Annotated in this window: 47 protein-coding genes (2 of these 47 only partly in view); 33 read left to right on the forward strand and 14 right to left on the reverse strand. The window is 45.4% G+C overall.

The window, feature by feature from the left end:
- Nucleotides 1-352 carry the 5' end (the start) of an MFS transporter gene (locus ABIE27_RS17310; RefSeq protein WP_429351067.1) on the reverse strand. The gene continues 983 nt to the left of window position 1, outside the view, so only the first 352 of its 1,335 coding nucleotides appear in the window; it begins with the start codon at nt 350-352; its stop codon lies off the left edge, out of view.
- Between the two features lie 77 nt (nt 353-429).
- Complete coding sequence (locus ABIE27_RS17315; protein WP_429351068.1) at nt 430-1,146, reverse strand: O-methyltransferase; 717 nt, start codon at nt 1,144-1,146, stop codon at nt 430-432.
- Nucleotides 1,147-1,320: 174 nt separating this feature from the next.
- Here ABIE27_RS17315 and ABIE27_RS17320 point away from each other — a divergent pair, with 174 nt between their 5' ends.
- The gene (locus tag ABIE27_RS17320) at nt 1,321-2,220 is read left to right on the forward strand and encodes a LysR family transcriptional regulator (protein WP_123063762.1); all 900 of its coding nucleotides are present in this window, start codon (nt 1,321-1,323) and stop codon (nt 2,218-2,220) included.
- Nucleotides 2,221-2,277: 57 nt separating this feature from the next.
- Here the strand turns inward: ABIE27_RS17320 and ABIE27_RS17325 are convergent, their stop codons facing one another.
- A complete protein-coding gene (locus tag ABIE27_RS17325; protein ID WP_429351069.1) occupies nt 2,278-3,003 on the reverse strand; it encodes a YoaK family protein in 726 nt (241 codons plus the stop codon).
- A gap of 232 nt (nt 3,004-3,235) precedes the next feature.
- Between ABIE27_RS17325 and ABIE27_RS17330 the strand changes: the two genes are divergently transcribed.
- Both ABIE27_RS17330 and ABIE27_RS17335 read left to right on the forward strand, forming a co-directional pair.
- Nucleotides 3,236-3,982, forward strand: a complete 747-nt coding sequence (locus tag ABIE27_RS17330; RefSeq protein ID WP_123063813.1) for a GTP pyrophosphokinase — start codon at nt 3,236-3,238, stop codon at nt 3,980-3,982.
- A gap of 45 nt (nt 3,983-4,027) precedes the next feature.
- Nucleotides 4,028-5,263, forward strand: a complete 1,236-nt coding sequence (locus ABIE27_RS17335) for a multidrug effflux MFS transporter (protein WP_429351070.1) — start codon at nt 4,028-4,030, stop codon at nt 5,261-5,263.
- Nucleotides 5,264-5,337: 74 nt separating this feature from the next.
- Here ABIE27_RS17335 and ABIE27_RS17340 read toward each other — a convergent pair whose 3' ends face one another.
- Entirely contained in the window at nt 5,338-5,970 is a 633-nt protein-coding gene (locus tag ABIE27_RS17340) for a hypothetical protein (RefSeq protein ID WP_123063760.1), read from the reverse strand.
- A 254-nt stretch (nt 5,971-6,224) separates the two neighbouring features.
- Here ABIE27_RS17340 and ABIE27_RS17345 point away from each other — a divergent pair, with 254 nt between their 5' ends.
- From ABIE27_RS17345 to ABIE27_RS17400, 12 genes are all read left to right on the forward strand, one after another.
- Nucleotides 6,225-6,845 (forward strand): flavin reductase family protein, encoded by a 621-nt coding sequence (locus ABIE27_RS17345; RefSeq protein ID WP_123063759.1) that lies wholly within the window; start codon nt 6,225-6,227, stop codon nt 6,843-6,845.
- A 180-nt stretch (nt 6,846-7,025) separates the two neighbouring features.
- On the forward strand, nt 7,026-9,179 hold the full coding sequence (locus ABIE27_RS17350; RefSeq protein WP_429351071.1) for an MMPL family transporter: 2,154 nt from the start codon (nt 7,026-7,028) through the stop codon (nt 9,177-9,179).
- Nucleotides 9,180-9,569: 390 nt separating this feature from the next.
- Nucleotides 9,570-9,755 (forward strand): hypothetical protein, encoded by a 186-nt coding sequence (locus ABIE27_RS17355; protein ID WP_123063757.1) that lies wholly within the window; start codon nt 9,570-9,572, stop codon nt 9,753-9,755.
- A gap of 58 nt (nt 9,756-9,813) precedes the next feature.
- Nucleotides 9,814-9,999 carry a hypothetical protein gene (locus tag ABIE27_RS17360; RefSeq protein WP_123063756.1) on the forward strand — a complete coding sequence of 62 codons (186 nt, stop codon included), beginning with the start codon at nt 9,814-9,816 and terminating at the stop codon, nt 9,997-9,999.
- Between the two features lie 90 nt (nt 10,000-10,089).
- A complete protein-coding gene (locus ABIE27_RS17365) occupies nt 10,090-11,565 on the forward strand; it encodes a radical SAM protein (RefSeq protein ID WP_429351072.1) in 1,476 nt (491 codons plus the stop codon).
- Nucleotides 11,566-11,607: 42 nt separating this feature from the next.
- Nucleotides 11,608-12,852, forward strand: coding sequence for a radical SAM protein (locus ABIE27_RS17370; protein ID WP_429351073.1), 1,245 nt, complete (start codon nt 11,608-11,610; stop codon nt 12,850-12,852).
- Nucleotides 12,849-13,010 carry a hypothetical protein gene (locus ABIE27_RS17375; protein ID WP_161556888.1) on the forward strand — a complete coding sequence of 54 codons (162 nt, stop codon included), beginning with the start codon at nt 12,849-12,851 and terminating at the stop codon, nt 13,008-13,010. The genes ABIE27_RS17370 and ABIE27_RS17375 overlap by 4 nt, the downstream gene beginning before the upstream one ends.
- Before the next feature lie 26 nt (nt 13,011-13,036).
- Nucleotides 13,037-14,710 (forward strand): ABC transporter ATP-binding protein, encoded by a 1,674-nt coding sequence (locus tag ABIE27_RS17380; protein ID WP_429351148.1) that lies wholly within the window; start codon nt 13,037-13,039, stop codon nt 14,708-14,710.
- Between the two features lie 25 nt (nt 14,711-14,735).
- Nucleotides 14,736-15,656 carry an ABC transporter ATP-binding protein gene (locus ABIE27_RS17385; protein ID WP_429351074.1) on the forward strand — a complete coding sequence of 307 codons (921 nt, stop codon included), beginning with the start codon at nt 14,736-14,738 and terminating at the stop codon, nt 15,654-15,656.
- A 95-nt stretch (nt 15,657-15,751) separates the two neighbouring features.
- Nucleotides 15,752-16,447, forward strand: a complete 696-nt coding sequence (locus tag ABIE27_RS17390; protein WP_151458060.1) for a hypothetical protein — start codon at nt 15,752-15,754, stop codon at nt 16,445-16,447.
- 188 nt (nt 16,448-16,635) lie between these two features.
- Nucleotides 16,636-17,655, forward strand: a complete 1,020-nt coding sequence (locus tag ABIE27_RS17395) for an alpha/beta hydrolase family protein (protein WP_429351075.1) — start codon at nt 16,636-16,638, stop codon at nt 17,653-17,655.
- Nucleotides 17,656-17,740: 85 nt separating this feature from the next.
- Nucleotides 17,741-18,913: a GDSL-type esterase/lipase family protein gene (locus ABIE27_RS17400; RefSeq protein WP_192895077.1), complete on the forward strand. Its 1,173-nt coding sequence runs from the start codon at nt 17,741-17,743 to the stop codon at nt 18,911-18,913.
- Between the two features lie 328 nt (nt 18,914-19,241).
- On the opposite strand, the gene mnhG is transcribed toward ABIE27_RS17400, so the two are convergent.
- From mnhG to ABIE27_RS17430, 6 genes are read right to left on the reverse strand one after another with little or no spacing between them, the layout of a single operon-like run.
- Nucleotides 19,242-19,634, reverse strand: a complete 393-nt coding sequence (gene mnhG / locus ABIE27_RS17405; protein ID WP_429351076.1) for a monovalent cation/H(+) antiporter subunit G — start codon at nt 19,632-19,634, stop codon at nt 19,242-19,244.
- The gene (locus ABIE27_RS17410; RefSeq protein WP_110896037.1) at nt 19,618-19,902 is read right to left on the reverse strand and encodes a Na(+)/H(+) antiporter subunit F1; all 285 of its coding nucleotides are present in this window, start codon (nt 19,900-19,902) and stop codon (nt 19,618-19,620) included. The genes mnhG and ABIE27_RS17410 overlap by 17 nt, the downstream gene beginning before the upstream one ends.
- Nucleotides 19,902-20,378: a Na+/H+ antiporter subunit E gene (locus ABIE27_RS17415; protein WP_123063748.1), complete on the reverse strand. Its 477-nt coding sequence runs from the start codon at nt 20,376-20,378 to the stop codon at nt 19,902-19,904. The genes ABIE27_RS17410 and ABIE27_RS17415 overlap by 1 nt, the downstream gene beginning before the upstream one ends.
- Before the next feature lie 6 nt (nt 20,379-20,384).
- Entirely contained in the window at nt 20,385-21,863 is a 1,479-nt protein-coding gene (locus ABIE27_RS17420; protein ID WP_123063747.1) for a Na+/H+ antiporter subunit D, read from the reverse strand.
- Nucleotides 21,856-22,194: a Na(+)/H(+) antiporter subunit C gene (locus ABIE27_RS17425; RefSeq protein WP_090920602.1), complete on the reverse strand. Its 339-nt coding sequence runs from the start codon at nt 22,192-22,194 to the stop codon at nt 21,856-21,858. Before ABIE27_RS17425 ends, ABIE27_RS17420 begins: the two co-directional genes overlap by 8 nt.
- Before the next feature lies 1 nt (nt 22,195).
- Nucleotides 22,196-25,150, reverse strand: a complete 2,955-nt coding sequence (locus tag ABIE27_RS17430) for a Na+/H+ antiporter subunit A (RefSeq protein ID WP_429351077.1) — start codon at nt 25,148-25,150, stop codon at nt 22,196-22,198.
- A 307-nt stretch (nt 25,151-25,457) separates the two neighbouring features.
- Between ABIE27_RS17430 and ABIE27_RS17435 the strand changes: the two genes are divergently transcribed.
- Together ABIE27_RS17435 and ABIE27_RS17440 are read left to right on the forward strand one after the other, a co-directional pair.
- Entirely contained in the window at nt 25,458-27,098 is a 1,641-nt protein-coding gene (locus ABIE27_RS17435) for a diguanylate cyclase domain-containing protein (protein ID WP_123063745.1), read from the forward strand.
- 90 nt (nt 27,099-27,188) lie between these two features.
- Nucleotides 27,189-27,713: a hypothetical protein gene (locus ABIE27_RS17440; RefSeq protein WP_429351078.1), complete on the forward strand. Its 525-nt coding sequence runs from the start codon at nt 27,189-27,191 to the stop codon at nt 27,711-27,713.
- Nucleotides 27,714-27,829: 116 nt separating this feature from the next.
- On the opposite strand, the gene ABIE27_RS17445 is transcribed toward ABIE27_RS17440, so the two are convergent.
- Nucleotides 27,830-28,678: a GGDEF domain-containing protein gene (locus tag ABIE27_RS17445; RefSeq protein WP_345789261.1), complete on the reverse strand. Its 849-nt coding sequence runs from the start codon at nt 28,676-28,678 to the stop codon at nt 27,830-27,832.
- A gap of 502 nt (nt 28,679-29,180) precedes the next feature.
- Between ABIE27_RS17445 and ABIE27_RS17450 the strand changes: the two genes are divergently transcribed.
- From ABIE27_RS17450 to ABIE27_RS17480, 7 genes are all read left to right on the forward strand, one after another.
- A complete protein-coding gene (locus ABIE27_RS17450) occupies nt 29,181-35,894 on the forward strand; it encodes a DUF7507 domain-containing protein (protein WP_429351079.1) in 6,714 nt (2,237 codons plus the stop codon).
- The gene (locus ABIE27_RS17455) at nt 35,891-37,594 is read left to right on the forward strand and encodes a hypothetical protein (RefSeq protein ID WP_429351080.1); all 1,704 of its coding nucleotides are present in this window, start codon (nt 35,891-35,893) and stop codon (nt 37,592-37,594) included. The genes ABIE27_RS17450 and ABIE27_RS17455 overlap by 4 nt, the downstream gene beginning before the upstream one ends.
- A 159-nt stretch (nt 37,595-37,753) precedes the next feature.
- Nucleotides 37,754-38,011, forward strand: a complete 258-nt coding sequence (locus ABIE27_RS17460; RefSeq protein ID WP_429351149.1) for a YolD-like family protein — start codon at nt 37,754-37,756, stop codon at nt 38,009-38,011.
- A 104-nt stretch (nt 38,012-38,115) separates the two neighbouring features.
- Complete coding sequence (locus tag ABIE27_RS17465) at nt 38,116-38,235, forward strand: dihydroorotate dehydrogenase (protein WP_111272660.1); 120 nt, start codon at nt 38,116-38,118, stop codon at nt 38,233-38,235.
- Nucleotides 38,236-38,401: 166 nt separating this feature from the next.
- Nucleotides 38,402-38,905, forward strand: coding sequence for a ferritin (locus tag ABIE27_RS17470; protein WP_123063739.1), 504 nt, complete (start codon nt 38,402-38,404; stop codon nt 38,903-38,905).
- 448 nt (nt 38,906-39,353) lie between these two features.
- Nucleotides 39,354-40,097 carry a polysaccharide deacetylase family protein gene (locus ABIE27_RS17475; RefSeq protein WP_123063738.1) on the forward strand — a complete coding sequence of 248 codons (744 nt, stop codon included), beginning with the start codon at nt 39,354-39,356 and terminating at the stop codon, nt 40,095-40,097.
- Nucleotides 40,098-40,161: 64 nt separating this feature from the next.
- On the forward strand, nt 40,162-41,085 hold the full coding sequence (locus tag ABIE27_RS17480) for a hypothetical protein (protein WP_123063737.1): 924 nt from the start codon (nt 40,162-40,164) through the stop codon (nt 41,083-41,085).
- Between the two features lie 172 nt (nt 41,086-41,257).
- Here ABIE27_RS17480 and ABIE27_RS17485 read toward each other — a convergent pair whose 3' ends face one another.
- The 3 genes from ABIE27_RS17485 to ABIE27_RS17495 form a co-directional block, all read right to left on the reverse strand.
- Nucleotides 41,258-41,857, reverse strand: coding sequence for a response regulator transcription factor (locus tag ABIE27_RS17485; RefSeq protein WP_123063736.1), 600 nt, complete (start codon nt 41,855-41,857; stop codon nt 41,258-41,260).
- Nucleotides 41,854-43,002, reverse strand: a complete 1,149-nt coding sequence (locus ABIE27_RS17490; protein WP_429351150.1) for a sensor histidine kinase — start codon at nt 43,000-43,002, stop codon at nt 41,854-41,856. Before ABIE27_RS17490 ends, ABIE27_RS17485 begins: the two co-directional genes overlap by 4 nt.
- Before the next feature lie 92 nt (nt 43,003-43,094).
- The gene (locus tag ABIE27_RS17495) at nt 43,095-44,153 is read right to left on the reverse strand and encodes a fatty acid desaturase (protein WP_123063735.1); all 1,059 of its coding nucleotides are present in this window, start codon (nt 44,151-44,153) and stop codon (nt 43,095-43,097) included.
- Between the two features lie 413 nt (nt 44,154-44,566).
- On the opposite strand from ABIE27_RS17495, the gene ABIE27_RS17500 reads away from it, so the two are divergent.
- The 9 genes from ABIE27_RS17500 to ABIE27_RS17540 all read left to right on the forward strand — a co-directional run.
- Complete coding sequence (locus tag ABIE27_RS17500) at nt 44,567-45,406, forward strand: YitT family protein (protein WP_429351081.1); 840 nt, start codon at nt 44,567-44,569, stop codon at nt 45,404-45,406.
- Between the two features lie 266 nt (nt 45,407-45,672).
- Nucleotides 45,673-46,911 (forward strand): ROK family transcriptional regulator, encoded by a 1,239-nt coding sequence (locus ABIE27_RS17505; protein ID WP_429351082.1) that lies wholly within the window; start codon nt 45,673-45,675, stop codon nt 46,909-46,911.
- A gap of 92 nt (nt 46,912-47,003) precedes the next feature.
- Complete coding sequence (locus ABIE27_RS17510; protein ID WP_429351083.1) at nt 47,004-48,077, forward strand: ROK family protein; 1,074 nt, start codon at nt 47,004-47,006, stop codon at nt 48,075-48,077.
- 63 nt (nt 48,078-48,140) lie between these two features.
- Entirely contained in the window at nt 48,141-49,364 is a 1,224-nt protein-coding gene (locus tag ABIE27_RS17515) for an MFS transporter (RefSeq protein WP_429351084.1), read from the forward strand.
- 113 nt (nt 49,365-49,477) lie between these two features.
- Nucleotides 49,478-51,685 carry a helix-turn-helix domain-containing protein gene (locus ABIE27_RS17520; RefSeq protein WP_429351085.1) on the forward strand — a complete coding sequence of 736 codons (2,208 nt, stop codon included), beginning with the start codon at nt 49,478-49,480 and terminating at the stop codon, nt 51,683-51,685.
- A gap of 743 nt (nt 51,686-52,428) precedes the next feature.
- Nucleotides 52,429-54,033: an extracellular solute-binding protein gene (locus ABIE27_RS17525; RefSeq protein ID WP_429351086.1), complete on the forward strand. Its 1,605-nt coding sequence runs from the start codon at nt 52,429-52,431 to the stop codon at nt 54,031-54,033.
- A gap of 113 nt (nt 54,034-54,146) precedes the next feature.
- A complete protein-coding gene (locus ABIE27_RS17530) occupies nt 54,147-55,049 on the forward strand; it encodes an ABC transporter permease (RefSeq protein ID WP_123063728.1) in 903 nt (300 codons plus the stop codon).
- A 60-nt stretch (nt 55,050-55,109) separates the two neighbouring features.
- Nucleotides 55,110-55,982, forward strand: coding sequence for a carbohydrate ABC transporter permease (locus ABIE27_RS17535; protein ID WP_429351087.1), 873 nt, complete (start codon nt 55,110-55,112; stop codon nt 55,980-55,982).
- Between the two features lie 20 nt (nt 55,983-56,002).
- Nucleotides 56,003-57,671 carry the 5' portion of a hypothetical protein gene (locus ABIE27_RS17540; RefSeq protein WP_429351088.1) on the forward strand. Its footprint extends 26 nt past the window's final position, so the window shows 1,669 of its 1,695 coding nt (coding positions 1-1,669); its start codon is at nt 56,003-56,005; its stop codon lies off the right edge, out of view.

The following is a 57,671-nucleotide window of genomic DNA, read 5'->3' on the forward strand; positions in this document are numbered from 1 at the left end:
CAAACAGGCCGGAAAATACAGCAAACCAAATCAACCCGCTCGCGGCATAATCGAAGGATCGTCCGATTAGAAAAGCACCGCTGAATAGCGCCCCGATAATCAACAGTTTTTTGCGGCTGAACTTGTCACCGCTAAATCCAATAGGAATGAACATAATTGCTGTAGCAAGAGATTGGATACTGACAATTTGACCATTCATGGTGTCATCGTAACCTAAGCCTTGAATGTACAGATTATAAAGAACCGAGAACATGCCATTTCCGATCTGATACAGCAGACTTGCCAGAAAGAACAGTTGAATATTGCGAGACCACCCGCCAATTTCAACATGAATCTGTCGTAAAGCTCTCAAGTAACTCCCTCCAGTCTGCCTGTGCAGTGATACCAGTGTAACAGGAAAGGCAGATTTTCGGAAGAATTGACCACTGTTTATTTTGTTGCAGGGGTATCTGTGACACGAGCAATCACAAATCCATCGTATCCTTTACTGCCTACAGTTTGTAGTGCCGTGGCTTCAAGATGGGGGTGATTTCCGATGCATTCGAGAAAGGTTCGAACCCCTTGAACTCTTGCGTCTTCACTGTCGGAGTGAATGACTTCCCCATCCCTGACAATATTATCTCCGATGATCAAGCTTCCTGGTCGTGTCAGACGTAAAGCCCATCTCAGGTAATCCGGATTACTCGGTTTATCAGCATCGATGAAAATCAGATCAAAGGGTTCAGGGTACTCTTCCTTTATATCGGGGAGGGAGGTTAGTGCCGGGCCTACTCGAAGATCTACTTTGTGCATTAGTCCAGCTCGGGTCAGATTGGCTTGTGCTATTTCCGCATGTTTAGGTTCTGACTCCAGCGAAACGATTCGTCCATGGTCTGGCAGAGCTCTGGCCATCCAGATGGTGCTGTATGCACCTAGAGTTCCAATCTCTAGTACGCGCGAGGCCCCCTGTATTTTCAGCAATAGCTGAAGGAACTTTCCTTGATTCGGTGTGACATCATGTGACGGTAGTCCTGCTGCAGCATTGGCTTCAAGTGCAGCTTCCAAGTCTTTGTCGTTTGGAATAAGAAGGCTGTTGATATAATGATCGACCTCATTCCAACAGGCCGGCTGGTTAACCTTGCTATCGTTCAAATCATACTTACTCATTACACATCTTCCTTTCTATGTTGCTGAATTAATATTTCTTATAATTCAACTATAGAGGTGGTTAACGTATAAATAAAATATATATTTTGTATGTTAATATATAAATAAGTTATACAATATGATGGTTAAAATTCTGGATCAATATTCCAGTAAGCAAGGAAGAGGCGAAAATGTATGAACTTGCATGGATTACGACTGTTTCACGCCATTGTGAGGTACGGCGGAGTTACCCGGGCTGCGGAAGAATTGAATATCAGTCAACCAGCGGTATCTTCTCAGGTAAAAAAGTTTGAGCGTGAACTAGGCATAGGGCTGTTCGGTTCCGAAGGGCGAAAGCTTGTACTCACAGATGCAGGAAAACAATTAATGGAATATGCCGAGCGTTTGTTCATGCTGGAACAGGAAGTGGAACAATTTGTAGAGGACATGAGGGAGGGGAAAAAAGGACTGATTCGCCTTACCGCGACTTATCTGCCGTCCAATTTTTTGCTACCGCGTTGGATTGCCACGTTTAAGCAGACACATGAGGAGGTCGAGCTTGTCGTAAGCACAAGCAATACACAGATGGCTTTTGACCAGTTGCTTCGTTATGAAGCCGAGATTGCGATATACGGAGGAAGTGGAGTCAGTCATCCGGGTGTGCATTGGGATAAGTTATTCGAGGATGAAATGTGGTTTGTGGTGCATCCGGATCATCCGTATGCAGGTCAAAACATTACATTGCACGAAATGATGGCTGAGCCATTCATTATGCGTGAGAAAGGCAGTGCGACAAGAGAACGACTGGCTGCCTTGTGTACGACCAATAACCTGCCCTCTCCACGAATAACACTTCAGTTCAACGGATTGAACGAAACGATTAGTGCAGTAAAGGCAGGATATGGTGCCAATTTCATCTCATCCCTTGTTGTAAGAGAGGACGTTAATCAAGGCAAACTTGCCCGTGTATATGTACAAAACGTACAGTTACAGAATACGATTGCCATCTGTACACGGGCAGGAGAACAGTTGTCGCCAGCGGCAAAACAATTGGTTCAATGGATCAGGCAAGAAGCACTTGCCATGCATTCTTGAATAAATTGTTCAATATTGTGAACGTGTTTCAGCAGCACATAATCGCAAGATGTCCTCTCACTCAGGATTACGATGTAGCTCCAGCTCTTTCCCCCAAGACGCGAATCTTGCTTGAAATGTAACACCGGCGATGACCAGTACAGGAATCCAGACCGCTATTAGAGGCATATGATGGAAAAGCAATGCTGCGACGATGACCCCGCCGAGATAGATCACAACGGCACCTGCTCGCAGGTAGGCGTCAGTGGACAGTGCTTTGGCCAAGGTGCGGATATTGGCATGTTTTAACCGATGAAGGATGCTTACAGCATCTTCAATCACGGCTGCCAGATTATTGGTGAGCACCGTTGTAGAGATTCCCGCAATACCAATTCTTCGGGCAGCCGTTGTTTGCATCCCCATGGCGACCGCAAGCAGTACAATTAACAGATAAGATAATGGCTCGGAAAAGGGACTGATCATAAGGATTGCAAACAGCAGAAGCAGTATGCTTTCAACGGAGAATACGGCAGTAACACGCGGGGACCAGCCATTTATGGTTTTGGTCTTTCCAAGCATATGTGCCGCGATTGCATTCCCCGCAATAAACCCGATGAGGGCAAGCAAAGAACGCAGTACGACAAATTCCTGAGCACGGGCAATCGCGATGCCTAGCAGCACGATATTTCCTGTCATATTGGCTGTGAGTACATGTCCAAGCCCTAGATATCCGATGACATCGACCATACCGGCGGACATGCAGAGCAGTAACATGGCGTATTTCTGGAGGTGATTGTGATTCATATTTTCCCGTCCTTTCAAGCAAACATAACTTCTCCAGTATACAGCTATTGTACCGCCTTCTTCAAAACGAAATCTGAACCAAAGCGGCACACGTACATTTCTAAAATTCGTTTATTCATGTCAGATGTTTTATAATGTTATAGAAGACATGTCATAAGACCAGCGTTCGTACGAACGTATATATGTTGGTTATCAAATCATAGAGGTGTCAAAAGAAAGGAAGAAACTGATGATGAATGCTCCGCATCCGATTGACCAGTTCAAGAAATTCAAATACGAAATTACACGATTTATGATGATTTATAAATTTGCGTTGGATCAGATGGAAACTAAGATTGAAGTGCTCAAAGAAGAGTTCCAGTCCCTTCATGACTATAGTCCGATTGAGCATACCAAGTCGAGATTGAAGTCTCCCGAGAGCATTATGAATAAAATGTTCCGTAAAAATCACGAGCTGACGTTTGAAAGCATCAAGGAGAATATTAAAGATATTGCCGGTGTGCGTATTACATGTTCGTTCATTTCTGATATTTATCGAATTAAGGATATGCTTTGCAACCAAAGTGACTTGCGTGTTCTCGAAGTGAAGGATTACATCCAAAATCCGAAACCGAACGGGTATCAGAGTTTGCATCTGCTTGTTGAAGTTCCGGTATATATGTCCAATGGTGAGGAACGTGCCTGTGTGGAAATTCAGATTCGTACGATCGCGATGGATTTCTGGGCGAGTCTGGAACATAAAATCTTTTATAAATACAACAAAGATGTTCCGGAACATTTGACAAGAGAATTGAAGAATGCGGCGGATTCTGCCAACGCATTGGATCACCAAATGGAACGCTTGCACCGTGAGATCCAGGAGATCAAAGACGCCGAGAACGAGCGGGATGAAGAGGAGCTACGCCGCATTATTATTAATAACCAGCAGTTTACCTTGCCGAACAACTTGCTAAGATTGCTTGGAGGCGGAGAGGACTAAGAATGGGCACTAGAGCACAATCTGAAGGCAAAGGAAATGTTTTGGATGAAAAGTAAACCCGCGTCATTACACATCCCTGCTACGCCGCGAGTGAGAATGGCGCTAATTCTTGGGACGCTATCCGCCTTCGGACCGCTGTCTCTGGATATGTATCTGCCAGCCCTGCCAACGCTGGCGGATGAATTCGGCTCGTCCACTTCGTACGCTCAGCTAAGCCTGACAGCATGTATGATTGGGCTTGCGCTGGGCCAGCTGCTTGCGGGACCATTAAGCGATGTGAGAGGTCGCCGCATACCGCTGATTGCAGGACTTGTGCTATATACGATTACGTCGATATTATGCCTTGTCAGCCCAACGATGGGCTCGTTTGTTGTGTTACGTTTTATTCAAGGATTGGCCGGAGCGGCGGGGATCGTCATCGCGCGAGCGGTGGTGAGGGACGTATACGAGGGGCCAGAACTAACCCGGTTCTTTTCTTTGTTAATGCTTATTAATGGAGTGGCACCTATTGCAGCACCAATTATAGGTGGACAAATCCTTACGTATACTTCATGGCGAGGCGTTTTTATTTTGCTAAGTCTTATCGGTGCGCTCGCGCTTTTCGCAGTCATCTTTGGTTTGGGGGAGACGCTTCCGACACAAAAAAGATCGAGCGGGGGGCTTAAGCAGACGTTGCTGACGTTTGGCAGCATAGCGAGGAATCGCCGTTTTATGGGTTATGCTCTAACACAAGGTTTCGCAATGGCAGGCATGTTCGCTTACATATCGGGATCACCATTTGTTCTTCAGAAAATATACGGAGTATCCCCTCAAATGTTCAGTATATGTTTTGCCATTAACGGATTAGGTATTATTTTTGCCAGCCAGATTGCAGGTCGGCTTGCCGGTAAGGTATCGGAGACACGGCTGCTAATCGCCGGATTACTTATGGCGGCTGTCGGAGGAACTTCTTTACTTATTGCGATCCTTGCTGGAGGCGGGCTGATTTCAGTTCTAATCCCCCTATTTATGGTCGTGTCCAGTGTGGGGTTGATTAATACAGCATCGTTCGCGCTGGCTATGGCGGATCAGGCGAAAGCTGCTGGAAGTGCATCGGCGTTGATTGGTGTTATGACCTTTCTGTTCGGTGGACTCGTAGCTCCCCTTGTTGGTCTTGGAGGAGAACATACGGCTGTACCCATGGGAATTGTGATTGCATGTGCTGATCTGGGGGCATTGTTCTTGTATGTTGTCATGATCGGTAGAAGCAAACCGAAACAGACCATTTCTACAACTCCATAGTGCTTTGGTATAACCAGGAACGGCCCGCAGGGAAGCATAGTCTTCCAATGCGGGCCGTTTCAGTTTGTCTGCCACTAACAAAGGGCGAATAATATTTGGGTGTTGAGCAGAATTCCTGGTGTTTGATATGGATAGAAATAGCCGACAACGAAGCCGAACAGATTAATGGCAGGCCACATTAAATACACATCATTATACGTAAAAACGAGCGACCAGCGGTTATAACAGAAGTTAGGGAGTACACGCTGCTCTTGATCGCGTGGCGCGGCTGCACCTGTCTGTGCAAATTGAACGGCTTGTGTCAAGCTTTGCGGTTGCTGCTGGAGGAAGAGTGGCAGTAGACCAGGACTGCTTTTGATAAGGTTATACAAAAATAACATCTCCGCTGGCGGCTGACCAACCGGGCGAGGATAGGCACTTAGCAAGGAAGGAAGATTTCCCTGAGCTAGCTGTGCGGGTACACCTGGAGCTGGGCCCGGACCAGGACCCGGCATGCCGCCAGGGAAATAGGGACCCGGAGGGGTACCTACACCGGGAACGAAAGGAGGATAGGAGCCTGGGCTTCCGGGAATGCCTGGCGGAGTTTGCCCTCCAGGGAGACTGCCTCCACCCGGGAAGAGTGGAGGGAATTGAATGGAACGATCTTCTCCGTAACTTGTATAACGACCATCATAATAACCTGCATAAGGGGAATAAACATGGTTCATGTTCCAGAACATCCTTCCTGTCATCTTATTCTGAAAACAGTCTATGACGGTATTCGCCTAGATGTGATTGTTTAACAAGTGTGTATTTCTAAACATGAGCAGTAAAGATGGGACATTCATGATTGCCGGCAAGTCTATACAAGTATTTTTTTGTTTTTATGGACAGTATGCATATATAATAACGATGAAGAAAGTAGAGGATTAAGAAGATGAGGATCAGCCTCATGCATGCGAGTAGGAGAGGGGACTTACATATGTATTCACTAAATCCGGAAGAACTTACGCCTAAAGATAATTATAAATTAATGAGCGGTTCGATCGTGCCCCGCCCGATTGCCTTTGTGACCACGCTCTCAGATCATGATGGAATCATTAATGCAGCGCCGTTTAGCTTTTTCAATGTCGTGAGCTCGGATCCGCCACTGTTATCCATCTCGGTTGGACGTAAAAATGGTGTAATGAAGGACACGGCACGCAATGTCCTCGCACATAATGAACTGGTTGTGCACATTTGTGACGAAAATATTATTGAAGACGTCAATGAAACGGCGGCTTTACTGGAACCGCATGAAAGTGAATTGGAAAGAACTCGTCTGACAACTGTACCCAGTTCCGTGGTCGCTGTACCCGGAATTCAGGAAGCCTTGATTCGGATGGAGTGCAAACTGTATCAGCATATTCCGATCTCGAATGATGCAGGCGTGCCTGTAAGTGACCTGCTTCTCGTGCGCATTGTGCATTATCATTTTAGCGAAAAGGTCTATCTTGCGGATAAAGGTTATATCTTGATGGATCAGTTAAAACCGGTCAGCCGTCTGGCAGGTAATGATTATGCCAAACTTGGTGATCGATTCACTGTCATTCGACCCGAATAAACAGCTGTGAAATGAACAGTGAGGACAGACAGCCCCATGTAGCATATACATGAGGCTATTTGTCTTTATTTCATTAGGAACATAATCATGTTTGATCATGAATAGACTTGTACTACATCAAGCATATCTCATGGTGTTAATCATAATTAAAATCCAATTTATATGCAGAGGAGCCTGGGTATGGGATATCGAAGTTTGGCTACTCTCATCAGTCGATATCCGCGGTTTATTATCATCTGCTGGGTAGTTATCATCGGGATGTCAGTCGCCTGGGCGTGGAAGCTGCCTGACATGGTTCAGGATCACGGGTTAAAGCTGGCTCGGGGACAAGCCCAGGCCGTAGAACTGATATTGGAGCAGGAATTTGGCTCCCCGCCTGATCCGGTTGTGTTACTTTTTAATAAACATCCGAATACTTCTGAGATCGCCTTCAGAACGTGGATTCAGGAACGGCTTGCCGCAGTCCGCACCTTGCCAGCGATATCGTCAGTAGTTTCCCCTTTTGATGTGAACACACAGGGAAGAATGCTGCGTGATGATCAGGCTTACGCTCTGGTACACATGGACATCCCGCCTCACCGGATGAAGCATCCACTAGCTCAATTACGCGAGGTTCTTGAAGTGGACAAGCAAGCTGATCTGCCTGGAACCGTGCAACTTACAGGGAAAACCGTTGTGCAAGAGGATGTAAATCGACTGAGCTTTCAGGATTTAGAACGAGCAGAGATCATAGGGATACCGATCGCATTAATCATTCTTTGCTTTGCATTCAGAGGACTGTATGCGGCATGTATTGCTGTCATGATGGGGATCAGTGCAGTGATTACGGCGATGGGCATAACGTCTTTGCTGGGTCATTATCTGGAGTTATCCAACTTTATTATTAACGTGATTCCAATGGTCGGAATGGCGCTCAGTATTGATTTTGCACTGATCATTTTAAGCAGATACAGGGAGGAACTACAGCAGCGTTACGCAAATAGAGGCAAGTCCAACGTCGAGCGTAACATCCACATGCAACGTGAACTTTTGCAACAGACATTACGCACAGCTGGCCGCGCCGTGCTGTTTTCAGCAGCATGTGTGTTTCTGGGTTTGCTGGGTCTGCTCTGGATCAGGCTGCCTATGTTTCTCAGTGTGTCGCTTGGAGCTACCATTGTTCTTGTGCTGGCGTGGTTGTTAAACGTAACCTTGTTACCTGCTATTCTTTGCCTAAGTGTAGACCGAGTATTTGCTCGCATAACACGCACATCCGGAGTTACAGGACAACAAACAAAGGATAGCACACTTGAACACAGCTTCTGGCACCGCTGGTCAGCGATCGTCATGAAACGTCCTGTATGGATGGGACTCGTAGGTACGACACTATTGCTGTGTTGCGTGTTTCCCGTTACAAGGATGGATTTGTCCGTACCCGATGCTTCTTCCTTACCTGCCAGAATGGAGTCCCGTCAAGCATCTGAGCAGATCGAGCAAAATTTCGGCCAGCAGCATATTTCTTGGCTTGATATTATCATCGGGAAAAAGGAGGAGCCGTCAACAGCCTCTCACTGGGAGACGGCCAAACACAAAGTAACCAAGCTTCAACAGGATGAAAGAGTGGTGAGTATCCACTCCCAAGGAGACGTTTCGAATTCTTTTATCCGATTAACGGTTGGTGTATACGGGGAAGCGGGTTCAGATGAGATGAAAGAATGGTTGCGGCAGACAAGGACAGATGATGTAACAGCTATGCCAGAGACCATTCCGATTCGTTATGGTGGTGAAGCAGTTTATGAGGATGAGATTATGCATGAAATTGCCCAGCAACTGCCCAAAGTACTGGTATTTGTCATGGTAAGCAATTATCTGGTGCTGCTAGTGGCATTCCGTTCTCTACTAATACCACTAAAAGCGATTCTGATGAACTTGCTTAGTCTGGCCTCTTCGTTTGGCATACTTGTATGGGTCTTTAACGAGGGTCATCTGGGAATGGAAGTATCATCAATCGCCATCATGATTCCGGTATTTATTGCTGGGCTGGTATTCGGCATATCGATGGACTACGGTGTTTTTATGTTGAGCCGGATACAGGAAGTGTACAGACAAACAGGGGACAGTGACACAGCGGTTCAACAAGGCTTGGCTTCAACAGGGCGTTTAATTACGTCTGCAGCAGGTATTTTGCTGGCGGTAACGGTTCCTTTTGCTTTTGCCGAGGTCGAAGGGGTAAGGCAATTGGGCATCGGCATCACGGCAGCCGTGCTTATTGATGTAACAATCATTCGGCTTGTGCTTGTCCCGTCCTTGATGAAATTGATGGGGAGATGGAACTGGTGGATGCCTGGTCAATAACAATAAAAGCTTAGAAGAAAATTTGAAGAAAATCGCTTGTAAGTATAAAACGGATATGAAAATTTCACGACAACACATAAAGGATATTCCGAAGCCTGAATCAGGGGAGGGAGTATCTTTTTTTTATTAAAATCAACGCCCACTTTTTAAAGTAAACTTTGTATTCAACTGAAGTATAGTCTCAATAATATCGTTCAGAAGAAAAAAATTGTCAAATTTAGAGTGAAAGTGACTTATATTATATAACTCTCATAGTAAATATTCTATTATTTGGTTGTATTAAATATTTTTTGATCAATATATATAATTTTATTCAAAAAAGGAGGCTGTGGTTGGTTTTTTGTAGGATACTTTAATTTTTCCAAAAACAATTTATGAGGAGGAAAAAACATGGATCAACAAATTGGTACAAACAGTTGGTTGTGCAGTGTTACTTGCTTCGGAGGTTGTTTGGTGGGTTGTGCAGCAGGATGTGCAGTGGATGGACCGGTGCCGATCTCGGATGTGATTGGTGCAACGGCAGTTAATGCAACAGCAACAACGGTTTCTACAGGAGCTACCAAGTCAGCATTATAGAGTAAATGTATATAAATTGAAATCTTAACCATTTAATTAAATCTAGGAGGAAGTAAATATGGATCAACAAATTGGTACAAATGGCTGGCTCTGCAACGTAACTTGCTTTGGTGGATGTCTAGTAGGCTGTGCTGCAGGATGTGCAGTAGATGGACCTGTGCCGATCTCCGATGTCATAGGTGCGACCGCTGTCAACGCAACAGCCACAACTATTACTTCAAGTAAGACAAGCTCTGCACTTTAAGTTCTGAGCTGTTGGTGGGGGCATTCCGAACACGTGGTGCGGGATGTCCTCTTTAGTACATTTTTAATCCAAGTTAAGGTGGGTTGCATAATGAATAATATAGGTGTATTTGAAACCAGGCAGGGAAACAAATACATTTTCGATGGTGCGACGAATATGGTTCTTTCCGCAAGCGAAGAGCTGGCTCATACGATTGAGAGTCACGACAAACTGGACAGAGAACTTATATATGAAAAAGCAGATTTACCGTTGAGGCAACTCATGAAGAAGTGGGATCTTTTCAAATTGCATGAGGTGGAACTGAGCCAAGATATGATTTTGGATGAGCTTAGGACCTATCCTTATCCGCAGATGATCCTTGGACTTACGGAGAATTGTAATTTGAGGTGTAAGTACTGTATTTTCTCCGGAAATTATGAAGAAATGAGAACACATACATTTAAACGTATGGAGAAAGAGACTGCGTTAAAAAGCGTACAAAAGTATATCGATTATATTGAGGAATGGAGAGCGTATGCTCCGGATAAACAGCCTGTTATTTCATTCTATGGCGGGGAACCGCTGCTCAGATTTGATCTCATTCAAGAAGTTGTCGCCTATGTAAAGCAAACGGGTTTCAAGACCATGTTTTCTATGACGACAAACGGAACATTACTTACAGATCGCATTATTGAATTTTTAGTCACGCATAACGTCATGATATCAGTCAGTTTAGACGGTTCGAAGGAAATGCATGATAAAAATAGAGTTTTTGCAAATGAGCAGGGAACGTTTGATGTTGTCTATGGGAATATTCGTAAGTTGCTCGCAGAAATAAAGAGACAGGGGAAGGAACAGATTCTCCCTATGATGATACTTAGCTGTTATGAAAATGAAACCGATATGGTTGCGATGAACGATTTTTTCGTACGTGAAAAACATCTCTTGAAATCGATGGGCGGAAGACTATCCAAAATTTTGGATACTGAATTAGGTGAGAGTGGAGCTGTTCATGAGAGTATGTCTGTGCTGCTCGATGAATACCTTCAGGAAATCAGTACACCAAATAACGAGGAGCGGGTTTCCGAGCTATTCTTCAAAGAGAGACTCTTTGGCTCCAGTCTTAAAGTGAGCCATAACCGTAACATTAACCCATATGGCAGAAACTACTCTTCAATCCTTGGTAACGCCTGTATCCCGGGGAGTCGAATGTTCGTAGACGTGGACGGTACCTTTCATATGTGTGAGAAGATAAGTTATCAATTCCCGATTGGAAACTGTGAAGAAGGTCTGGATATTAACGCGATCAGTCGAATCGTTGAAAAGTGGAGCGAAAAATTTACAGCACAATGTAAAGAATGCCCCTATCAATCGATTTGTGGACTATGTTACGCCAGCTGCGCTTCAGGAGATAATTTCGATATACAAGGTATCTGTACTACACGAAGAAAGGATATTGAGAGACAGTTGTCTATCTTATACAGCACTCTCGAGCAGAATCCAGATGCTATGCGTGATTTTTCAGCACATAAAGACAGTATCGACCGTAAGTATGATTCGTTTCGTTTTGTTATGGATAAATGCTGAGGTCGTTTCTAGCAAAGGGACATACAAATGGAGGTGTCTAATGTGTATTTTAAAACCGGGTCACATTGTTACATTGTACAGGGGGAGCGTCAAGCTTCATTATATGATTTGAGTGAAAATAATATGTTGAGGATATCACCAGCAGACGCATCAATGCTGCTTGAATTGAATAGGGGCGTACCTGTCGAAGAGGTAGACAACATAAATTACATCCTGCTCTCTCAGCTTATAGAGCAAGGCATGGGCAGCTACTATTCCCATAACGCCTATATCGAAAAGGTTCGTTTTGGCCTTCCGCCATCCATTCGAGATTTTGCCAAGAATAGAGTAAGAATATCTAATCTGTATCTCAACATTAACGATGAATGTAATCTGGAGTGCAGTTTTTGCAATACGGATAGTATGGTGCACCGAATGACCGGGTGTAAACGTTATGGCGGGTTTAGTCAAGATAATCTTATGGAGGAGAAGGATTATCGTATCGTATTGCAGCAGAGCAATAAGATGGGATGCAGATCATTGCATATCATTGGTGGAGAGCCTTTGTTGAAGTGGGAACTTCTCTCGGTAATCCTCGCTGAGGCGCGTCAACTCGGTTACAGTAACATCTTTATCTATACGAATTTAATGGACACAGGAGAGCTGAACTGGGAAGAGTTATCTGGTGTCAGCTTGGTTATCCATACGTCTTCCCATAATCAGGATTTAACCAATCGTATGATAGAAAATCATCCTGACTTCTCAAATTTCTACGAAAATATGAATAAATTGAAAAAAACAGGAATTTCCTTCTATTTTAATGTAGTATTGAATAAAATGAACTATATATTTCGAGAGGAGATTGTAGACTACTATAAACATTTCAATCCATTGGGTATGCAGCTCAGTTTTATTCATGAAATTGGTGATGACCCGGTGTATAACGAGCTCTTATTTAGCGACAAGGGCGCTCAAAGCTGTTTTACAGATCTCAGTTTTTTTCATAACGTCGACTTTCATCCTTGTTTGAATGGCAAGTTGTCCGTATTTCGAAACGGCGATGTATCGGTGTGTCCCATGATGAGAAATGAAACGATCGGGAATGTGTTGAAAGACTCTTTCAAACGGATTGCTGATCAACGAGACTACCAGGAGTATTGGACGTATACGCTGGATAGAGTAGATTCTTGCCGGAGCTGTAGCTCGCGGTATGCATGCTCGGATTGCCGGGCGATCGAGAGTAGTGCAGGTGGATCATTATCCTCCAAGGTGTATTGTAAACAAGCTTTAAAGGAGAGCTTGGTATGAACAATATAATTATGGTTTTAAGTATTGTGGCCATAGGTATACTGACGGTCTTTCTGAACAGGAAGGTCAAGAACAAAAGCAGGATGAGCATGATTCTGGCCATCGTTTTTGTCCTGTATATTGCAACATTTATGATTATTGGCATGTTCAAAAATTAATGATGAAAAAAATGTTTAGCAACCTTATGTACCTCAGGCCGTATCTTGAGGGCAGCAGGTTGCTTCTGGTACTCTCTTTTGGAGCTTTGGCAATGGTATCCCTAATTGCAATGCCAATTCCGCTTATTACAGGCAAAATTATCGATAATCTTTCTTCACCACAGGGAACTACGCATTTTCTCTATCAACAGGTCATCATTATTATCTGTCTTCATGTCATAAGATACGTTCTCTCTCTTATAGGTAAATACTATATTGTCAAGGCGGGAACTCGTGCTTCGAATGTGCTTCGAATGAAGATGATTGGACATACGGTAGATATGCCTATGGAGTTCATCGACAAACATGATAAAGGTTATCTGATGTCAAGGATTTCAGAGAGTGGAAGTATAGGGAGTCTTTTTTCTCCATCTGTAATTAACATTCTCATTGGGGTATTGGACGGTGTGATCTCGGTTATTTTGCTCGTGCGAATCCATTGGAAGCTATCGCTTATTGTTCTGGCCATTATTCCTCTATATGTTGTTGTTACTGTCTGGTACAGTCGACGGATGAGTGATAGCACAAGAAAAGTCAGTGAAAGCTCAGCTGAGATGGCGGGAGTTATGTTTGAGACCCTTAACGGAATTGAGGAAATTAAAGTTCAGGGGGCCAAGCAGCGCTACATATCACGGATTTATACCAAAACGGATCAGGTCATTACTGCGATTCTGAAACAGAACAGAAACATTAACGGATACATGGAAAGTTCTTCACTTCTCAGTTCCTTATCCGGAGCTATAGTATTACTGTTCTCCGGAATCATGATTTTGGGGAAAACGCTAACTTTAGGTGAATATGTATCTTTCACAGGTTACCTTGCAAAAGTACTGGGAAATGTCCAGGCTGTGGCTACCTTTGGAGTAACTATAAATCCTATAATGGTTAGTATTGATAGAGTAAGGGAGTATATGGATAATAAGGATGAGGAGTTTGGAAGACGGATGGTTCTCTCCGAACCTATTCATTCGGTTAACATCCATAATATCTCCTATGCGTATATTTCCGGAATTGAAAAGCGATCTGTGCTGGATCAGCTTAATGTCAACCTGTTTACAGGTGATATCGTTATTTTGAATGGAGCCAATGGCTCGGGCAAAACCACCTTTGTTAAATTGCTTCTAGGTCTTTACCCTGTGAATAAGGGAACGATCCTTTATAATGGCATGGATATATCATGTCTTAAGCTATCTGATCTGCGCAGAAGAGTTTCCTACATATCACAGAAGACCTATTTGTTTCAGGGTACGATTCTGGACAACATACTTCCGAATGCTCAGCCGGAACAACTAGTTCATCTGAGAGCATTGCTGGAGAAGTATCAGCTTCAACCATTTATCTCCGATTTTCCAAATGAATTGGATACGGAAATCGCCCACGGAGGAGCTAACCTTTCAGGTGGTCAGAGACAAATGATTGCTTTTTTAAGAACGGTGCTCGCAAATAAAGAAATGGTGATTTTAGATGAACCAACAGCGAACATGGATGCTGTCATGAAGAGCAGAGTTATTCAAATGATAGAGAATGAAGCGTTCTATAAGATTCTGGTTGTCATCTCCCATGATCCCGATTTGTTCTATTTAGGCAAACCTTTAAATCTTGGTGAATCATCCAGAGAAGATGGTGGGCAGCAGTTTTATATGAAAAATGAAGACCGTTAGTGATCATCCTTAGAGGGGGGAAATTATGGGATCTCAGATTATTGAAACACGTGGATTAAATCTGAACCTACAGGGAAGCCATGTACTCAAAAATATTGACATCACTACGCACTCCGGGCAAATCTGCGCTTTGATCGGGGAGAACGGAGCGGGCAAAACGTCAACGATTCGCTGCATTACAGGACTTTACCCTCCTACAACAGGGGGATGTACCATTTTTGGCGAGCCGGCGTATAACATGAGTCAGAAGAACAGGAACCGATTTGGTATCGTGTTTGACGAGGGAGGGCTGTATAGTGAAATGTCGGCCTGGGAGAACGTCCTTTTTTTTGCGAGCCTGCGCGGAATGGAAAAAGATAAAATTGCAGAACGCTACAACAGACTTGTACAACATTTCGAATTAAAGACTTCTTTAAAGGTCGGACGTTTTTCCAAAGGTATGAAACAAAAACTTATGATTATACGTGAATTAGTACACGAGCCTGAGTTGCTTATTCTAGACGAGCCCTTTAACGGCCTTGATCCAGACTCCAAAATTTTTTTAAGAGACAAACTCAGCGAAATCTGTTCCGATCGGGGCACTTCGATTCTCATCAGTTCTCATGATTTGTTTGATTTAGAGAAGATCGCAGATCAGGTTATTATGATACACCAAGGCCGAATTGTAGCAGATCAAGCACTTCAGACTATCACTGGAATCAGCGAACGTTACATTGTTACCTGTGACAACTCACAATTGGTGGTGAGTATTCTTCAGGATATTGAAGGAATTACGGTGGTGAATCATACTGAGCAGTCTGTGACATTCATGGTTGAATCGGAGGTTATTAAACAGCCGTTGCAAGTTTTAATGCAGCATGGCATAGAAATTCAGGAATTTTTTAAGGAAAAAAGCTCATTAGAGGACTTCTACAGAACAACCAAACAAGCAGCTGTACAAAACTAACGTTAAAGTAATCTTTTTGGGGAAGGGAGAGGCTGTACTTGCTGCCGTTATTAAGAAAAGATGTACAAACCCTCAATTGGAAAAGGTCTTTGACCATGCAAGTATTGATGTTTGGAATTTTTTTTGTGTTTACGATCGGTCAACTGGGGGAGTTGGAAGCAAGTCTGGGTTTGACGATCGATGGTCTTGTTCCACTGTTGCACAAGTTGAATGAGACCCGGGAACATCGTGTCATGTTTACCAATTCATTGATTGCTGTTGGTCTCCTGTCTTCTGCATTGGTATTTGCATTGTATGTCGGTATTCCTCACGTTCTCCAGTTTTTCACAAAAGAGAAAGCTGAAAAGAACTTGAGTTTCCTGCTTGCGGTGGTTTCAAAACCCGGTAAAATCATGCTGGCAGTATGGTTATTTGCTCTAATCCGTGTTGTAGCTATGGCTATCATTAATGGTGTTCTAATCTGGTTTATCTTTACTCTGCTTGGGTTTAGATCGGTGTGGACGACGAGTCTTTTCTCTTCGGGTCTGACCATTATTTTGTGTATAGCTGCTTTTTTGTATATGGCCAATGCTATTGTTTGGGCAACAAATGGAAGTGAAGCCGTGCTGAAAATTTTCAGAATATTCATTCTGGTGGGTATTGTCGCAGCATTTCCAGCGGTTAACTATCTTCGGATGGATTTCAGCTTTCTGGATTTTCGTTATGTTGCTTACAGTGGAATGATCTGTATCGTGGCAGCGTTCGTGTCACAGTTTCTGATGAGGTTATTTAAGGTTGAAAAAATCGTCTAGACGATGATTAATGTTATTTTTTGAGTTTAATAAAATGAATTCTCATCTGATCAAAAATGGGAATTCATTTTTTTATATGCATAAGAGATTCCTTATTTTTACTTTTAGTTCTATAATGGATAAGAATATGAGAAAACAAGTCAACCATTGGAATGTAACCCACGACAAGCAGGAGGGACACAAAGCTCATGCAGGATATTGATAACTACTTGTACCAACAAACCAGTCTTCGCGGGCACTCCGTTTACGATGCAGATCAGGATTTTACAGCATGGTCTAGGCAATTGCGAGACAGAGTTCAGGAGCGACTTGGCGGATTTCCGGCGGAAGCTGCCGAACTACAACCCGTTGTGCTGGAACGTACATCATGTGATGGTTACATCCGGGAACGGATTGAGATCACAACCTACACGGGGTTACGGATGCCAATTTATCTTTTAACCCCCGAAGATGTAAGCGCTACCGATGTGAAGAGGCCAGCTATTGTTGCTTGTCATGGACACGGCTACGGGAGCCGGGAGATCTGCGGAATGGAACCGGATGGTTCGCCGCGGGCAGGGGAGCCTGGATTACACAAAGATTTTGCTGTTGCGCTTGTGAAGCGTGGGTACGTTGTGGCTGCTCCAGAACTGCTTGGGTTTGGGGACAGAAGACTGGATGAGGATCGAGAGGCACCGCCGGGCGCAAGTTCCTGTACGAAAATCGCTGCACATCTGCTTATGGTAGGCCAGACACTTGCAGGACATCGGGTTTATGAATCAACGCGTGTGTTGGATTATTTATCCACCCGACCTGAAGTTGATTCAGAGCGGATCGGAAGCATGGGCATTTCCGGCGGGGGGCTGGTTACAGCCTTTACAGCCGCAATGGATGAACGATGCAAAGCGGTCGTGGTTAGTGGTTACGCAAGTACGTTTCATGGCAGCATTCTGGACCGCAATCATTGCCTTGACAACTACATTCCGGGTATTCTGCAGGAAGCAGAGCTACCGGATATCATCGGTCTGATTGCTCCGCGGCCTCTATTTCTGGAGATCGGAAGTGAAGATCTTGTATTTCCGCTTCATTCGGCACGGGAGGCTCACGAACGTTTGAAAATGATTTACAAGCATGCTGGAGCAGAACAAGCACTGGATGCAGATTATTTTGACGGTGGACATGAGATTAGTGGTGCAAAAGCTTATGATTGGCTTGAACAGGTATTGTAATTGTCATTGTAAAATTTCATCATGATCTGCATTCGGATGGGTACAAACGGTATCATTTTAATTCGAGAGGAGCATGGATTATATGATGAAATGGTCAACTTCTTTACGAATGATGTTATGTACTGTACTTGCTACAAGTATGATCGCGGTTGGGTTAGGGACTGACAGAGTTGAGGTGGCCGAGGCTGCATCGGATCATTACAAATTCGATTTCGGTGCAGGAGCAGTAACGAACGGATATACTGGAGTGTCTGCCTCGACGGCTTATACAGCTGCAAGGGGTTATGGATTCAACACACCGGCGAATATGAAAAATGTTTCCGCATCTGGTAGTGGTGTTGCAAGTGATGCCGTTCAATTTCTGAAATTTGGTACAAAAAGTGATAATACCTTCAATGTTGACCTGCCGAATGGTCTATATGAGGTCAAAGTGACGCTGGGTAACACGGCCAGAGCTAGTGTGGCAGCCGAAGGGGTATATCAGATCATGAATATGACGGGCAACGGCGCAACGGATCAATTCCAGATTCCAGTGACAGACGGACAACTGAATCTGCTGGTAACGGAAGGCAAAGCAGGTACTGCTTTTACGCTAAGTGCCCTTGAAATTCGCAAACTGTCCAACCAGCCTGTCACGAATCGTACGATCTATATTGGTGGAGATTCAACGGTGTGCAACTATTATCCGCTTGCTAGCAGCGTACAGGGTGGCTGGGGGCAGTTGCTTCCCTCTTATGTAAACAACACCACTTTCCAGGTACGTAACATGGCCACGAGTGGGCAGATTGCCAGAGGATTCCGTGATGATGGTCAGATGGAAGCAATTCTGAAGTATATCAAACCGGGTGACTATTTTATTCTGCAGCTCGGAATTAATGATACGAACGCCAAGAACAATACAACTGAGGCTCAGTTCAAAGAGATCATGCGGGATATGGTTCGTCTGGCGAAAAACAAAGGGGCAACTGTTATTCTCTCGACACCTCAAGGGCGGGCAACAGACTTTAATTCGTCCAATGTGCATCAGGCGGAGAACCGTTGGTATAACGCGTCTACGCGTGCACTGGCACAGGAAGAGGGAGTAACACTCGTAGATCTGAACAAGCTCAGCTCGGCATACTTCACTTCCATTGGGCCAGCAGCTACGCTTGCTCTATACATGAATGGTGATAGTTTGCATCCGAACCGGCAAGGAGCATCGCAACTTGCTCGAATCGTGGCTGCGGATCTAAAACGCCAAGGTTTAAACGGTTTCTGATAAGAAAGTAGTTTGGTGGGTAAGTTCTATCTGTATCGAAGTATACAAACGATATTTAGGTTATATAAGAAATCCCCCGGAGGAAAGCCGCTTACGAGCGATATCTCCGGGGGATTTTTTACTTATTTTCGCCAATGTATAAGTTAAATTACTTTTACACATTAACGGAGAGGACAGAAAAAACCTGAAGAAGCGCAAAGCGTTCGCCTTTATCACCGGATTTTTCCATTTGGAAAAGGGAGTCAAAAAAATCCGGGGATAACAGCGATCGGAAGGTTATTCTGTCATTGGAGTGTTCCGTGTAAACTATTCATTAAATTTATATAAACTACTCCATCATATCTTTTGCTTCGTGATTCATCTTTTTCCCTTTTAACAACGGTTCAAGTTCGTCTTGTACACTTTGCTCCCAGAGAGGCACGTCGGTCCGGTAGGCAGCGCGGCCGTTCAGGTGTCCCGCAACAGGCGCAGTGATGAAAACAAACACAATACCGAGCAGCAGGCGAGCACTGATGTAGTTGTCAAAGTACCAAAAGAAGAAAAATGCACCGCTGAGCACACAAAACACGCCGAGTGTCATGCTTTTGGTGGCAGCATGGGCTCTCAAATATACATCAGGGAGACGAAGGAGTCCGAAGGCACTGAGTGCACTAAGGAGGGCCCCAAGCAGCACCAGCAGCCCAATTCCCGTTTCAGTGGTGCTACTAACGATCTCCTTCATTTTTAAACACCGCCCCTCGTTCAATATAACGCGCAAATGCGACTGTGCTTAGAAAAGCCAGAATGCCGATCAGCAAAATGATGTCCAGATAAGCCTGCGTCTGCAACATCATCGATAGTACAGCCACAATTGCAATGACATTGATACCGATCGTATCAAGAGCTGTAATCCGGTCAGCCATGGACGGACCGCGAAGAACACGATACAAACAGGCCAGAATCGCTAGAGATAGAATGAGCAGTGAGATAAACAGTAGTGAGGATAACATTAACGTGTCACCTCCATGATTGCTTTTTCAAACGTATTCTGAATATCGTTTCGCAGTTTCTCTTCATCTTTGATATCCAGTGCATGGATGAACAGCTTACGCTGATTGCCCGAGATTTCAAGTGGCAGTGAACCTGGCGTCAATGAGATCAGCAGACACAGCAGCGTCACTTCCCAATCCGAAGATAACTGTGTGCGATAGGTGAAAATACCTGGACGAATGTCAAGCCGCGGTTTGATAATCTCTCGAATGACCTCGATGCTTGCTCGAACGAGTTCTTTGAACAGCAATCCAATCAATTTGAAGATAGCCCAGACTCGAACGATGTAGAAGCGCTGCGGGAAGAAACGTCGCATGCCTCCGATGAGGAGCAATCCAAGCATAAATCCAACGAGAAAACCAACACCATTCCAGGCGTTATTCAAAAACATCCAGACAAAGGCAATGATCAGATTGAGTACAATTTGAAAGGCCATAGACATCTACTCCTTCAATACGGCATCAATATAAATGTTGGGATGTAGCAGAATATCACCTGCGCGGGACGTGAGTTGGAACATACCTTCAGCCCCGAGGCCCATGACGATGATAAAAGCAAACAGAATTCCGGCAGGGATCAGCAGTCCGTTCACCGCATAAGGACGTCTTGCCATGCCTGCAGGAGGCTCACCCCAGAACGCCTGAATGAAAATGCGTAGTACCGAATACAGCATGAGTAGACTAGAGAGAACTGCAACGCCAGTTAAACCGTATAATCCGGCTTCGAAGCCGCCCTCAAAAAGCATCAATTTTCCCGGGAATCCACTGAACGGAGGCAGGCCCGCAAGCGCAAGCGCACTGATGAAGAACATCCATCCCAGCACGGGATAACGTTGAATTAGTCCGCCCATGTTATCGAGCCTTGAAGTTCCCGCAACAGCAATGAGAGCACCGCCGAGCAGGAAAAGCAGTGTTTTGATCAACATGTCATGCAGCATATAGAACAGTAATCCTTCCAGAGCACTACGGCTGGCCGCAGCCATACCAAATGCTACGAAACCTACGCCAGCGACGACATTATAGATCAAAATTTTGTTCACATCACGATACGAGATCGCTCCAATCACACCCAGAATCATCGTGGCACCCGCCATCCAGCCGATCAGAGCATTAAAGAAGTCTGGATCATGATAGAAGATCAACGTAAATGTCCGCACAATGGCATACAGGCCTACCTTGGTGAGCAAACCAGCGAATAACGCCGTAACGACGGCGGGCGGAGCCGCATAAGACCCAGATAACCAGAAAAACAGGAACAAGCCTGCCTTGATGCTGAATACGATTAGGAAAAGAACTGCAATCAGTGTGACTACTCCGCTCTGTCCTACTTCAGCAATGCGTACCGACAAGTCGGCCATATTCAGCGTACCTGTAATGGAATACAGAAAGCCGATGGAGGCAACGAATAAGGCGGAAGACACGATATTGATCAGTACATATTTAATGGTTTCACGCAGCTGTCTTTCCGTGCCTCCGAGTACAATCAGAGCGTAAGAAGAGATCAGCATCAATTCAAAGCTGACAAACAAATTGAACAGATCCCCGGTTAGAAACGATGCGTTCACGCCGGCAATCAAAAAATGAAAGAACGGATAGAAGTGATGTTGCTCCCGCTCCTTGTTGATGCTTCGAAAAGCATAGAGCAGGCAAGCCAGTGCAATGATGGAAGCGGCTACTACCAGCAGCGCTGCAACCATATCGGCAACAAGTACGATTCCATAAGGTGCTTTCCAGCCACCCATATTAAGTGTCAAAACACCGGATTGCGCAACACGTGTGATGAGTATGGTTGAAACCATTGCTGTGGCTAACAGACCAATCACGCTAAAGGAACGTTGTATATTGACTTTACGGAAGAACAACAGGGTGATCACGCCCGTGATTAGTGGAAGCAGGATGGGCAGAACCACAAGATTATTCATATGGACGCCCCCTTACTTCTTCCATATCATCCGTTCTCAGCTTTAGATAAGAACGGTAGGAAAGGACAAAAAAGAAGGCTGTCAGACCAAAATTGATGACAATTGACGTTAATATCAACGCTTGAGGGAGCGGGTCGACGTATTTCTCCGCCATCTCTCCCAGTAGTGGAGGAGCGCCCGTCTTGAGACGTGACATCGTAATTAACAACAGGTGCACTCCATGTGTGAGAATGGACATGCCTAGTACGATACGGAGCAGGCTCCGTGACAAGATTAGAAAGACGGCAACCGCAAACAAAATGCCTACGGCCACACACATCAAAATTTCCATATCAACGATCCTCCCCGATCTGTAAAATGATAGTCATGGTGACGCCGAGCACAGCGAGGTACACGCCTAGATCAAACAGCATGGCTGTAGCAAGCTCTGTTTCGCCCAGCAGAGGCAGTTCGAAATATCCGAACGTCTGGCTGAGAAATGGAACACCGAAGAGGAATGAACCTGCACCAGTAAGCAAAGCTATGCCTAAGCCTATGGCTGTCAAACTCCGAAAATCGATGGGCAGCGCTTTGCGTATCGTATCCGTGCTGAAAGCCAGAGCGATAAGTACCAGGGCTGCTGCTGTGACGAGTCCACCGATGAAACCACCGCCAGGATTATGATGACCAGCAAAGAACAGATGCATGGAGAAGGTTAAAATGATAAACACAACCACTTTCGTGGTGGTTTGCAACAAAACATCATTACTTTGCAAAGGAACCGTGTCCCAGGACAATGTACTGCGTTCGCGGTTTCCGTATTTTTTGGTGTTGTCCGCTTCATCGTCGAGTTCGGGTTCTTCGTCCTTCTTCTCCTCATTTTTACGAAATTTCAATCTGGCTCCGAGATCCTTCGCTTCGAGATTCAGGTTGATCATGGAATAGATCGACAATGAGGCTACCCCAAGAACCATAATCTCAAGTAACGTATCATAACCTCGGAAATCCACTAGCAATACGTTTACGACATTTTTACCACCCGCGGAACTGTAGGCTTCCTGAAGAAAGAAAGCCGAGATGCTGTCCAAAGATACTGTGCCGCTTGCAGCGAGTGCTACGAATGTCATCACAACGCCAACGGAAACAGCAACAATTGCATTCACTGTGAGATAGCGGGAGCTGGACTTGCCGCGTTGTAACTCGGGTAGATGGTAGAAGCAGAGCAGGAACAATGCGACGGAGACCGTCTCCACAATCATCTGCGTCAGCGCAAGGTCGGGTGCCCGAAACAGGACAAACAGCAGTGTAACCAGGTAGCCGACAGCGCCGGTCATAATGACAGCAGATAATCGATTTTTGGCAAAAGGAATGGAAATGGCAGCTGCAATCAGCGTAACCAGTAACACGACTTCGTAGAATGAGTAGGGTGCATTATCCTGCACATTCCAGGTAATATTTTCACCAGAACGGAAGAAGGCGTAAACGAGCAGCGCAACGGTAAATGAGAAAATATAAACCAGATAATTGCGGACGGAGCCGTTCATGTAGGCTTCTGTCCACTTCCGTGCATAGTGCTGTACATTGTCAAGAACAACATGGTACATATTGTTAATCGTTAATCCCTGTGGATAATGCTCATAAATATTCCTCCATCGTGGCAGTAACTTGTATAGCATGAGCCCTAGCACAATAACAGCGATGGTCATGAACAATTCGGGAGTCCAGCCATGCCATAGGGAGAAATGTACATCAAAGCGTTCATTCCCATTCAGAAGGGAAGGAAGAACGGCAGCCATTGCTGGTTCGATCAATGAACCGGAGAGTATATCCGGAAAGAGTCCAAAACCGATGACCAGCGCGCCCAGAAGGAGCGGTGGGATGAGCAGGCCGATAGGCGCTTCATGTAATTTCTCGGCAGGCAGCTCACTTCGGCTACGACCGAGGAATGTTTTGAACACAAAAATCAGGGCATAGATCAGTGTGAAAACGCTGGCAAGCCACGCGATGACAGGTAGTAAAATACTCCAGGAGCCCATTCCAAAAATACGGAGATCTGTAATCTGTACCATCGCTTGAAAGAACAATTCCTTACTGAGGAATCCGTTAAAGGGCGGGATGCCTGCCATGGCTAGTGAACCGATTAGCGCCAGGCTGAATGTGATGGGCATGAATGCTGCCAGCCCGCCAAGCTTGCGAATATCTCGTGTACCTGTCTCATGATCTACAATGCCGGCGACCATAAATAAAGCAGCTTTAAAGGTACCGTGGTTGAATAAATGGAGCAGTGCAGCAGTGATTGCTACGGTGTACATGGCAGAGGATTCACCATATCCGAAATAGAGAGCAGCAGATCCGATCCCGAAGAGGGACATAATCAGACCAAGTTGTGAAATGGTGGAATACGCAAGAATGGCCTTGAGATCGTTTTTCTTCACTGCTAAAAATGATCCGTAACCCAGTGTGAGCAGTCCTACGCCAGTTACAAGCCAGAACCAGAGTCCCTGTCCACCGAAGATGGGTGTGAAGCGGGCAACAACATACAGCCCGGCTTTGACCATGGTGGCGGAGTGCAGATATGCACTGACTGGAGTGGGAGCTTCCATGGCATCAGGCAGCCAGATGTGAAACGGGAATTGTGCCGATTTGGTGAACGCTCCAATTAGAATAAGAACGAGAGCCGGCAAGAACAGATTGCTGTCCTGAATATGCCCCCACTCGGTAATGGTAGCACGGATACTGAATGTACCTGTCATCAGGTACATCAACATGAATCCGGCAAGCATGGCGAATCCGCCAAAAACCGTAATCAGGAACGATTTTTGTGCACCGGATGTGGAAGCTTTACGCTTGTAGTGAAAGGCGATTAACAGAAATGACGTAATGCTGGTGAGTTCCCAAAACCCATAAAGCACGATCATATTATCTGATAATACGACGCCAAGCATAGCGCCCATAAATATTAACAAGTAGAGATAGAAACGGTTTAACGCTTCTGTTTTGCTCATATAAAAGATGGAATAAAAGACGACAAGCACGCCTATCCCGCTGATCAGCAACGTTAACAGTAGACTCAGTCCGTCCAAATATAGATTAAATCCGATGTCCAGGGACGGAATCCAGGGAATCTGTCCGGATACCGGGTGACGCTGGGACACGGCAGTAATCTGGCTTGCAAAATAAACAAATAACGATGCCGGTACGACGAGTACCAGCCATCCCAGATGAATTTTACTGAAAAGTCTGTGCATCAATGCGAGTAGGATGCCAGCTGCAAAAGGCAAAATAACAGCAATGTGAAGCAGGCTCAAATAATTACACCCCCAATGTTTTTCTCGTTATTCTCTCTCTGACATACAGGCGCAATCCTCTAAGGATATGCTTGCTCTCTTTATTCATAACCCAAGTTTGTATATACAGAATCGTGACTATTCTTTGAATAGAAGAAACTCGGTCGGTTTTGGGTAAATTTTGTATGGGTACATATATAAAAAAAACAATGAAAAATACCGATATAGTTCAAAATAAGTGAGAGCTATTTCTTATCATTTTTTTGCAGCATAGCGCTGTGGATGGGTGGGATTGTAAGAGCGGTTCACCGGATGTGCAGGAGGAATTATGTCATTTAAACTTAGAACGGTGCTCACCGTCATTTTTGCCGGATTATCTCTGTTTGTTATCTTAACCATCGGATATGTTTTCAGCCAAAGATCATTTGATGCGGTGGAGACCGAAATTGGTCACTCTTTAGAAGGTACGGCTTTACAGACAGCGGACAAGCTGGATCGTTTCATGTACTCTCGTTCTGGTGAAATGGATCTTCTAGGCAATATGGCTTCTATGAACGATCGATTTAATCCAGTGGATATCCAAATGCTTCTGGATCAACTGCAAAATAGTTTTCCCTCATTCTCATGGGTTGGATTCATGGACCCGAAGGGAAAAGTGTTAGCAGCGACAGACGGAATTCTTTTAGGGGAAGATTTATCGGAGCGGCCGGTGTATCAGGAAGGAATCAAGGGGAAATTTATTGGGGATGTACATAATGCGTTGCTTCTGGCCAAACTGTTGCCTAATCCATCAGGAGAGCCATTACAATTTGTAGATATCAGCCTCCCGCTTAAAGATAGTCAAGGGCAGATTCGTGGTGTACTAGCAGCACATCTCAGTTGGGCGTGGGCGAAAGAAGTCGAGGCTTCCGTGCTCATTCCGTTACAACGTGAAGAGAAGGATATTGAATTTTTTATTGTGAGCAAAAAAGAGCACACCGTGCTTCTTGGTCCCAAAGAGTGGGTAGGTAAACCACTTGCCTTAGAGGGAATTGGAGAAAAACGGAACAGCAAAAGTATATGGTCTACTCAAAAATGGCCAGATGGCAAGGAATATGTTACCGGCCTAGCTTATAGTCAAGGATATAAAGATTATCCGGGACTTGGCTGGACCATTATCATTCGTCAGGGGAAAACGGCAGCTTTTTCATCCGTTGTTGATCTGAAGTGGTTTAACATCTATGCTGGCATCGTTGTGATGCTATTGTTTGCGCCGATTGGCTGGCTTCTTTCCAGACTAATCTCGGCTCCTCTGGTTCGATTAACCCGTGTTGCAGATCGACTCAGCGCAGGAGAGAATATTGATATCCCGGAGACCAAAGGGTTGAAGGAGATTGAAGCATTGTCACGTTCACTGCGCAATATGGTATCATCAATCATGAATAAAGACTCTGAACTGGTCGTGATGCAGAATCTTGCACATTATGATCAGCTGACCGGATTGAAGAACCGTACGGCCCTGGAAACGTATCTTGAAGAAACGCTGGAAATGGAGAGCGAGGATCATACGTTGACGTTTCTATATCTGGATTTGGACGGGTTTAAAAGTGTTAACGATTCGCTTGGGCATCAAACGGGTGATGTTTTGTTGCAAAAGGTTGCTCAGCGCCTTACAGCACTAAGTCATGAGGACGGTATAACGGTTCGCCTTGGGGGCGATGAATTCCTGATTGTGATTCGCTCAGCTTCGGATAATCCACGGCAGGAAGCGGTCCATTATGCGCAAGATATTATTCAAAGTTTGAACAAACCATTTATTATTGAGTATGAGCGAGTTCATATTGGATGCAGCATTGGAGGAGCGGAGTACCCGACGAATAGTAACAATCCGAGTGAAATTATTCGAATGGCAGATGAAGCACTCTACAGGTCCAAGCGTGCAGGCAAGAACAGAGTTACATTTTATTCGGAGTCGGATAGCGAAGGCTAGGATATAATAGTACTATGAAGTTTAAAGTCACTTGAGGATTCAGGCAGGTGTGGATGGACAGCGATGTAACTGAGAAAGGAGGTGGGGCGCTTGTCTGGAAAATATGCAAACGTACCCTTTGGCTATGAGCCTGCTGAGCCTAGTCGCAAGGGTACATTGATCTTCTACGACTCGTTCGAAAACGTAACGGACGAACAGCTTGAGCGTGCAGCTGCGATTATGAATGCAAGAGCTTTCAAGCAGCTAGTGCTCTACCCATTACATGAAAGCACGGTAAAACGAATGAGCCGGGACGCGGTCCAATCCTTTTACAAGAGAGAGGATCGTCTTCACGAATGGCGCCGTGATCACGCGTCTGCACCAATCCGGGTAGAGGGACTAGAGGGGAAACGAAAAAAGTACACGCCGATTGATACAGCTCTGCGACATATTCAAGCTGAATACCCGTCTCCTCTTTTTCTATATATGACTTTGGAGATGGCCAATCAATGGGCAACCTTTGACTCCTTTATGGATTGGATCAAGGAACTTCGCCTCATTATTGACGGTCAGCCTGAAGAGGTCCATCCAAGGCTGGAACAATATCGCCATCGCTGGGAGTGGGCAGCGGAATAAAGAAAGAAACACGGTTCGAACAGGCAGATTCATATGAAAACAAAAAAAGTTGTGTGGTGGTCCGGTTGACCGGGTGGTGTACCACACAACTTTTTTAATTACTGTCGCCTCAATTATCATGCTAGAACGAGTGAAGTTACGGTTTTGTTTTTACCGGTACGTTTGGCAGCATACAGGCAAGCATCCACTTCTTCAAACAACGTATCTTTACTCGAATCAAGGTTATATGCTTTGAGGCCGATGCTTACGGTAATGGAAGCGCCCCCAAGTTCCAGATGGCCCATTAGTGAAATTTTTTGCCGGATAAGTTCCACCAGCTCATACGCTTGTTCGAAGGATTGTTCGAATAGTAACAAAGCGAATTCTTCCCCGCCATACCGCGCAGCAATGTCACTAGCTGTGATGCTCTCCTGAATGATCAAGGATACCTTTTCCAAAATAATGTCGCCCACACGGTGACCATAAGTATCATTGATCACTTTAAAATCATCAATATCGATCAGCGCTAAATGCAGACTCATCCCGCGATTGGCATACTCAAATGCCTTCTCATAATAATCCTTAAACGAGCTCTGATTATACAGATTGGTTAACCCGTCTGTCTTAGACTGTTTGGCAATAATGGCATTTCTGACGATAAGGTCTTTCTTGGCGTTCACGCTTGTCTGCAAATCGTCCAGTACCTCGATGCCGGTAGTCACAATGATTTGTGCGACATAGGTGGCCAGGATTAGAAATGCCGGAATGGAAACCATGTCAAAGGAGCTAAGATACGCACGATAAGCCGGGTCGATTAATAGGAGACCATATCCTGCCATTTGCAATGAAAAAATAAACCAAACGCGTTTGCTGTCAAAAAACAGCACAGAGGCAAAGATCGGTAAAAGACATATGGCTGGCATAATTCGAATGTCGTAATTGACATGAATAATGGTCCAGGCAATCGCTGTACTGGTTATGGACATTGTGATGAACGAACAGGAAGGAAATTTTCGATCCATATAACTGGTGAGCAAAATACAAAAGACAGCTAGAATTGTGGGCCAAAACAAAACGTTTACGATGAAATCCAGGGGGGCGCGATTATATTGCAAGAAAAGATAACAACCAATCTGAATAAAGAAATGTACGATAACAATGACCCAATAAGCATGAAGCATTTTACGTAACCAATTGGAATGCTTGATCTCATACTCTCTTGGGATATGCCTGCTATGTTCTGATGAACTGTTCATAAATCACCGCTGACTGCATCAAAATGATACGACAGATTACTCTCGTATAAGTAGATTATAAGATAGAATCGGCAAAACGCAAGGGATAAAATTTTAAACATGATAATATACCTTACATAATAATCCAAACAATATCTAAACTTTCGGACGTGGACATACAAATTCCCTGACGTGGCGTCATAGACTGATAACAGGCTCTGTTGCAGCATTCTCATTTTCCGCTGAAGGGGAGGTGAAATCCATTCCTCTTGTCGTTCGTTCAACTGTCAACGCTACAGGTGCAATTACGTTTACGGGCAATACACTTGGATTAAGCCGTTCTGAGACGGCAGGAGTGCCAGGGACACAAGACAGTATCGGAGGATTTACAACGATTAATACGGCTTCCACTTATGGAACGTACCCGGCAGGTACAACCAGTCTGTACCAAAGCAACAGTTCAGCAGCGATTCTGGTTCTGCCTGCGGGAAGTACTGTTCTTTATGCGGAGTTGATCTGGGGCGGAAGTTATATTAACGGAACGGTTAATCTCAGTTCAGCAATCAATAATCCGGTTACGTTTACCACCCCTGTAGGCACATTCAGTGTTACGCCAGACCCGGTCACATACAACCAGTTTGACCTTGGCAACAATGCAGCGGGATATGTCCGATCGGCTAACGTCACCAGCCTTGTACAAAATGGAGGAGCAGGTACATATGTTACTGGTGGCGTTGTGGGCACGATTGTAATCACCAATGATTCTACAGCCAATCATGCAGGCTGGACGCTGGGCGTTATTTATCAAAATGGAAATCTACCTTTTCGTAACATGTCTTTACGTGCGGGAGGCGTACTGGTTCAAGCTAGTTCGGCACCGGTTGTTACAACGCTTACTGGTTTTGCAACGCCTATCTCTGGAGCTTTGGGGGGCAGAGCGCTGTTCAGTGCGCAGGAGGGGGATGCGAACCGGACAGGAGATCAGGCGTTATTTGGAGCGACATCCGCAACTTCAGTTGCACTGTCCGGGCCAAACAATCTAGCGGCCAATTTTTTTGCGTCACAAATTAATGGGGATACGGGGGCCCTGAATACGACAGGTACCTTTGGAACTCGTAACCAGATCAATGGAGCACCCGGAACCAACATTGTCGGGGGACGTCAGGGCTGGGATATTACAAATGTGGATGTGTCAGCAAGGCTGATCAACAATCAGTCTTCAGCCGTCTTGACACTTACCACATCTGGCGATGCGTACATCGTGAATGGTAACGCCATTCAGGTCGATATTAATGCGCCGCGTATTACTGTCGCGAAGTCATTTACAGCAACGGGCGCAGTTGCCGGAGATACAGTCACGTATACAGCCACCATTACAAATGGTGGCTCTGCTAGTGCAGCCAGTGTGGTTCTGTCGGATACGTTGCCTGCGGGTTTAACATTTGTACCTGGAAGCATTACGGTAGGAGGTGTGCCAAGGCCAACACTGGATGTAACATCAGGTATACCTTTGGGCTCGCTCGCTCTCAATAGTAGTGTTGTCGTCACTTACCGTGCTCAGATTACAAACGATACAAGTATATTGCAACTCGTCAATTCCGCGAATGCCGCATTTACTTTTCAAAGTGTTGCTGGCGGCCCGGTCATCAGTGGGGTTATTCCTTCCAATAATTCAACGCTTCCTGTATATTCACCGAACCTCTCTATCGTAAAATCGGCGAATACCACGAATGCAACGGTAGGCGATCAGGTGACCTATACACTTCAGGTGACGAATGGAGGAAATGTAGGAGCAAGTGTGACGATTGCTGACAATATTCCAGCTGGCAGCTCCTATGTAGCTGGTAGTTTCCGTGTCAACGGAACGGTAGTGGCAGGAGCCAATCCTGCTGCGGGTGTAAATTTGGGTACACTGGCTGCAGGGAGCGTGACAACCATTACGTTTCAAGTGCTGGTGACCAACCTGCCGACACCGCCCATATTGGTTGATCAGGCGACTGCATCGTATTCGTTTACCTCACCAGACGGAAGAACCATCACGGGCTCAGCGGCATCTAACACATTAACCATCCCGGTAACCTTGCCGAATGTGACGGTTCTCAAAACTGCAACGGTTACGGATGTTGCTGTCGGAGAGACCTTCACGTATTCAGTGGTTACGACCAATGGGGGCATACAGCCGATCACGAATGTAATTTTATCAGATAGCCTTCCAACAGGACTTAGCTTTGTCCCTGGAAGTGTCACGGTTCGGGGTACAAGTGTATCGTCTGCTAACCCCGCCAGCGGAATCGCTCTAGGAACATTAAATGCAGCGACCTCAGCTACGGTGACTTTCCAGGTTAGTGTCCAGTCCGTACCAGCGGGAGGATCACTTCTTAACCGGGCCTCTGTGTCTTACAGTTCAGGAGCATTTACAGGCATTTCTAATTCTAATTCAATAACTACACCTGTATATCAGCCTGTCATTAACATTGTGAAATCGGCAAGTCAAACCAATGCAACACAGGGAGATCAGCTTGCTTATACACTCGTTGTCAGCAATACAGGGAATATCGCGGCTCAAGTCAATGTGACAGATACGATCCCGGCTGGCCTTACATTTGTGCCGGATTCAGTAACGGTTAACGGTACAGCTAGACCAGGAACAAGTCCGCTGACGGGTATTACACTGGGGAGCATTTTGCCTGGAGGAAGCGCAACCGTGATATTCCGAGCCACATTGACTACAATCCCTTCTCCACCTGTATTAGAAAATCAGGGGTCTGCTACTTACACATATCAACTTCCAAGTGGCCGAAATCTATCTGGCAGTTCCAGTTCCAATATCGTCCGTATCCCTGCTTCCGCGCCTAATATCACTTTGTCGAAAACAGTAAACACTACAGATGCTACAGTTGGAGATGCTCTCACATATAGGGTTGTCATCACAAATGCTGGTGGGGGTGCTGTACAAAATCTGGTGCTCTCCGACACACCTTCATCCGGCTCCGAATTCATAGCGGGAACGGTTACAGTGAACGGCGTGGTGCAAAGTAATGCCAGTCCTGTTGCAGGTATTGCCTTGGGGACTTTGAGTAATTCCGCCAGTGTAACGGTGACGTATCAGACGAGAATCACAGCCATTCCCACATCCGGTGTGGTGACCAACAGGGCAAGTGCTGCCTTCACTTCAGGCAGCTTTAATGGCGTGTCTTCATCAGTGACAGTGAGCACCCCCGTCTATCAACCGGTCATTCAAGTGCTAAAGTCAGCAAGTACGTCAAGTCTGACCGTGGGAGACACATTCAATTACAATGTTCAAATTACCAACACAGGCAATATCCCGGCAGTCGTTACCCTGACTGATCCGGTTCCTGCAGGAGCCATATTTGTGACCAACAGTGTTTTGATTAATGGAAATCCCGCTCCAGGCGTGAGTCCAAATACGGGAATCAGTCTGGGAACACTGGCTGCTGGAGCGTCCGTGACGCTGTCTTTTCTGTCAACCGTCACAAGTCTGCCCGATCCAAGGCAGTTAATTAATCAGTCCGTTGCCTCATACAGTTATACATTGCCAAGCGGAAGAGTTATTGCTGGCTTTGTTCCATCCAATACAGTGACGATTCCGGTATCTTTGCCTAACGTTAGCATTGTTAAAACGGATAACGCTGATTATGCGGTGTCTGGAGATGTAATCCGTTATAATTCTGTGATTCGAAATAATGGAACCACTGCTGTGAACAACGTCATTTTTATCGATCCGCTGCCTTCGAACACCCCATTTATATCCGGAAGTGTCCTGGTGAACGGCATTGCTTCACCGCTCTCCAATCCGACCGCCGGCATCCCAATCGGTACTTTGGCCCCGGGAGCTGAAGTTACCGTAACTTTTGAGGTGAGGATAACTATGCCGATCCCTTCCCAGATTAACAATCAGTCGACGGTCAGCTTTACTTCCGGCTCTTTCTCGGCTTCATCATCTTCCAATACAACACAGACCCCTGTCATACAACCGCAAATTGCATTAGTCAAAACGGCAAACACCATCAACGCAACCGTGGGAGATACCGTTGTTTATACGATAACGGTGAGCAATACCGGAAATCTGCAAGCGAATGTTACCGTAACGGATACGATCCCGGCAGCGACAACCTTTGTGCCAAATAGTGTTGTTGTCTCGGGTGTACCACAGCCGGGCGTTACGCCGGGCACGGGCATTCCAGTAGGCATTGTAGCGGCAGGGGCAACAGCCATTGTAACGTTTGCAGTCGTTGTGGATTCTTTGCCATCTCCGCAACAACTTAGCAATTTTGCTTCATCGACGTTTACCTTTACACCACCTGACGGGCGAACGTTGACAGGAACTGCAACGTCCAACACTCTTACCTTTCCGGTCTCATCGCCTAACGTAAGTGTAGTTAAAAGCACAGTATCTACAGCTGCAACCGTGGGTGACACCATTGTTTATTCCGTATTGGTGACTAACAGCGGTATTGCACCTGTAAACAGTGTGCAGTTCTCAGATCCGATTCCGTCTGGGGCTTCATTTGTTCCAGGGACTGTAACGATTAATGGGGTGGCACAACCTGCAGCAAGTCCGTCAGGAGGAATACCGCTAGGGACCCTTGCACCAGGCGGAACGGCAACCGTTACATTTAGTGTCATTGTTAACGGAATTCCTACGAACAATCAATTGAGTAATCGGTCGACCGTTACGTTCACTTCCGGAACATTCTCAGGTACAACGTTCTCCAATACTGTCTTAACCCCGGTATTCCAACCGGTATTAGTTGCTCAGAAAACAGCTAGTACTCAGAATGCCACCGTAGGCGACACGGTCAGTTATACGATTAGTGTGAATAATCAGGGGAATTATGGAGCGCAGATTAACCTGACCGATAATTTGCCAGCAGGCACAGTGCTTGTGCCGAACAGTGTTATCGTCAATGGTCAGCCACTGCCAGCTGCGAGTCCGACAACGGGTATTCCTGCCGGGACGGTTGCAGCCGGAGCGACAACGACCATTACTTTTTCTGTTGTTATAGATACACTTCCAAGCCCGCAACAACTTGTGAATCAGGCTTCCGTTGCTTTATCGTTCACCCTTCCGGATGGGAGAAGTATCAACAGATCCGTGCTCTCTAATGTACTTACAATCCCGGTATCTGCTCCTGACGTAAATGTTGTTAAATCTACCACTTCCACAGCGGCTTCTGTGGGTGATATCGTAACCTACAGCATTGCAGTGACCAACAATGGAATTGCTAATGTCAGCAATGTCATATTTACCGATGCTTTGCCAGCGAGTACAGTACTCGCACCTAGCGGTGTATTTGTGGATGGGGTGCTCCGGCCCAATGCAAATCCTTCTACAGGCATTACTTTGGGTTCCATTGCACCTGGTGCAACCGTAACGGTTGTATTTAGTGTGAGCGTTACAAGTCTGCCTTCACCGGCGGTATTGAACAATCAATCAACAGTAAGTTTTACCTCAGGAGCTTTTTCGGCAACTACGTTCTCCAATACGGTTACTACCCCGGTATATCAGCCTATTTTAGCTGCAGTCAAAACAGGGGATCAAGCCATTGCCACGGTGGGAGATACAGTAATCTATAGCATTGCTGTCACAAATACCGGAAACTATGGTGCTACTGTGACACTGACGGATACCATTCCTGCCGGTACAGAGTTTGTACCGAACAGTGTTGTTATCAATGGTACTTCGGCACCTGGTGTTGATCCCGCTTCTGGAATTTCACTTGGTGTGGTATCCACCACGACCCTCGTCACATTTTCTATCGTCATCACAACGCTGCCATTGAGCCAGTCCATTACAAATCAGGCGTCAGCAACCTTTACGTACACGCTGCCTGATGGAAGAACACTTGGGGGAAGTATAACTTCGAACGCTCTGATTATTCAAGTCTCAGCACCAAATGTCACTGTTGTGAAAACAACAACATCTACAGATGCTGTCGTAGGCGACACCATTGTTTATGAGATGGTCGTGACCAATAGTGGTATAGACCCAGTCAACAATATCGTCCTGACAGATCCGATCGATCCGGCGACCACTTTTGTTACGGGAAGTGTACTGGTTAACGGCATACCTCGTGCTTCGGCGAACCCGGCACTTGGCATTGCACTTGGTACACTAGCTCCTGGGGAGTCGGTTGCGGTATCCTACGCGGTCCGTGTGAACTCGCTTCCGACGCCGCCGCAAGTCAGCAGTCAATCTTCTGTGAGCTTTACATCGGGTGTGTTCTCGGGAGCAGCGTATTCCAATACGATTGTTACTCCAATCTATCAGCCAATTATTACCGTTTCCAAAACAGCAAGCACATCGAACGCTACGGTTGGTGACGACATCGTGTATTCATTTACAATTAACAACAGTGGTAACCTTGTTGCGAATCTTACATTAACAGATAACATTCCAACCGGTGCGGTGCTTCTCCCGAACAGCGTCCTGATCGATGGTGTTCCGCAGCCCGGAGCCAATCCCGAAACGGGTATCGTCGTAGGAAACATTCCTCCTGGTGGCTCTGTAAATGTTACGGTCACCCTGGGCGTTACAGTAGATTCGTTACCTCAAAATCAACAGCTGCGGAACCAAGCTGTCGCGAACTATACATTCAGTCCACCAGACGGGCGTGTATTGTCGGGAACGGTATCGTCCAATGTACTTATCATTCCTGTATCAGCTCCAGATGTAAGTGTTGTCAAGAGCACCAGTGCCATTGATGCTGTTGTTGGAGATGTGATTACGTATACCGTAGTAGTGACGAACAACGGTATAGAAACGGTGAACAACGTGGTCATGGTCGACCCCGTGCCTGTCGGAACTGTATTTGTGCCGGGTAGTGTAGCAGTGAACGGTGTGGCAAGACCAACTGGTAATCCGAATACAGGTATCACGCTAGGTTCTATTGCTGCCGGGGCTTCTACTACCGTTACATTCAATGTAGAGGTTGTGGTGATATGAGCGAAATTCCAGGTACGTTGTCCCACTGGTTAAAGAATCAGTCCCTGGTTCGATTCAGCGCGGGTACGACTGAACTGGAACAGGTGGCTTATTCCAACACCGTCGTGACGCCATGGATCGGTCCCAGGCTCAAGGTAAGCAAACGATGCAATGTATCCACTGCAGCAGTGGGTCAATCTCTGACTTATCAGATTGAAATTGCGAATACGGGAAACCGCACGGCAATTGTCCGTGTGGTAGACCCGCTCTCTCTGGATACATCTCTTCTGCCGAACAGCGTGCTGAGGGATGGCATCCCACTGCCAGGAGTCTCTCCCACGCAGGGATTGCCTTCGGCAGAAATTGCACCAGGTGAAGTATTGACCTATCACTTTCAAGTCGTTATTGTGCGAGTGCCGGCGAATCTCACGTTATTGAACCAGGCAGAAGTGAATTATGAGTTTGTTACTACAGAAAGCAGAACAGTTAACGGGACGGAGAAGTCCAACATTGTTGAAGTTCGTATCGAAACATCGCGGCTCGAAGTGAGTTTGCAAGTGGATCGAAGCAACACGTTTGCTGGAGATATCTTGATGTACACGGTTCTAGTGAGTAATCCCGGTTTTGTAGCGGCATCAGCTGCTGTGTTAACGGTGACATTCCCACAGGGGATCATCTTTATACCGGCAAGTGTGACGATTAACGATATGTTCGCACCACAAGTCACGCCGGATGCTGGAATTGATCTTGGAGATATCGGGCCAGGAAGTGTGGTTCGAGTGCAGTATCGAGTACAGGTAACAAGTTCGCAAGGGCCGGATCAATTATCAAGTGAAGCTGTCTTGAGATACATGATTGCAGGAAAACAAGAAGTTGTTTCTTCCAATGTGGTCACACTGGTTATTGTTGAACCTCAAATCGCTATAGTCAAAACGGTCTCTCCTGCAATAACAATACCAGGAGATACGGCGCAATATCATATCACCGTGTCTAACCAAAGCAATTATGCAGTAGATGCCAAACTACAGGATGTTTTGCCTGCAGCGTTAGTCTTTGTTGAAGGTAGTCTCAGCTGGAATGGCGTCAAACGCCCAGGTGCAAACCCTAATACAGGTATAAACCTGGGCACATTAACTGCCCGCTCCGAGCTACATATTCAATTTGAGGCTCAGGTGGAAAGCGAAACGGGCACATCAAGGGCAGTGATTTCCACGCAGCACAGTTATGTGAATCGCGCCGTATTACTGTACACATTCCGCTTGCCGGATTCTCGTACAGTTCAACGCAGAGTTATATCGAATGAAGCTGTTCTGGAGGTCAGATTGCCAGTCATTCAGGTTCATGTGGAGGTAGTTCCCCCTATTGTTGAGCAGGGAGGCACGGTTACTTTTAACGTAAGTGTCAGTAACACGGGTTCCTTGCCAGCACGCGTGCAACTGGGCAATATCCTCCCTCGGGGCGCTAAATGGGTGGGGCAGGAGGGAGGGCAGATGCAGTTAAATGTCCCGGAATATTCGACTCCAAGGTATCTTCATATCGGTGAGCTCGGCGCAGGATCAGAAAAAGAATTTGCGTACCTTGCGCAGCTGGCTCCTGAACAAATTGGTATTCTGCAAGGAACCTTGACGGCCCTCTACACTTACGAGTGGAACGGACAACGGCGCTCAGGAGAGTCTAGATCAAACGAATACACCATACTGGTCGAAGCTCAAGATGAGTAAGGGATGATGGGACTGAACACAAGTAGAATTTATACGAAGGAACTTACCGAAAAAAGGTGTCATGACATTACACAAACGTAAATGAATGGTATACTAATTGAATATGCACTCGGCAAGCAACCGTGGAATCGGGACGTCGGAGTAGAGGAGGCAGCCGTTTTGGCCAAAGCAAAAGTCGCAAAAAGACCCACACGGGATGAGTTCGAACTGGAGGAATTAGGGAGTCAACTTGTGGAGGCTTTTCATGAGCGCTCAGAAGTGTTATTGACCGTCTGGGGTAAGGAGGAGCAAGTACAGGGAATTATTGTAAAAATGGATTCTCGTACACGCCTTGTACATGTTGAGCATACGGAAGAAGAATTGACGGCGAAGGTGCCTTTTATGGATATTATGCAGGTACAGTCGCCACGGTACTGATTCAAAATGAAGTCAAACGAATTTTAACAATAGGGCATTCGCCCTGTCAAAGTTTCGTTCTCTGCATAAGATAACCCATACCTGTTGCAGAGGAGGTACAATCAATGAGCGAAGTTGTAGGTGGAGAAACAAGAGGTTACGGCTACGGTGGTTTCACTTCTGTAGGCGCGATTCTGGTTCTGTTCATCCTGTTGGTAATCATCTCCAAAGCGTTCTTGGTATAATCATTTCATTAAAATGATAAAAGAAAGCTCTGCCGTCATGGCAGAGCTTTCTTTTGTTAATTTGTGCCTTGAATCCATCCTTTGACGAATAATGTAGAAAATCGGATGCAAGCTACTTTCGTGTTGTGTTAAAATGAAAACATTCCCACAGAAAGAGGTGTTTTTCATGAGTCAAGAACTGACTGCGTCTTTAAACGAGCAGATGAACTTCGAGTTTTACTCTGCTCATGTATACATGGCGATGGCTGCGTATTGTTCCAGCAAAAGCCTGGATGGATTCGCTAATTTTTTCCTCGTACAAGCGGAAGAAGAACGTTTCCATGGCATGAAAATTTATAAATTCCTAAACGACCGGGGACATCGTGCTACACTGGCTGCGATGCCTGAACCGAAAAACGAATACAACTCCATGCTGGATGTGTTTGAACACGGTTATGCACATGAACAGCAAAACACGAAGAAATTTTATGCGCTGGCGGATATCGCGCTGAATGAGCGTGAACACGCAACAATGTATTTCTTGAAATGGTTCATCGATGAGCAGGTGGAAGAGGAAGCTTTGTTTGATAACATCATTCAGAAGCTGCGTCGCATTGAGAATGACAGCAACGCCTTCTATATGCTAGATGCAGAGTTCGGCAAACGTTCATTCACGGCTCCCGCGGAGTAAGCTGAGCTGAACGTCGAAGCGTATATTCGTAACATTACATACCGTATAGCCTATTACCGCATCCATAGAAGGAGTGCCAGGCCGTTTTATAAAATGGTCAGCGCTCCACTCAGGTTGTGACGCATACGGAAGAAAGCTTGCATTCGTGCAAGCTTTTTTGCTGTGTTCAATCCTATTAAATTCATTATAAGCCTATCAGAATATAGAAATAGGGTAATAGATAATATGTCAACATTGATCTATGGATACAGATGCTAAAGTTGGAGATCAAATCTATCAAAATCGTTTTAATTTTTAAGTTTATCTGACAAAAGTGTAACTCATCCGTAGCCTTTGAAGCGAGAAGAGTGAAAGGTGTCTCTGATACTATTAAAATTAATCGCCAAGGGATACGAGTTAAGAGGATACACACACCCGGGTAAAAACACACACAAGGGAGACTATTATTATGCTACAACTTCGTAAATCATTCGTTGCTACACTTGCTATTTTACTTCTGTTTCCGTTGTTATTGTTGCCACAGTCTGCATCGGCCACAGCGTCATCCGCCGATAAATCAAACGCTAAGGCCAGTACGAAAATTCTATATCTGACTTTTGATGATGGCCCTACAGCACATACCGATCAACTTCTCGATATTTTGGATCAATACAAAGTCAAAGCTACCTTTTTCATGCTTGGGCCTCATATGGAACAATTTCAGAAAGCAACGCAGCGTATTGTAAAAGAAGGACATGGACTTGGATTGCATGGTGTAACCCATGTGCCAAGCAAATTTTACAAAAATGCTTACAGCGGATTGAAGGAAATGCAACAAGCCAATGAAAGCTTGAATAAGGTTGCCGGTGTGAAAACGAGTCTTGTACGCACACCCTATGGCAGTAAGCCTTATTTGAAACCGGCTTATCGTAACGTGCTTCTTGCGCAAGGAGGATTTCATTTGTGGGATTGGAATGTTGACTCACTCGACTGGAAATACAAGAAGGATCATCAGAAAGTATACAACAACGTCATGCAGCAAGTTCACAACATCCATAAAAATGGAACCACACCTGTAGTGCTTATGCATGATCAGGAGGCTACATTGAAAGTATTGCCTCGAGTATTGAAAACATTGAAGGCTGAAGGATATCAATTCGAAATTTTAACCAAGAATGTGCAACCGGTGAATTTCTGGAATGACAAGCGTTGAGAACAGGTTACTAGAAACAAAAAACTAGAAACTGGGCCAGTGCAATCATTAGGAGGTATACATCATGAAAAAACAATCGTTATGGATGACCATTCCGGTGACGACAGCCGTTTTGCTCGCGCTGGCTGGATGCGGAGGACCAGACTCTAATCTGACATCGACGAGTGGGCAACCATCTACAACAGCTGGTAGTGAGCAAACGCAGTCTGGAAGCGGGAACTCCGCTTCTTCCGATACTGGAGAGAAGGGCACGAAAACGAACACAGCTTCCAATGATTCTTCTGTTTCAACGGGCAAAAAGGGCACAGCTACTTCAAACACCAGTGGAAGTACAACTCGTTCAGAGTTATCCGATGTTGATGAAGTGATAAAGGCTGTTCGTAGTGAGTTGAAGAATCAGGATGTGTCACTTCCGACAACCTTCTCATTACCTAAGGGTCAGTATTTAGGCGCAGCCATTACAACAAATACGGTAGATGCTACACATGTAAACTTCTATACAGGACACAAACCAATGGCATTAAATGATCCCTCATTTACGAATTCAAACAGTAAAATGCCCTGGTTAGCCAGTTATGAAGTGAAAACCTATGAGAATCCGAATCAAACGGACCTATTCCCCGAAACGGATGTGCAAAACATACCGAAGGATATGAGTATTGATTTGGGACACGGTATCAAAGGTATGGTGGAAGGTGCCGCAGGGAGTCAGTATCTGACATGGCAAGAGGGAAGGTGGACATTGCAGATTCGGTCCGTTTCCGAGGATCGGATGGACAATCCGGCGATTGCGAAGAAAATGGTTGAGTATCTGGAGTCACATACGCTGCCGGCTCCCAAAGACAAAGGATTTGTAGACGTGCAGTATGCTAGTGGCGGAAAAAGCGTACGTGTTACGATTTCATGGCAAGACGGCAAACAAATTCATCAGTTGAAAACAGACCAAGTTCCACTGGATGCGCTTCGCATGGTTGTATCGGTAAAATAATGGGTTATTGTATGGATGTTTCTTCTTGAACACATTAAACCGTCAGACTAAAGGCAAATAACCAAAAAAGCTTGGCACAAGGGGAACTCTCTTGAGCCGAGCTTTTTGGTTATTGCGTTTCTTATGCAAGGTAATGGGAACCGTTTATCTTTTGCATCCATTACCGGCTCTTTCACTTAAACCACCCTTTTTCTTTGGAACGGGTGATCGCTTCAATGCGGTTACTTGCATTCAATTTGTTAAGAATAATCGAGATGTAATTCCGAACAGTGCCCGTTGTGATAAACAAATGTCCGGCAATTTCCTTCGTGTTTTTCCCGTCAGCCATGAGGCCAAGTACAGCGTGTTCGCGTTCGGTTAATGGATTTTCCTCTACATAAGCTTCATCCACCAAATCAGGAGCGAAGATGCGTCTGCCATTCATGACTTGACGAATCGCCTCGGCGAGCTCTTCAATGGGACTGTCCTTAAGCAAATAGCCGCGAACACCGCCTTTTAGCGCGCGTTCAAAATAACCGGTTCTGGCAAACGTGGTGAGAATAATGACTTTGCAGTTCATGCCTCTAAGTTCCTCGGCAGCCTCTAGTCCACTCTTAACAGGCATTTCGATATCCATTAAACAGATATCAGGAGCATGTTGATGTACGAGTGCAAGAGCTTCCTGACCATTGCTTGCTTGTCCAACAACCTCCATATCTTCCTCCAGATTAAGTAGCGAAGATAATGCGCCGAGCATCATGCGCTGATCTTCGGCAATGACGATTCTGATCATTCTTCTGCCTCCTTTATCGGTTTGCGTACCAGCTTGGGCACATGGATGATAAGCGATGTGCCTTGGGTTCCTGCACCCGACCGAATGTCTATGCAGCCATTCACAAATTCCAGTCGTTCTTTCATGCCGAGAATGCCCGTTCCGCGTCGATCCTGCTTGCGGGTGCGTTCCATGCCTATCCCATTATCGTTAACGGTTAAGACATTGTGAGAAGGGGTTTCCTCAATTTCAATAATACACCTCGTAGCCTGACTGTGTTTGACTATATTGGTCACCGCTTCCTTTAAACACATCCCGAGCACATTTTCATTCAATTGAGAGGTGTCCTGCAGCTTGGGGTTGCCTTGTAAAATAAATTCAATGGAAGCGGCTTTCAGAATTTGCTCCGCCCGGAACATCTCATCTACAAGTTGCGTTCCACGCATCGTTGTAACCATCTCGCGAACTTCCTTCAAGGCTGTGCTTGCTGTCTGTCTAAGTTCATTCAGTTCAATGATGGCTTGATCCGGATTTTTGCGGAGCAAGCGCTTGGCCAGATCGGTTTTGAGACCGATCAGCGAGAGCTTTTGGCCAAGCGTATCGTGCAAGTCGCGTGCAATCCGTTGACGCTCTTCCATTTTCACCAGATCATCCAGCCGTTTGTTCGCACTTTCCAGCTGGCCCTCTAGCTGCTCACGCTTGTTTTTATTGTATGTGCTAATCGGCAGAAGGATCGAGGCCATGAGACTGATAAAAACGAAAGGAAATTGGCTGAGAAGCAATGAGCTTTGATTAATGAAGCCATAATTGACCGTCAGGAAGCTTGCACCGAGATTTACCGAGTAAAGGGTGAAAAATCCGGCTTTATTTTTAATATTGCCAATAAAAAAAGCGAGAAACAATGAGAAATAGGCATAATCGTAAGCGATCGTCATCGTAATGGATATGGCAATCAGTAGTCCAATCCACATGTAGACCTGCCAGCCCTTGGTGATGAAGGCCAGTAGATAACAGACGAAAAAAACAAGAATAATGATAATACCGGTCACCATTGTCCACAATTGCGAATATTGAGAGATGTAATAGAAGGGCAGAATGAAAAAAACAAGCCATACATATGGATTCAACCCTGTATTTTTATAAAATAGTTGCGACCACTTCTGAATGTCATTCTCCTCCTTGAAAAAGGTGTTACTGGACTTTAGCCTGACTGTAGCATGACTGCCGTCCGAATACAAGAAAACGAATCCGACAGAGCCTAAGGCTTCTCTGTCAGACCCGCTTGATTGGTCACCCGAATGGGATTCGGAATATATTTTTTGCGTGATGCTTTTTTCAGCTCTTTAAAGCTGATGAATTGTTTGTGTTCTTCATCCCACAGTCGGAAGCGGAGCGCAACCAGACTGGAACGCAGTGTGATCGTTGTGGCCTTCTGCAAAGGCGGTGTTGAGTTATGTGCTTCTTCCAGATAATAGTTCGGTACACGCGGGCTCAAGTGATGCACATGATGGAATCCAATATTTCCGCTAATCCATTGCAACAACTTCGGTAACTTGTAATAAGAGCTTCCTTCTACCGCAGCTTTGACATAACTCCATTCATCTTCATGCTCGAAATATGTCTCTTCAAACTGGTGCTGTACGTAGAACAGCCAGATGCCGAAGAAACCGGAGAAGAAAAATATAGGTGCTTGCACCATGACAAACGCTTGCCATCCAATCAGCCAGCACATAAAGCTATACAGCGCAATGATTAGAACAGTCGTTAAATGGGTATTAATTCTTTCCTTGCGTCTTGCTGCTTTGCGGTTAAAACGATAGGCAATCAGAAACACATAGATCGGTCCAATGCCAAACATGATTACGGGGTTACGATAAACCCGGTAGAAAAGACGCATCCAAGGTGTCGCAGACTTGTATTCATCCACAGTCATTACCCAGATGTCACCTACACCACGTTTGTCGAGATTTCCACTTGTTGCATGGTGAATGGAGTGCTCGGCTTTCCATTGCTGGTAGGGAGTCAGGGTCAATACGCCCGTGATGGTGCCAAGAATATCGTTAGCCCGTTTGCTTTTGAAGAATGAGCCATGACAGCAGTCATGAAAAATAATAAACGTTCGAAGCACGAATCCTGATGCCACGAGTGCAATAGGGAACGTAAGCCAGTACGAGATGGATAAGCTGTAATATGCAGCTGCCCATAATAAAAAGAGCGGGAGTAATGTATTGATTAATTGACGAATGCTAAGTTTGAGATCGTTTTTTTCAAAAGGTGTAACTTCTTTTTTTAGCGCCATTTCTTTGCTTCTACTCATGCATGTTCCTCCTTATGCGTACAAACGATAGTGGTTTGTACCCTGCCGATTCCCGATAATCCTCTTTTGGGAAGCGTTTTTATCATTGTAAAAGAATGCGTGCATGATGGTAAGTCATAAATGTCAGACTGCTGTAATGACAAATATCAAGTATGGAACATGACATTTGTCATGTTCCGTTTCCGTTTTGCATGATACAGAGCGCGAAAAGATGGCGTTTTCAAATTTCCTTTGCACAAATGACGCAACAATTTGTATTATGTATACAAATTTTACGAAGAGCATGGTAGAATCTATCCTGGAGTGTATTGATTTTAGAAGGTCTAGATGAAACTAGATGAAGCATGATTTGATTTTAAAAAGGTCTAGATAAGGTATGTTATTATTTTTGGATGGATTGGATGGAGCGCTGAATGAAAAAAAGAATTACGGATATGTTCTTTCTTATGGCTGGTGCGTTTCTGTTTGCGCTGGCGGTAAACTTGTTTGTCATCCCCAATGATCTGGCAGAGGGTGGCGTGACAGGGATCACGATTATTTTGTATTATCTGTTTCACTGGTCTCCCGGACTGATGAACCTGATCCTCAACGGTATTCTATTACTCGTAGGTTATAAGTTCCTGGATCGAACCACGACCGTATATACGATTATTGCAGTTATCTTTAACTCGCTTTTCCTGCACCTGACAGAAAGCTGGAGTATTGCATCAGATGAGCTGTGGGTTAATACCATATTTGCAGGTGTATTTGCAGGTCTCGGGATAGGTTTAATTGTTAAAGTAGGAGGAACAACGGCGGGCACGGTCATTCTGGCACGGCTTGCGAACAAATATCTAGACTGGAATATCAGCTACGGATTGCTTTTCTTTGATCTGATTGTGGCATTCTCTTCTTACTTTATTATTGGGCCACAGGGCTTGATGTGTACGATTGTGTTGCTGTTTGTTGGAACCAAAACGATGGAGTTTATTATTGAGGGACTGAATCCGAAAAAGGCAGTTATGATTATCTCATCAAAGCAAGATGAGATTGCAAAGCAGGTCATTGAGAAGATGGATCGTGGAGTTACGGTTCTGTCCGGCCACGGTTATTATACGAAGAATCCGAAAGAGATTTTGTATATTGTGATCAGCAAGCAAGAAGTGCCGATGCTTAAGAAAATTGTACGTGCAGAGGATGAGATTGCATTTATCACCATTCATGACGTACGCGATGTATTCGGGGAAGGGTTTATTGAGCTTTCGAAGTCATAATATATTCTATTGTACAGGTTCGAGCGTGATCAGGACGAAGTGGGGAAACCATTCCCATTTGGTCCTTTTTGCGTTGTGGAATGAAATTGCCTTCGATAATAAATAGAAGCTTTTCGGCTATTTTTTCCTGATTTAACATGATTGTAGCAGATGTCATTTTCATGAGATGTATCGGCAGAAAATATGCTGTACACACTCCAAAGTGGATGATATATTGAATTTAATTCGTTAAGAAACCTAACTAACTATGAAGTGGAGGTGATAAAATGGCTGGCACACCGCAATATATCCGCAATCTGAACGAAAACTTGATTATGGATGCCCTTATTACACAAGGCACCATGTCGAGAGCGGATATCAGCCGTCGAACAGGACTTAGCAAACCGACAGTATCATCTGCGGTAGAGCACCTGATTGAGCGTAATCTGGTGAAGGAGACAGGCAGAGCTGATAACGCCCAAGGGCGCAAGGCCACGTTAATTCAATTTAATGAAACGGCTTATTATGTCTGCGGTGTTGATATCGGGGCTACACGAATTCGAATTGCCTTGTCTGACCTGAACGGGCAAATCGTTGCCTATGCTGTCTATCCGCCAATGGAGCGAAATCAGTACGTAAAGTCCAACGCAGCAATCGTAAAGTCCTCTGGAGAGGTTAAAGTCGAGGAAGAGCATGTAACAACAGTCCCCTCTGACGTGCCTGTACTTCGTGTGTTACACAGTTATGTGGATCAGCTGCTTCAGGAGAACCGCCTTCAGTGGAGTGATCTTCGCTGCATCGGGTTTGGGATTCCAGGTGTTGTTTTGCCTGTCTCAGGCAAGATTAGCCGTATTGTTGACCCGCTTGCAGACATGGAGCAGGACTTCTCCCGTGATGCTTTAGCTCGTGCTTTTCCATGTGATATTATGCTGGACAATGATGTGAATCTCGCAGCGCTCGGGGAATACAGGAAGGGGGCTGCAAAGGACTCGCCCCTGTTCATATTTTTCTCCATTGGGGCGGGGACGGGTTCAGGGATCATGGTTCAGGGGCATTTGCTGCATGGGTTGGGGGGGCTAACTGGTGAAGTTGCTGAGATGCGGATGCAGGATGGCCGCCGTTTGGAGGATGTGTTGTCGGCTGATGGGCTGATGCAACTAGCGAAGCGACATTGCTTAAACGACCCTTTGAGTTCAGACATGCAACCTGAGCTTATCTTCGAAGCGACACGAAATGGAGAGGTTTGGGCTATCGAGATTATAAAAGAGTACAGTCAGATGATCGCTTGGGCGCTGCGTCAGATGAGTACGTTGCTCGCTCCTGAATTAATCGTGCTTGGAGGCGGCATTGGTGGAAATGGCGATGTATTGTTGCCTTTGCTAAGGAACGCTGTTGCCGAGCAATTTCCGGTGCAGCCACAGCTGATATGTTCGGATCTAGGAGAACGAGCGGTCGTTACAGGGGCCGTGCAAGTGGCTTTGCAGCATACATTGATGAAGCTTAAACTAGGAACACTTGAAGAGTAGAAGAGTAAAAGAGTAGAAGCCAAGGGGATTGAAAGTTATTGAATCCTTTTACTACAAATAATAAAGAACAGATCTGCCAAGGAGGACGTGTAATGACAGAAACAGTTCAGGGCAACGCGGCAAGTCAGCACACAGAGCACCAAAGTAACAAGAAGCATGCACAGCTTGAAGGGTTCGACACGAAAGGTTCATGGGTTGCCGGTGTTGACATTGGAGGTACCAAAATACTGATGTTGTTATCCCATCAGAACAGTGGTGGAGAAGTTCATGAGCGAAGATTGCCAACGCAATCCGCGGAGCAGCCGGAACTATTTTTCCAGTGGTTATTCGCGGAATTAAAAACGTTCAGTGCAGAAGTTGGATGTGATTGGGATCAACTCGCGGGTGTGGGGCTAGGTTTCCCGGGTGTTATTTTGCAAGATGAAGCTGTGCTTCGGAACGCTCCCGCATTTCAGTGGCCCGAAGAAGATATTCGGCCGATCATCGCCAAGTATTACAGTGGAAAGATCGTTCTGGATAACGATGTGAACATGGCGGCCATGGGAGAAGTGGATCAGGGGGCAGCCAAAGGACATCGTCATAGTGTAATGGTAACTGTGGGTACAGGCATTGGCGCTGCGCTCGTTCTAAATGGAGAATTGCACAGTGGACAGCACGGGGCGGCCGGTGAGATTGGACATTTTATCACCGGTGATGAGGGACTAAATTCCGAATATGTAGCAGATGGTGATGCCTTCGGTGTGTTTGAACAAGTGACGTCTGGTACAGGCATTACAGAGCGGGCGAGACATTATTTTAAATCGGGTAAGGGAAGTGAACTATCTCTGATCTGGAGTTTGGCCGGAGGTGAAGTGGAACAGATTGAAGCAAGACATGTGTTCAGAGCGGCTGAATCAGGCGATGTAGCTGCACTTGAAATTCTGGAACTGCCTATGCGTTATATGGCAAGAGGACTCGCGAATATTACGGCGCTGCTGAACCCTTCGATTATCGTACTCGGCGGCGGAGTAGCTGCATCCAATCCAACCTATTATCTGAATGAAGTTCAGGCCAGACTCAAACGTTATGTTGTGCTCCCGGTTCAAGTGGTCATTGCTGAGCTTGGCAATAAAGCAGGGGCAATCGGGGCGCTCGCTTCCATTAGACGTCACCTTGAACGTATATAGAGGCTAGAGTAATAGGAGTAAACCATACACAGAGACTACAGAAATAAAAGGATGGAGATCCGGATGAGTGATAGACATATGACGGCTAATACAAAAAAAACAAAAGCCGAATTCAATGAAGCAAAAGCTGTATTAATTAAATTGCAGGGTTTATATCTGTTTATGGGACTTGCCGGAGGCATATTTAACCCTTACATCAATCCGATTTTGGTTGCTCAGGGTTTTTCGAGTAAGGATACTGGATTCATCATGGCATTCGGAACATTAATATCCATCATTCTCCAGCCTGTCTGGGGGATTCTGGTGGATAAATTCAAAAAGACACGCCTTGTATTGGTGGTCAGCCTGCTTGTTCCGGCGGCGTTAGCGTATTTTTATAATATTCAGGTATACATTATTTTAATTTTGATCTATACTTTATGCACTATATTTCAAGTGACACAGATACCTGTAGCTGACTCCTATGCGGTAACGGCAGCAAGAGCGGCGAATACCTCTTACGGTATGATTCGGCTGTTCGGAAGCCTGGGGACAGGGCTTGGCGGATTCGCTGCAGGGATGTATCTCTCCCAGTTTTCCATTCATATGTTATGGTTGCCCTTTCTGCTTTTTAACATCTTGAGCGCGATACTGGCGGGCACACTCCCCAAGCAGACGAGCATTTCCTCGTCCTCGGTAACTTTCTCCGTAGGTTTGGCAAGATTACTTCGAAATCGCACGTTCCTTCTCTTTCTCACGGGTTGTTTTCTGGTGAATCAGACACTCACAGCATTTAACTCCTTTTTTGTTATTTCATTTCAGATGGCTGGTGGCTCGGTTGCCTTGACGGGTACAGCTCTTTTGATCGCTTCCATCACTAATGTACCCTCCATGCTGGTAGCCGCTTATGTGTTACGCAGGTGGGGGCATGAACGAACCATGTTGCTGGCGGCGGGAGCTTACATGTTGCGTTGGGGAATTCAATGGTTGTGGCCGAGTCCCGAAGTGATGATTGGTGTTCAGGTGTTGCACGGATTGTCGTTCGGATTTTTCTATATCGCGGCAGTGGAATATGTAGCGTCTGTTACTGGACGTGAAATGCAGGCGACAGGTCAAAGCTTATTTAACATGGTGTTTGCAGGACTCGGAGGCATTGTGGGGAATATGCTTAACGGCTACTTACTGGATACAGGCGGTCCGTCAATGATGTATCTGGCTTGTACGATCAGTGCGGCAATGGGGGCAATCATTCTGTACATCGTCAGCCGACAAGCCAAGGAACAGAGAAGAGCCTACCCGTTAGCGTAGAAACAAGTGTAGAAATAGACTATAAATAAACTACAGATAGATTAGAAACTAAAGTGAAACGGAAGGAACTGAGGCCTGTGAAGGTAAATCTAAAGCGGACTTGGCACACCAGGTTGATTTATTCATATTTTCCCCTATTTCTGCTTACGATTTCCATTCTGATCTTTCTCTCCTTCCTGATTGTTAACGAACTGTCACGAAAAGAAACCAGAAAAGCAGATATGATCTCCACCCATTACATTGTCAGCACATTGGAACGTTCGTTAGGCGATATCGAGATGAGACTGCTGGATGAAATTGTAACGAACAAAATGTACAGTCGTTTTTTGGAAGCCGAAAAAGGACAATTGTCCAGTCAGTTTATTTATGATGCAGCTAGTGATCTGAACCGTATGGTGGATCAACAGGGGATGGTGCAATCGATTTATCTCTACCGAATGTCGGATTCAAGCATTATTACACCTAGAGGAATGGTAAGTCTTGAGGATTTTGAGGATAAATCGTATATCGAACAGGCGTTGAAAAATAAACTGAATCTGGGCTGGAATCAACCCAGATCTTACAAAGAACGTTCATTTGATGTCCCTTCACAGGTCATCAGTATGAATAAATGGCTGCCACTGCCTTGGGGCGGTGAAGGTCTGCTTGTTATTACAGTACGGTTGTATGCCTTGGAGAGGCAAATTGACAACATGACGGATGCGAATCTCTCTTTTCTACAGGTGAAGGATACGAATGGGGATCTCGTATATTCGGCTCATCAGATTCACTCTTCAGAGGGGAATGTCCTTAATCAGGTTAAGGCTGAAAAGCTAGGGCTTACCTTTGAGAGCGGCATTCAAACAGGTCAGTTGTATTCATGGGTATCGCTGGTGTCCTATGTGTGGATTGGGATTGGTGTTCTCACCATTGCTGGTGCAGTCGCAGGTCTGATCTATATTACACGTAGAAACGTAAAACCCTTGCAGCTGATGATGAATCGCATTCAGGCGCTGCAGCCCCGTGTGCATGAAGAGAATGCCGCACCTTCTGTCAAAAACGAGCTTGCACTGATCGACCGGGCGCTGGAACATCTCATTGCTCAAACGGTAGATTACGAAAAACAGCATCATGAGAATCTACTGATTCATCGCAGGCAGTTGCTTGTGGATTTGATGGAGGGTGAACGTATAGATTCTTTTCGTCAGCGTCTTCGTCACTTGCAGCCGCTTGAGGAAAGGTTTCTTGAACCGCAGTGCGCCGCTGTATTGGTAGCGGAGATGAATGGGACAGATCTGCCCGCTCATTCCAATACGTTGAAAATGGCACTGATGAATGTGTTCAAGGAACTGGTGCAGAAAGAGAGCAAGTTTGGTGCGTGGGCAGAATGGTTTGGCAATCGTCGTCTGATCGTTGTGGTAGCCTCCAATGAAAAAGAAGGACTGAGCCGTGAACTGTTGATGGATTTGGCTAAACAGCTGCATATGTGGATTGCTGAGCATTTCCGGATTCGATTTACATTCGGAATTGGGCAGACGGTAAATGGCTGGGAAGAAATCACTCGATCCTATAGCAGTGCAGACACAGCTCTGCAACACCGGCTTACCCTTGGTCAGAATGCCATTGTGCTCAGTGAACAGCTGCCAGGCCACATGGAACTGCATTCGTACAAATATTTGCAAATGCTCGCAGACATCGTTCGGGAGTTCAGGCTTACGGGGGATGGCTGGCGAGCGCAGCTCGACCAGATGTTTATTGCGTTTAACGAAGACCAAATGAACGATAAGGATATTCGTATGCTCTTGCAATCGCTGATTCAGATGTTAGCGCGTGAGTTTGGGGAGTTATCCGAACGTTTGCAGAACCAATTTGATGAGCCCGTTTTGTTGCGGCTTCGCTCGCAAATCCAGGAAGTCGACACACTCGAAGACATTCGGGGGATTTTGATGGAGTGGCTCAAAGAAGTCTATCGCAATTATGTTGCCGTTAACGAAACGAAAAGTCACCGTGCGATGATTAATGAGCTGCGCGTATATATTGAGGAGCATTTCGATGATCCGGATCTGTCGCTGAAACACCTGAGTGACCGTTTTCAAATCTCGGGTAAATATGCGAGTTATTTATTCAAAGAAGAATTCGATATGAAGTTCGTTGATTTTCTTGTGAAATTGAGAGTAGAAAAAGCATGCCGAATGCTGACTTCAACGGATACGGCTATTCAGGATATCGCCCAGCAGGTGGGTTACGCGAATGCGATCTCGTTTGGCAGAGTATTCAAACGTGTGATTGGCGTGACTCCGGGGGATTATCGCAAGCAGTATGGCAAGCAAGAAGAACTATAAACCTAAATAGGATGTTAGGTGGAGTGGAATAAATCTGTCGATTATGATATCGATGATGTCTTGCTCTCAATAAAATAAGATATTATTGAAAACTCCTCTATATGAGCAGATTTTGCTGCTGCGTAGTGGAGTTTTTTATGAGGATAAATAGGATAATAACTTAGAAACACAGTTAGAAGATAAACAACATGTTCTAAACTATACATAGGGATTCATGATGATCAGAAGTTGAATGTATTAATTCTGGAACATCTTGATAAGAGTAAAGGGTATGTGCTGAATGAATTCGGAGGAAGTGCAGTAGATCCACTTTTTGGAGAAGTACGTTTTAATCTTGCTCCAAGAAACTAGGCGAATAATATCATCATAGAGTGTTTAGAAATGACCGCGGATCAGGCGGTCTTTTTTATTTACACACAAAACGGGAAAATAGATTAGTGTTTGTCGTTGATTGTCGAATTAGGGAGAATTACCATCTGAAAAAGAGTGAGAATAACTCAAAAATGTGTTAGCTTATATAACATAATTGTTGTGAAAATAGTTTATTGTCAGGAATTTTGTTTAGAAGATAGGTTATTTGACGTATAAAATAGCTTTAACCTGTTTTGAAAATAGTTTATTGTCGATTTTCAGAAAATCATGTAATAATTAATGACATTCACAGGTGCAGCGAGTTGGACAACCATAACGGAGTGGCGTTCATGTGAATCATTACAGAATGAGTGCGAAAGGGGAAAGGTCAAATGAAATTATTTCAAAGACGCAAGGCAGGAAAGGCAAGTTCGATTCTCGCAGCGGTAACAGCATTCACTCTATTATTATCCGCGTGTTCTTCAGGTAGTGAATCATCAACTTCATCATCCGGGGAAGCGGGTGCGGGGAACAGAACCACGTTGAAAGTAGAAATTTTTGACCGGGGAAATACACCGGCAGGTTACACCATCTCCGATAGTTATCTGACACGCTTCATTCAAAAGGAATTTGGTGACCCGAACAATATTGATGTTCAATTTGTTCCCGTTCCCCGCTCAGAAGAAGTGCAGAAGCTTAACGTGCTCATGGCAAGTGGTTCTGAAGTGCCCGATATTGTATTCACTTATGATTCCGGTACATTTAATCGTTATGCCTCACAAGGAGGTTTGACAGAGTTAACCGATCTGCTGAACAAAGAAGGAACCAATCTGAAAACATTTTTGGGTGATGACACGCTGGCATACGGCCAGTATGATGGGCAACAATTCGCAGTTCCCGGTAAACGTCTGGTGTTAGGGAAGTACGCTTCTTATGTTCGGCAGGACTGGCTGGATGCACTTGGACTGCCTGCACCTCAAACGGCTGAAGAATTGCACACCGCCCTGAAAGCATTCAAGGAGAAAGATCCGGGCAAAGTGGGCTCAGGACTTATTCCTATGGGGATGTCGATCGCTTCGGCCCAATATGAGCCATTGATCTGGTCTTTCATCCAGCCTCTTACGGAAGAACAGAGATATACACTGACTCAGCAGCTAGGCTCTAATGATTATCCAACGTTGCTGCCTGGCTTCAAAGATGCACTGAAATATATGAACACTTTGTATAACGAGGGATTAATGAGTGCAGACTTCGGGCTGGATAAAGACAAGAAAAAACTGTGGGAAGATGTATCCAACGGCAAAGTAGGTTTCTACAGTGAAGATGCAGGAGAGATTTACATCTCAGGTACGTATAAAAACCTGCAAACGAATAAACCTGATGCGGTGATGACACCGATTGATGCGTTCAAAAATTCGGAAGGTAAATTTGCAAAGCCGGCATATGCACCAAATGCCATGTATGTCATGATTCCAAAAACAAGTCAAAACGCAGAAGCAGCCATGAAATATCTGGATTGGATGGCTTCTGGCAACAACCTGTTTGACCTGCAATACGGCGTGAAAGACGAAAACTATCAGCTGGTGGACGGTGTACCACAGATCAAAGAAGATGCTTCGCCTGAAATTGCTGGTCGGATCTACAACTCCGGTGACATTGCCATCATCGTAAACGGCAAATATGTGGGAGATGAAAAGAAAAACGAAGAGGCTTATGTCGTTCAGGTGGATTCCAAATATCGGGATGATATGCGCAAATCGGTAGCCATCTCCAATACGGACACGATTCAACCCGTACGTTTCTCCAAACCCATTGAAGCGGAATCTCGTTATGGTAACGGCTTAAAAGATAAATTCTCGGAGTTTATTGTAAAAACAACGATCTCCAAACCGGCTGATTTTGAAGCCGTATATAACAGCATGATGAGTGATTATATGGCAAGTGGAGGCCAGGCCATTCTTGATGAGCGCACGGAGGCTTACAAAGCGATGAAGTAATCATCGTAAGGCGCAGGTTGGACAGGTCTGACCGCATTTGAACAGGACATTTCATGAGGGCGATGTAAAGATCGCCTTCCATGAGACATCCTTCACGACTTGGGGGGAGCATTATGAAGACAGGTACGTATTTCCGTAGAAACTGGCAAATGTATGCATTACTTGTACTGCCAATGGTATACTTCATCATTTTCAAATACGGTCCAATGTATGGGGTACAGATCGCGTTCAAGGATTTTAACTTCTTCCAAGGGATTGGCGGCAGTGAGTGGATTGGATTCGATGCATTTAAGGAAGTGTTTCAAAATCAGGGATTCTACACCGCCTTGCGTAATACAATCGTTCTGAATTTACTCGACTTGCTTGTCTCCTTTCCGGCACCGTTAATTCTCGCTATCCTGCTCTTTGAATTACGGGTCGCCTGGTTTAAAAAGATGGCACAGACGCTGCTTTACATTCCACACTTTATTTCCTGGGTCATCATAGGTGGTATCGTATTGCAGGTGTTTGGCACTCAATCTGGCTTCATTAACAATATGTTAATGAGCATGGGGCTTGATCCGCTTCCGTTTCTATCGGATAAAAACTATTGGATCTTTACGTATCTCGCCGTAGGGGTGTGGCAGAGTGCAGGCTGGGGAACGATTTTGTATCTGGCTTCCCTTACAGGCATTAACCGTGAGCTCTATGAAGCAGCCGAGGTAGACGGAGCCAGCCGTTTGCGCAGAATTTGGCATATCTCCCTGCCAGGAATCAAAACGACGATTGTTACCTTACTAATCATTAACGTTGGCAATATGATTTCCATCAGCTTTGACCGGCCGTTCATCATCGGAAATGTAGCAGTTCGCGAATACTCGGATGTACTCAGTACGTTTGTATACCGTCTGGGTCTGCAATCCGGTCAGGTGACACTGGCGACCGCAGTGGGACTGTTCCAAGCTGTCGTTGGACTGATTTTCATCCTCGGTGCTAACTACGCATCTAAAAAATTGACAGATGAGAGCATTATGTAACGGAACGAATGCATCTGCGGCAACACGGTGTCCATCTATGATCTGTAAGGAGTGAGTGAGATGTCGGAAAACACGGCAAATCGAATATTCAACACAGTAAATGTAACTCTGATTGTCATTGCGATGGTATTATGCCTTGCACCATTCATCCATATCATTGCGATCTCGCTTAGCTCGAATCGGGCCATTGGTTCGGGAGAGGTTTCCTTTTTCCCAAAAGAGTTGTCCTGGGAGGCCTATGGTAAGGTGTTTGGTGATGGTTCCATGATTCGTTCCCTGATCTACACGATCTGGCTGACGGTTCTGAGTACGGTGCTAAGTATGCTTATGACGATTATGGCAGCATATCCCCTTGCCAAAAGCAGTCTGAGAGGACGAAAGTGGTTCATGCTGGTCATTGTTGTGACGATGTTTTTTAGCGGGGGCATTATCCCGGAGTATATTTTGATCAAAAATTTGCATCTGCTTGACAGCACATGGGGATTAATTCTTCCCGGCCTGATCAGCCCGTTTTATATGATTATTCTGATCACCTTTTTCCGCGGCATCCCGGAGAGTCTGGAGGAGGCTGCAGATATTGATGGCAGTACGCAGATTGGAACGTTGATTCGCATTATTTTGCCGTTGTCTCTTCCGGTAATGGCGACACTCAGCCTGTTTTACGCTGTAGGACGCTGGAATGGATTCCAAGATGCATTAATGTATATTACCAAACCGGAATTGTATCCGTTACAATTAAAGTTATATCAGATGATTCAGCAAAACCAAATCACCGAGCTGATGCAAAACGAAGGTATTGGCGCGGTTCATGTGTTACCGGAAAGCTTGAAAGCAGCCAGCGTAATATTTTCGACGTTGCCAATCCTGCTTGTCTATCCGTGGCTGCAGCGATTTTTCATTAGCGGTGTAATGGTAGGTGCTGTAAAAGGTTAACGTCTCAGGAGGTCATAGGCATGACACAACCGATGGTTAAGAAGATGTCCAAGGAGCAGCAGCATCTAGTACACCAGTCCATGGTCATGATGGATCGTTTTTATGACGATGAATTCGCATTGCTTCGCAGCTTTGAAGACGATGCATCCGAGCACGGTACACGAGGCAGTGCACATTATGCGCTGGGCTTGCTGATTCGTCAGGAGCCCGGCGATGTGGAGCGGGCTGTTCGTGTACTACACAAAGTGCTGGATTATCAATATGATGCGCCGGAAGAAATCTATCACGGCACCTTTGCGACCCAGACAAATGAAGGGCACCCACCTGAGGGTCATTATGCATGGAAATCATTTGCGCCAGGCACAGCCTATTTCCTGGAACGCACCTTTGAGAAGGTGTCTGCGCAGTTTATTCATAATCTGCAGCAAGAGAATGATTTGCTTAAGGAAGGCGCAGACGCCAAGCAAATAAAAGAGCTGTTTTATGCGTCCGTGAACGCTGTTTTGCCCCCGGTCTGGATCAGTTATGATCCGAATTGGCGGGAATTTATCGCATGTGTGTGTGCTATAGCGACAGCCGAGTTTGCAGAAATGCTGCCGGGTAAGCTTATTCAGCGGATGGATGAAGCGATGGAACGAGCTGTTCAGGGCTCCGTGGAGCGCAGACGGTCAGATGTGATTCCGATGAACACCAACATTGAACTGATGCATATTTTCATTACCCATTATTATGGACATCGGTTCCAGCAGGCGGATTGGATTAAGCATGCGGATGAACAAGCCGAAGGTCTGTTACAGGAGTTTGAGCAGTACGGCGGCACGTTTGCGGAATTCAATACGACGACCTATTACGGGGTGGATCTCGCCGTACTTGGGATGTTCCGAAAGTATGCTATAACTGAGCGTATGACTGAAATTACTCACCAGATTGAGCATGGATTATGGAACAATATTGCGCTGTATTACAATGCCAATCTGGAGAATCTATCCGGGCCATTTGCTAGGGCATATGATATGGAAATGCGGGAACATAGCTCCATCGGCGTGTTTCTCTATCTTTTACTGGGAGAAGGTTACGAGTATTTAACAGGCATGAACTGTGAATCGGGGCATGATCCGATGATAGCGTTATTGGGTGTTGATGTCCCTGAAGAGGCTGTACCGTATTTCAAAGCCCATCAAGGAGATCGACTCGTGCAAAAACAGTTCATGGAGCTGTGTGAACGCAACGATCCCAAAGCAAACCGGAATTTGTGTACGGCATCGGCCTGGATTGGTGAGAAACGAATGATAGGAGCCATGTCCGGCAGTCGCAACACCAACGGTCAGATGCATCCTGCGACCATTCATTGGCAAACCGAGACAGGAGACCGGTATTACCTTCGTCTGATTCGGCGTGAAGCAGGCAGTGACTGGAACAGCCATTTGCGCGGCATTATTTTTGAAGCGGAAGTCACAGCGGAGTCATTGAATATCGAGGTGCAGCTGGATACGGCGGAGGAGATTGAGGTTTATTTTGAAATTAAAGGACCTCACCTGCATCCACAGCATTTACAACCAACACGTTGGACGCTTCCGGGGCTAACCTGTTCTGTAAAAGCCGAAGCCCCAGCGCCGACAGTGTTAATGTATACCGACTATGCTGAAGTAATTTACCGCTATGTTCCGGGCGTGACGGCAAACCGGATGA

Source organism: Paenibacillus sp. 4624 (genome assembly GCF_050435065.1).
GTDB classification, from domain to species: Bacteria; Bacillota; Bacilli; order Paenibacillales; family Paenibacillaceae; genus Paenibacillus; species Paenibacillus amylolyticus_D.

What these genes read in the sequence shown, in the direction of transcription:
- ABIE27_RS17340 (WP_123063760.1), bottom strand. Translation starts at nt 5,970, where the DNA reads ATGAACCATGTTTATTCCCCTTATGCAGGTTATTATGATGGTCGTTAT.
- ABIE27_RS17530 (WP_123063728.1), top strand. Translation starts at nt 54,147, where the DNA reads ATGAAGACAGGTACGTATTTCCGTAGAAACTGGCAAATGTATGCATTA.
- ABIE27_RS17445 (WP_345789261.1), bottom strand. Translation starts at nt 28,678, where the DNA reads ATGTCCATAACCAGTACAGCGATTGCCTGGACCATTATTCATGTCAAT.
- ABIE27_RS17455 (WP_429351080.1), top strand. Translation starts at nt 35,891, where the DNA reads ATGAGCGAAATTCCAGGTACGTTGTCCCACTGGTTAAAGAATCAGTCC.
- ABIE27_RS17510 (WP_429351083.1), top strand. Translation starts at nt 47,004, where the DNA reads ATGACAGAAACAGTTCAGGGCAACGCGGCAAGTCAGCACACAGAGCAC.
- ABIE27_RS17355 (WP_123063757.1), top strand. Translation starts at nt 9,570, where the DNA reads ATGGATCAACAAATTGGTACAAACAGTTGGTTGTGCAGTGTTACTTGC.
- ABIE27_RS17435 (WP_123063745.1), top strand. Translation starts at nt 25,458, where the DNA reads ATGTCATTTAAACTTAGAACGGTGCTCACCGTCATTTTTGCCGGATTA.
- ABIE27_RS17415 (WP_123063748.1), bottom strand. Translation starts at nt 20,378, where the DNA reads ATGGCCTTTCAAATTGTACTCAATCTGATCATTGCCTTTGTCTGGATG.
- ABIE27_RS17390 (WP_151458060.1), top strand. Translation starts at nt 15,752, where the DNA reads ATGCAAGTATTGATGTTTGGAATTTTTTTTGTGTTTACGATCGGTCAA.
- ABIE27_RS17330 (WP_123063813.1), top strand. Translation starts at nt 3,236, where the DNA reads ATGAATGCTCCGCATCCGATTGACCAGTTCAAGAAATTCAAATACGAA.
- ABIE27_RS17480 (WP_123063737.1), top strand. Translation starts at nt 40,162, where the DNA reads ATGAAAAAACAATCGTTATGGATGACCATTCCGGTGACGACAGCCGTT.
- ABIE27_RS17315 (WP_429351068.1), bottom strand. Translation starts at nt 1,146, where the DNA reads ATGAGTAAGTATGATTTGAACGATAGCAAGGTTAACCAGCCGGCCTGT.
- ABIE27_RS17465 (WP_111272660.1), top strand. Translation starts at nt 38,116, where the DNA reads ATGAGCGAAGTTGTAGGTGGAGAAACAAGAGGTTACGGCTACGGTGGT.
- ABIE27_RS17345 (WP_123063759.1), top strand. Translation starts at nt 6,225, where the DNA reads ATGTATTCACTAAATCCGGAAGAACTTACGCCTAAAGATAATTATAAA.
- ABIE27_RS17495 (WP_123063735.1), bottom strand. Translation starts at nt 44,153, where the DNA reads ATGAGTAGAAGCAAAGAAATGGCGCTAAAAAAAGAAGTTACACCTTTT.
- ABIE27_RS17335 (WP_429351070.1), top strand. Translation starts at nt 4,028, where the DNA reads ATGAAAAGTAAACCCGCGTCATTACACATCCCTGCTACGCCGCGAGTG.
- ABIE27_RS17485 (WP_123063736.1), bottom strand. Translation starts at nt 41,857, where the DNA reads ATGATCAGAATCGTCATTGCCGAAGATCAGCGCATGATGCTCGGCGCA.
- ABIE27_RS17380 (WP_429351148.1), top strand. Translation starts at nt 13,037, where the DNA reads ATGTACCTCAGGCCGTATCTTGAGGGCAGCAGGTTGCTTCTGGTACTC.
- ABIE27_RS17505 (WP_429351082.1), top strand. Translation starts at nt 45,673, where the DNA reads ATGGCTGGCACACCGCAATATATCCGCAATCTGAACGAAAACTTGATT.
- ABIE27_RS17410 (WP_110896037.1), bottom strand. Translation starts at nt 19,902, where the DNA reads ATGTTATCCTCACTACTGTTTATCTCACTGCTCATTCTATCTCTAGCG.
- ABIE27_RS17375 (WP_161556888.1), top strand. Translation starts at nt 12,849, where the DNA reads ATGAACAATATAATTATGGTTTTAAGTATTGTGGCCATAGGTATACTG.
- ABIE27_RS17420 (WP_123063747.1), bottom strand. Translation starts at nt 21,863, where the DNA reads ATGAATAATCTTGTGGTTCTGCCCATCCTGCTTCCACTAATCACGGGC.
- ABIE27_RS17325 (WP_429351069.1), bottom strand. Translation starts at nt 3,003, where the DNA reads ATGAATCACAATCACCTCCAGAAATACGCCATGTTACTGCTCTGCATG.
- ABIE27_RS17400 (WP_192895077.1), top strand. Translation starts at nt 17,741, where the DNA reads ATGAAATGGTCAACTTCTTTACGAATGATGTTATGTACTGTACTTGCT.
- ABIE27_RS17365 (WP_429351072.1), top strand. Translation starts at nt 10,090, where the DNA reads ATGAATAATATAGGTGTATTTGAAACCAGGCAGGGAAACAAATACATT.
- ABIE27_RS17385 (WP_429351074.1), top strand. Translation starts at nt 14,736, where the DNA reads ATGGGATCTCAGATTATTGAAACACGTGGATTAAATCTGAACCTACAG.
- ABIE27_RS17525 (WP_429351086.1), top strand. Translation starts at nt 52,429, where the DNA reads ATGAAATTATTTCAAAGACGCAAGGCAGGAAAGGCAAGTTCGATTCTC.
- ABIE27_RS17500 (WP_429351081.1), top strand. Translation starts at nt 44,567, where the DNA reads ATGAAAAAAAGAATTACGGATATGTTCTTTCTTATGGCTGGTGCGTTT.
- mnhG (WP_429351076.1), bottom strand. Translation starts at nt 19,634, where the DNA reads ATGAAGGAGATCGTTAGTAGCACCACTGAAACGGGAATTGGGCTGCTG.
- ABIE27_RS17475 (WP_123063738.1), top strand. Translation starts at nt 39,354, where the DNA reads ATGCTACAACTTCGTAAATCATTCGTTGCTACACTTGCTATTTTACTT.
- ABIE27_RS17320 (WP_123063762.1), top strand. Translation starts at nt 1,321, where the DNA reads ATGAACTTGCATGGATTACGACTGTTTCACGCCATTGTGAGGTACGGC.
- ABIE27_RS17515 (WP_429351084.1), top strand. Translation starts at nt 48,141, where the DNA reads ATGAGTGATAGACATATGACGGCTAATACAAAAAAAACAAAAGCCGAA.
- ABIE27_RS17360 (WP_123063756.1), top strand. Translation starts at nt 9,814, where the DNA reads ATGGATCAACAAATTGGTACAAATGGCTGGCTCTGCAACGTAACTTGC.
- ABIE27_RS17350 (WP_429351071.1), top strand. Translation starts at nt 7,026, where the DNA reads ATGGGATATCGAAGTTTGGCTACTCTCATCAGTCGATATCCGCGGTTT.
- ABIE27_RS17425 (WP_090920602.1), bottom strand. Translation starts at nt 22,194, where the DNA reads ATGGAAATTTTGATGTGTGTGGCCGTAGGCATTTTGTTTGCGGTTGCC.
- ABIE27_RS17535 (WP_429351087.1), top strand. Translation starts at nt 55,110, where the DNA reads ATGTCGGAAAACACGGCAAATCGAATATTCAACACAGTAAATGTAACT.
- ABIE27_RS17395 (WP_429351075.1), top strand. Translation starts at nt 16,636, where the DNA reads ATGCAGGATATTGATAACTACTTGTACCAACAAACCAGTCTTCGCGGG.
- ABIE27_RS17470 (WP_123063739.1), top strand. Translation starts at nt 38,402, where the DNA reads ATGAGTCAAGAACTGACTGCGTCTTTAAACGAGCAGATGAACTTCGAG.